The sequence below is a fragment of the Streptomyces sp. NPDC018693 genome (assembly GCF_044391385.1).
GTDB lineage: Bacteria > Actinomycetota > Actinomycetes > Streptomycetales > Streptomycetaceae > Streptomyces.
The window spans coordinates 57,263-112,305 of sequence record NZ_JBIRZZ010000002.1; the positions used below are offsets into that span (position 1 = coordinate 57,263).

General features: G+C 72.0%; 56 protein-coding genes, 5 tRNA genes, 1 other RNA gene and 2 pseudogenes (1 of these 64 cut by a window edge). 37 read left to right on the plus strand and 27 right to left on the minus strand.

The window, feature by feature from the left end:
* Positions 1-338, minus strand: the start of a protein-coding gene (locus ACH5AC_RS04445; RefSeq protein ID WP_398860130.1) for a hypothetical protein. The gene continues 505 nt to the left of window position 1, outside the view; the window shows 338 of its 843 coding nt (coding positions 1-338); the start codon lies at positions 336-338; its stop codon lies off the left edge, out of view.
* Between the two features lie 244 nt (positions 339-582).
* Here ACH5AC_RS04445 and ACH5AC_RS04450 point away from each other — a divergent pair, with 244 nt between their 5' ends.
* Positions 583-1,677 carry a Leu/Phe/Val dehydrogenase gene (locus ACH5AC_RS04450; protein ID WP_398860131.1) on the plus strand — a complete coding sequence of 365 codons (1,095 nt, stop codon included), beginning with the start codon at positions 583-585 and terminating at the stop codon, positions 1,675-1,677.
* A gap of 314 nt (positions 1,678-1,991) precedes the next feature.
* Complete coding sequence (locus tag ACH5AC_RS04455) at positions 1,992-2,249, plus strand: DUF3073 domain-containing protein (protein WP_398860132.1); 258 nt, start codon at positions 1,992-1,994, stop codon at positions 2,247-2,249.
* Positions 2,250-2,318: 69 nt separating this feature from the next.
* On the opposite strand, the gene purM is transcribed toward ACH5AC_RS04455, so the two are convergent.
* The 3 genes from purM to ACH5AC_RS04470 form a co-directional block, all read right to left on the minus strand.
* Positions 2,319-3,398 (minus strand): phosphoribosylformylglycinamidine cyclo-ligase, encoded by a 1,080-nt coding sequence (gene purM / locus ACH5AC_RS04460; protein WP_398860133.1) that lies wholly within the window; start codon positions 3,396-3,398, stop codon positions 2,319-2,321.
* 33 nt (positions 3,399-3,431) lie between these two features.
* Positions 3,432-4,964 (minus strand): amidophosphoribosyltransferase, encoded by a 1,533-nt coding sequence (purF, locus tag ACH5AC_RS04465; RefSeq protein ID WP_398860134.1) that lies wholly within the window; start codon positions 4,962-4,964, stop codon positions 3,432-3,434.
* Positions 4,965-5,129: 165 nt separating this feature from the next.
* Positions 5,130-5,927, minus strand: coding sequence for a sterol carrier family protein (locus tag ACH5AC_RS04470; RefSeq protein ID WP_398860135.1), 798 nt, complete (start codon positions 5,925-5,927; stop codon positions 5,130-5,132).
* Between the two features lie 106 nt (positions 5,928-6,033).
* Between ACH5AC_RS04470 and ACH5AC_RS04475 the strand changes: the two genes are divergently transcribed.
* Positions 6,034-6,711, plus strand: a complete 678-nt coding sequence (locus ACH5AC_RS04475) for a hypothetical protein (RefSeq protein ID WP_398860136.1) — start codon at positions 6,034-6,036, stop codon at positions 6,709-6,711.
* Positions 6,712-6,784: 73 nt separating this feature from the next.
* Here the strand turns inward: ACH5AC_RS04475 and purL are convergent, their stop codons facing one another.
* From purL to purS, 3 genes are read right to left on the minus strand one after another with little or no spacing between them, the layout of a single operon-like run.
* Positions 6,785-9,043 (minus strand): phosphoribosylformylglycinamidine synthase subunit PurL, encoded by a 2,259-nt coding sequence (gene purL / locus ACH5AC_RS04480; protein ID WP_398860137.1) that lies wholly within the window; start codon positions 9,041-9,043, stop codon positions 6,785-6,787.
* Positions 9,040-9,720: a phosphoribosylformylglycinamidine synthase subunit PurQ gene (gene purQ / locus ACH5AC_RS04485; RefSeq protein WP_398860138.1), complete on the minus strand. Its 681-nt coding sequence runs from the start codon at positions 9,718-9,720 to the stop codon at positions 9,040-9,042. Before purQ ends, purL begins: the two co-directional genes overlap by 4 nt.
* Complete coding sequence (gene purS / locus ACH5AC_RS04490; RefSeq protein ID WP_007383088.1) at positions 9,717-9,980, minus strand: phosphoribosylformylglycinamidine synthase subunit PurS; 264 nt, start codon at positions 9,978-9,980, stop codon at positions 9,717-9,719. Before purS ends, purQ begins: the two co-directional genes overlap by 4 nt.
* Positions 9,981-10,248: 268 nt before the next feature.
* On the opposite strand from purS, the gene ACH5AC_RS04495 reads away from it, so the two are divergent.
* The 8 genes from ACH5AC_RS04495 to ACH5AC_RS04530 all read left to right on the plus strand — a co-directional run bounded on the left by ACH5AC_RS04495 (position 10,249) and on the right by ACH5AC_RS04530 (position 14,849).
* Entirely contained in the window at positions 10,249-10,566 is a 318-nt protein-coding gene (locus tag ACH5AC_RS04495) for an Lsr2 family protein (RefSeq protein ID WP_398860139.1), read from the plus strand.
* Between the two features lie 167 nt (positions 10,567-10,733).
* A tRNA-Gly gene (locus tag ACH5AC_RS04500) sits at positions 10,734-10,805 on the plus strand.
* An 80-nt stretch (positions 10,806-10,885) separates the two neighbouring features.
* A tRNA-Gly gene (locus tag ACH5AC_RS04505) sits at positions 10,886-10,958 on the plus strand.
* Positions 10,959-11,095: 137 nt separating this feature from the next.
* Entirely contained in the window at positions 11,096-12,043 is a 948-nt protein-coding gene (locus ACH5AC_RS04510) for an ABC transporter ATP-binding protein (RefSeq protein WP_398860140.1), read from the plus strand.
* A gap of 50 nt (positions 12,044-12,093) precedes the next feature.
* A complete protein-coding gene (locus ACH5AC_RS04515; RefSeq protein ID WP_398860141.1) occupies positions 12,094-12,873 on the plus strand; it encodes an ABC transporter permease in 780 nt (259 codons plus the stop codon).
* Positions 12,874-12,915: 42 nt separating this feature from the next.
* Positions 12,916-14,148 carry a sensor histidine kinase gene (locus ACH5AC_RS04520; protein WP_398860143.1) on the plus strand — a complete coding sequence of 411 codons (1,233 nt, stop codon included), beginning with the start codon at positions 12,916-12,918 and terminating at the stop codon, positions 14,146-14,148.
* Positions 14,145-14,753, plus strand: coding sequence for a response regulator (locus ACH5AC_RS04525; RefSeq protein ID WP_398860144.1), 609 nt, complete (start codon positions 14,145-14,147; stop codon positions 14,751-14,753). The genes ACH5AC_RS04520 and ACH5AC_RS04525 overlap by 4 nt, the downstream gene beginning before the upstream one ends.
* 23 nt (positions 14,754-14,776) lie before the next feature.
* A tRNA-Gly gene (locus tag ACH5AC_RS04530) sits at positions 14,777-14,849 on the plus strand.
* A 44-nt stretch (positions 14,850-14,893) separates the two neighbouring features.
* Here ACH5AC_RS04530 and ACH5AC_RS04535 read toward each other — a convergent pair.
* From ACH5AC_RS04535 to ffs, 6 genes are all read right to left on the minus strand, one after another.
* A complete protein-coding gene (locus tag ACH5AC_RS04535) occupies positions 14,894-15,793 on the minus strand; it encodes a phosphoribosylaminoimidazolesuccinocarboxamide synthase (RefSeq protein WP_398860145.1) in 900 nt (299 codons plus the stop codon).
* Between the two features lie 69 nt (positions 15,794-15,862).
* Positions 15,863-17,356, minus strand: coding sequence for a N,N-dimethylformamidase beta subunit family domain-containing protein (locus ACH5AC_RS04540; RefSeq protein WP_398860146.1), 1,494 nt, complete (start codon positions 17,354-17,356; stop codon positions 15,863-15,865).
* Between the two features lie 171 nt (positions 17,357-17,527).
* The gene (locus tag ACH5AC_RS04545; RefSeq protein WP_398860147.1) at positions 17,528-19,477 is read right to left on the minus strand and encodes a hypothetical protein; all 1,950 of its coding nucleotides are present in this window, start codon (positions 19,475-19,477) and stop codon (positions 17,528-17,530) included.
* Positions 19,478-19,891: 414 nt separating this feature from the next.
* Complete coding sequence (purD, locus tag ACH5AC_RS04550; protein WP_398860148.1) at positions 19,892-21,142, minus strand: phosphoribosylamine--glycine ligase; 1,251 nt, start codon at positions 21,140-21,142, stop codon at positions 19,892-19,894.
* Between the two features lie 135 nt (positions 21,143-21,277).
* Positions 21,278-23,620, minus strand: coding sequence for a DNA polymerase III subunit gamma and tau (locus ACH5AC_RS04555; protein WP_398860149.1), 2,343 nt, complete (start codon positions 23,618-23,620; stop codon positions 21,278-21,280).
* Positions 23,621-23,679: 59 nt separating this feature from the next.
* An RNA gene (ffs, locus tag ACH5AC_RS04560) (signal recognition particle sRNA small type) lies at positions 23,680-23,778 on the minus strand.
* Between the two features lie 72 nt (positions 23,779-23,850).
* Between ffs and ACH5AC_RS04565 the strand changes: the two genes are divergently transcribed.
* Positions 23,851-23,935: transfer RNA gene (locus ACH5AC_RS04565), tRNA-Ser, on the plus strand.
* Between the two features lie 492 nt (positions 23,936-24,427).
* Here ACH5AC_RS04565 and ACH5AC_RS04570 read toward each other — a convergent pair.
* From ACH5AC_RS04570 to ACH5AC_RS04590, 5 genes are all read right to left on the minus strand, one after another.
* Positions 24,428-25,105 (minus strand): hypothetical protein, encoded by a 678-nt coding sequence (locus tag ACH5AC_RS04570; protein WP_398860151.1) that lies wholly within the window; start codon positions 25,103-25,105, stop codon positions 24,428-24,430.
* A 209-nt stretch (positions 25,106-25,314) separates the two neighbouring features.
* Positions 25,315-26,178 (minus strand): hypothetical protein, encoded by an 864-nt coding sequence (locus ACH5AC_RS04575; protein ID WP_398860152.1) that lies wholly within the window; start codon positions 26,176-26,178, stop codon positions 25,315-25,317.
* Between the two features lie 178 nt (positions 26,179-26,356).
* The gene (locus tag ACH5AC_RS04580) at positions 26,357-26,809 is read right to left on the minus strand and encodes a hypothetical protein (protein ID WP_398860153.1); all 453 of its coding nucleotides are present in this window, start codon (positions 26,807-26,809) and stop codon (positions 26,357-26,359) included.
* Positions 26,810-27,056: 247 nt separating this feature from the next.
* A complete protein-coding gene (locus ACH5AC_RS04585) occupies positions 27,057-27,239 on the minus strand; it encodes a hypothetical protein (protein ID WP_398860154.1) in 183 nt (60 codons plus the stop codon).
* A gap of 121 nt (positions 27,240-27,360) precedes the next feature.
* The gene (locus ACH5AC_RS04590; protein WP_398860155.1) at positions 27,361-27,630 is read right to left on the minus strand and encodes an SHOCT domain-containing protein; all 270 of its coding nucleotides are present in this window, start codon (positions 27,628-27,630) and stop codon (positions 27,361-27,363) included.
* A gap of 202 nt (positions 27,631-27,832) precedes the next feature.
* On the opposite strand from ACH5AC_RS04590, the gene ACH5AC_RS04595 reads away from it, so the two are divergent.
* From ACH5AC_RS04595 to ACH5AC_RS04630, 8 genes and pseudogenes are all read left to right on the plus strand, one after another.
* Positions 27,833-30,637: a heavy metal translocating P-type ATPase gene (locus ACH5AC_RS04595; protein WP_398860156.1), complete on the plus strand. Its 2,805-nt coding sequence runs from the start codon at positions 27,833-27,835 to the stop codon at positions 30,635-30,637.
* Positions 30,634-30,966 carry a metal-sensitive transcriptional regulator gene (locus ACH5AC_RS04600; RefSeq protein ID WP_398860157.1) on the plus strand — a complete coding sequence of 111 codons (333 nt, stop codon included), beginning with the start codon at positions 30,634-30,636 and terminating at the stop codon, positions 30,964-30,966. The genes ACH5AC_RS04595 and ACH5AC_RS04600 overlap by 4 nt, the downstream gene beginning before the upstream one ends.
* A 107-nt stretch (positions 30,967-31,073) precedes the next feature.
* Positions 31,074-31,538: a hypothetical protein gene (locus tag ACH5AC_RS04605; RefSeq protein ID WP_398860158.1), complete on the plus strand. Its 465-nt coding sequence runs from the start codon at positions 31,074-31,076 to the stop codon at positions 31,536-31,538.
* 90 nt (positions 31,539-31,628) lie between these two features.
* Positions 31,629-33,182 (plus strand): multicopper oxidase family protein, encoded by a 1,554-nt coding sequence (locus tag ACH5AC_RS04610; RefSeq protein WP_398860159.1) that lies wholly within the window; start codon positions 31,629-31,631, stop codon positions 33,180-33,182.
* Between the two features lie 801 nt (positions 33,183-33,983).
* A pseudogene (locus ACH5AC_RS04615) lies at positions 33,984-34,946 on the plus strand (FG-GAP repeat domain-containing protein); the annotation flags it as partial.
* A gap of 144 nt (positions 34,947-35,090) precedes the next feature.
* On the plus strand, positions 35,091-35,468 hold the full coding sequence (locus ACH5AC_RS04620) for a hypothetical protein (RefSeq protein ID WP_398860160.1): 378 nt from the start codon (positions 35,091-35,093) through the stop codon (positions 35,466-35,468).
* A gap of 67 nt (positions 35,469-35,535) precedes the next feature.
* Positions 35,536-36,216, plus strand: coding sequence for a DUF3105 domain-containing protein (locus ACH5AC_RS04625; RefSeq protein ID WP_398860161.1), 681 nt, complete (start codon positions 35,536-35,538; stop codon positions 36,214-36,216).
* Positions 36,213-36,848: a DUF305 domain-containing protein gene (locus ACH5AC_RS04630; RefSeq protein WP_398860162.1), complete on the plus strand. Its 636-nt coding sequence runs from the start codon at positions 36,213-36,215 to the stop codon at positions 36,846-36,848. The genes ACH5AC_RS04625 and ACH5AC_RS04630 overlap by 4 nt, the downstream gene beginning before the upstream one ends.
* A 39-nt stretch (positions 36,849-36,887) precedes the next feature.
* On the opposite strand, the gene ACH5AC_RS04635 is transcribed toward ACH5AC_RS04630, so the two are convergent.
* The 7 genes from ACH5AC_RS04635 to ACH5AC_RS04665 form a co-directional block, all read right to left on the minus strand.
* Positions 36,888-37,532 (minus strand): cation transporter, encoded by a 645-nt coding sequence (locus ACH5AC_RS04635; RefSeq protein ID WP_398860164.1) that lies wholly within the window; start codon positions 37,530-37,532, stop codon positions 36,888-36,890.
* Positions 37,532-37,867 (minus strand): ArsR/SmtB family transcription factor, encoded by a 336-nt coding sequence (locus ACH5AC_RS04640; protein WP_398860895.1) that lies wholly within the window; start codon positions 37,865-37,867, stop codon positions 37,532-37,534. The genes ACH5AC_RS04635 and ACH5AC_RS04640 overlap by 1 nt, the downstream gene beginning before the upstream one ends.
* A 69-nt stretch (positions 37,868-37,936) precedes the next feature.
* Entirely contained in the window at positions 37,937-39,682 is a 1,746-nt protein-coding gene (locus ACH5AC_RS04645; RefSeq protein WP_398860896.1) for a copper resistance CopC/CopD family protein, read from the minus strand.
* A gap of 107 nt (positions 39,683-39,789) precedes the next feature.
* A complete protein-coding gene (locus ACH5AC_RS04650; RefSeq protein WP_398860165.1) occupies positions 39,790-40,545 on the minus strand; it encodes an SDR family NAD(P)-dependent oxidoreductase in 756 nt (251 codons plus the stop codon).
* The gene (locus ACH5AC_RS04655) at positions 40,542-41,009 is read right to left on the minus strand and encodes a cupin domain-containing protein (RefSeq protein WP_398860166.1); all 468 of its coding nucleotides are present in this window, start codon (positions 41,007-41,009) and stop codon (positions 40,542-40,544) included. The genes ACH5AC_RS04650 and ACH5AC_RS04655 overlap by 4 nt, the downstream gene beginning before the upstream one ends.
* Positions 41,006-41,590 (minus strand): GNAT family N-acetyltransferase, encoded by a 585-nt coding sequence (locus ACH5AC_RS04660; protein WP_398860167.1) that lies wholly within the window; start codon positions 41,588-41,590, stop codon positions 41,006-41,008. The genes ACH5AC_RS04655 and ACH5AC_RS04660 overlap by 4 nt, the downstream gene beginning before the upstream one ends.
* A complete protein-coding gene (locus ACH5AC_RS04665; RefSeq protein ID WP_398860897.1) occupies positions 41,577-43,760 on the minus strand; it encodes a penicillin acylase family protein in 2,184 nt (727 codons plus the stop codon). Before ACH5AC_RS04665 ends, ACH5AC_RS04660 begins: the two co-directional genes overlap by 14 nt.
* Before the next feature lie 96 nt (positions 43,761-43,856).
* Here ACH5AC_RS04665 and ACH5AC_RS04670 point away from each other — a divergent pair, with 96 nt between their 5' ends.
* The 7 genes from ACH5AC_RS04670 to ACH5AC_RS04700 all read left to right on the plus strand — a co-directional run bounded on the left by ACH5AC_RS04670 (position 43,857) and on the right by ACH5AC_RS04700 (position 47,787).
* Positions 43,857-44,558 carry a siderophore-interacting protein gene (locus ACH5AC_RS04670; RefSeq protein ID WP_398860169.1) on the plus strand — a complete coding sequence of 234 codons (702 nt, stop codon included), beginning with the start codon at positions 43,857-43,859 and terminating at the stop codon, positions 44,556-44,558.
* A 24-nt stretch (positions 44,559-44,582) separates the two neighbouring features.
* Positions 44,583-45,161, plus strand: coding sequence for an HhH-GPD-type base excision DNA repair protein (locus ACH5AC_RS04675; protein WP_398860170.1), 579 nt, complete (start codon positions 44,583-44,585; stop codon positions 45,159-45,161).
* Positions 45,162-45,265: 104 nt separating this feature from the next.
* Entirely contained in the window at positions 45,266-45,937 is a 672-nt protein-coding gene (locus ACH5AC_RS04680) for an HdeD family acid-resistance protein (RefSeq protein ID WP_398860171.1), read from the plus strand.
* Positions 45,938-46,119: 182 nt separating this feature from the next.
* The gene (locus tag ACH5AC_RS04685; protein WP_398860173.1) at positions 46,120-46,422 is read left to right on the plus strand and encodes a hypothetical protein; all 303 of its coding nucleotides are present in this window, start codon (positions 46,120-46,122) and stop codon (positions 46,420-46,422) included.
* Positions 46,423-46,470: 48 nt separating this feature from the next.
* Positions 46,471-46,599 (plus strand): hypothetical protein, encoded by a 129-nt coding sequence (locus ACH5AC_RS04690; RefSeq protein ID WP_398860174.1) that lies wholly within the window; start codon positions 46,471-46,473, stop codon positions 46,597-46,599.
* Between the two features lie 126 nt (positions 46,600-46,725).
* On the plus strand, positions 46,726-47,022 hold the full coding sequence (locus ACH5AC_RS04695; RefSeq protein ID WP_003999914.1) for a type II toxin-antitoxin system VapB family antitoxin: 297 nt from the start codon (positions 46,726-46,728) through the stop codon (positions 47,020-47,022).
* A 123-nt stretch (positions 47,023-47,145) separates the two neighbouring features.
* The gene (locus tag ACH5AC_RS04700; RefSeq protein WP_398860898.1) at positions 47,146-47,787 is read left to right on the plus strand and encodes a LytR C-terminal domain-containing protein; all 642 of its coding nucleotides are present in this window, start codon (positions 47,146-47,148) and stop codon (positions 47,785-47,787) included.
* A gap of 90 nt (positions 47,788-47,877) precedes the next feature.
* Here the strand turns inward: ACH5AC_RS04700 and upp are convergent, their stop codons facing one another.
* A complete protein-coding gene (gene upp / locus ACH5AC_RS04705) occupies positions 47,878-48,513 on the minus strand; it encodes a uracil phosphoribosyltransferase (protein WP_398860175.1) in 636 nt (211 codons plus the stop codon).
* A gap of 161 nt (positions 48,514-48,674) precedes the next feature.
* Here upp and ACH5AC_RS04710 point away from each other — a divergent pair, with 161 nt between their 5' ends.
* The 9 genes from ACH5AC_RS04710 to ACH5AC_RS04750 all read left to right on the plus strand — a co-directional run bounded on the left by ACH5AC_RS04710 (position 48,675) and on the right by ACH5AC_RS04750 (position 54,214).
* Positions 48,675-48,878 carry a hypothetical protein gene (locus tag ACH5AC_RS04710; protein WP_398860176.1) on the plus strand — a complete coding sequence of 68 codons (204 nt, stop codon included), beginning with the start codon at positions 48,675-48,677 and terminating at the stop codon, positions 48,876-48,878.
* A 335-nt stretch (positions 48,879-49,213) separates the two neighbouring features.
* Positions 49,214-49,732, plus strand: coding sequence for a hypothetical protein (locus ACH5AC_RS04715; RefSeq protein ID WP_398860899.1), 519 nt, complete (start codon positions 49,214-49,216; stop codon positions 49,730-49,732).
* Positions 49,733-49,791: 59 nt separating this feature from the next.
* Positions 49,792-50,223 (plus strand): tRNA adenosine(34) deaminase TadA, encoded by a 432-nt coding sequence (gene tadA / locus ACH5AC_RS04720; protein WP_398860177.1) that lies wholly within the window; start codon positions 49,792-49,794, stop codon positions 50,221-50,223.
* 45 nt (positions 50,224-50,268) lie between these two features.
* Positions 50,269-50,353, plus strand: a tRNA-Ser gene (locus ACH5AC_RS04725).
* A gap of 310 nt (positions 50,354-50,663) precedes the next feature.
* Positions 50,664-50,840 carry a hypothetical protein gene (locus tag ACH5AC_RS04730; RefSeq protein WP_398860178.1) on the plus strand — a complete coding sequence of 59 codons (177 nt, stop codon included), beginning with the start codon at positions 50,664-50,666 and terminating at the stop codon, positions 50,838-50,840.
* 32 nt (positions 50,841-50,872) lie between these two features.
* A complete protein-coding gene (locus ACH5AC_RS04735) occupies positions 50,873-51,166 on the plus strand; it encodes a Dabb family protein (protein ID WP_398860179.1) in 294 nt (97 codons plus the stop codon).
* A 183-nt stretch (positions 51,167-51,349) separates the two neighbouring features.
* A complete protein-coding gene (locus tag ACH5AC_RS04740; protein ID WP_398860180.1) occupies positions 51,350-52,183 on the plus strand; it encodes an RNA polymerase sigma factor SigF in 834 nt (277 codons plus the stop codon).
* A gap of 331 nt (positions 52,184-52,514) precedes the next feature.
* A complete protein-coding gene (locus ACH5AC_RS04745) occupies positions 52,515-53,417 on the plus strand; it encodes an RNA polymerase sigma factor SigF (protein WP_398860181.1) in 903 nt (300 codons plus the stop codon).
* 554 nt (positions 53,418-53,971) lie between these two features.
* Positions 53,972-54,214 (plus strand): hypothetical protein, encoded by a 243-nt coding sequence (locus ACH5AC_RS04750; RefSeq protein ID WP_398860182.1) that lies wholly within the window; start codon positions 53,972-53,974, stop codon positions 54,212-54,214.
* 105 nt (positions 54,215-54,319) lie between these two features.
* On the opposite strand, the gene ACH5AC_RS04755 is transcribed toward ACH5AC_RS04750, so the two are convergent.
* A complete protein-coding gene (locus tag ACH5AC_RS04755; protein ID WP_398860183.1) occupies positions 54,320-54,517 on the minus strand; it encodes a hypothetical protein in 198 nt (65 codons plus the stop codon).
* Positions 54,518-54,633: 116 nt separating this feature from the next.
* On the opposite strand from ACH5AC_RS04755, the pseudogene ACH5AC_RS04760 reads away from it, so the two are divergent.
* Positions 54,634-54,937: pseudogene (locus ACH5AC_RS04760) on the plus strand (MFS transporter); the annotation flags it as partial.
* Positions 54,938-55,043: the final 106 nt, after the last annotated feature.

The window sequence follows — 55,043 nt, forward strand, 5'->3', positions numbered from 1 at the left end:
GGCGGCAGGACGGCGTCCAGGACCGGCTCGGGCAGTTCCTCGCCCAGCTCGCCCAGCGCCTGCCAGCCGCGCAGCCTGGTCCGCCACGGGCAGACACACAGCACCCCGTCCGCCTCCAGCACGAAGGCGTCGCCGCTCTCGTGCACCGGCACCGCGACCGGCGGGGTGGGCAGCAGATCGGCGAGCGAGCGGCGCAGCTCGTCCTGGTAGGAGGGGCGGTCGGGGCGGCGGGCGTAGCGCTCCCAGCGGGCGCGCTCGGGCTCCGGGAAGGCGGCCAGTGGTTCGTACACGCGCAGGTACGACGCGTAGGGCACGATCACCGAGGACACCTTGGGCACGCCTGCTCCCTCCCCCTTCGGCCGACCGGGAAACCTGCGGGAGCCGCCGCCGGGCGGCCCCGGGGCGCGACGCGAAACGCCACCCAAACCATGCGAATCGTCGCACGGCCGTCCCCCGCGAGAGGGTGATCCCCACCACTGCGCGTCCGGCGGGGCGATCAGGCTCTACGCTCATCCCACGGGCCCCGCCACCCGCACGGAGGCCCCCGTCCCACCCGCCGCTAGTTACCCAGGAGTCACTACCGTGACCGACGTATCCGACGGCGTCCTGCACACCCTGTTCCACTCGGAGCAGGGGGGTCACGAGCAGGTCGTGCTCTGTCAGGACCGCGCCAGCGGCCTCAAGGCCGTCATCGCCATCCACTCCACCGCGCTGGGCCCCGCCCTCGGCGGTACCCGCTTCTACCCGTACGCGACCGAGGAGGAGGCCGTCGCCGACGCCCTCAACCTCGCGCGCGGGATGTCGTACAAGAACGCCATGGCCGGCCTGGACCACGGCGGCGGCAAGGCTGTGATCATCGGCAACCCGGACACCATCAAGTCCGAGGAGCTGCTGCTCGCCTACGGGCGGTTCGTGGCCTCCCTCGGCGGCCGGTACGTCACCGCCTGCGACGTCGGTACGTATGTCGCCGACATGGACGTCGTGGCGCGCGAGTGCCGCTGGACCACCGGGCGCTCCCCGGAGAACGGCGGCGCGGGCGACTCCTCCGTGCTCACCGCCTTCGGCGTCTACCAGGGCATGCGCGCCTCCGCCCAGCACCTGTGGGGCGACCCCTCGCTGCGCGGTCGGCGCGTCGGCATCGCCGGCGTCGGCAAGGTCGGCCACCACCTGGTCGAGCACCTGCGCGCGGAGGGCGCCGAGGTCGTCATCACCGACGTACGCGCCGACGCCGTGCAGCGGATCCTCGACCGGCACCCCGAGGGCGTCACCGCCGTCGCCGACACCGAGGCGCTGATCCGCGTCGAGGGCCTGGACATCTACGCCCCCTGCGCGCTCGGCGGCGCGCTCAACGACGACTCGGTGCCGGTCCTGACCGCCCAGGTCGTCTGCGGCGCCGCCAACAACCAGCTCGCCCACCCGGGTGTCGAGAAGGACCTCGCCGACCGCGGGATCCTCTACGCGCCGGACTACGTGGTGAACGCGGGCGGCGTCATCCAGGTCGCCGACGAGCTGCACGGCTTCGACTTCGAGCGGTGCAAGGCGAAGGCCGCGAAGATCTACGACACCACGCTGGCCATATTCGCACGTGCGAAGTCGGACGGGATCCCGCCGGCCGCGGCGGCCGACCGGATCGCCGAACAGCGCATGCACGAGGCCGCTCAGCGACGCGGATGGTGACGTTCCGGTAACTCTGCGGGGTGCCTCGGGCGGTCGTTCGGCCGGTACCGCCGGGTGGGAGGTTGGAGAGAACTCTCACTCTTCCCGGCGGGTCGTCCGCCGATAAGTGGTTAAAATCGCCACTGACCAGCGAGGACGGGGCACCTCGAGGGTTCTGCGCACACGCCCTTCCTGCGGGCGACGTACCGTATGGGTGCGGGCTCAGGTACCGTGGAAGCCCTACAGACGGTCTCTTCGTGGAGAGACCGTTCTAGATCATGAACGCGTGTCAAGACTCTGGGGCCGTCGAGCCCCGTCGTTGAGGGGGTCGAGCCATGGGGCGCGGCCGGGCCAAGGCCAAGCAAGCGAAGGTCGCCCGCCAGCTGAAGTACAACAGCGGCGGCGGGACGGACCTCTCACGCCTGGCTGAAGAGCTGGGCGCATCGTCGACATCGAACCAGTCGCCGAACGGCGACCGCTTCGAGGACGATGACCAGGACGACGACGACCTGTACTCCCGTTACGCCGACCTCTATGAGGACGACGACGAGGAGGACGAGGGCCAGTCGTCACAACACCGTCGCGGCGCTTGACTTCGCACTGACCACCGACCCGGTCGATGACTTCGGTCACCGACCGGGTTCAGTGCTGCCTACAGGTGGTCAGCCCGCGTAGTCACCCACCAGCTCCGCTCCCGTGGTCTGGTCGGCGCGGTCGGTGATCTCGCCCGCGACCCATGCTTCGACCCCGCGGTCGGCCAGTGTGGCCAGGGCCACCTCGGTCGACTCCTGCGGGACGATCGCCATCATGCCGACGCCCATGTTGAGGGTCTTCTCCAGCTCCAGGCGCTCGACGTTCCCGGTGCGGCCGACCAGGTCGAAGATCGGGGTGGGGGTCCAGGTGGAGCGGTCGACGACCGCGTGCAGGGTGTCGGGGATCACACGGGCGAGGTTGGCCGCGAGGCCGCCGCCGGTGATGTGCGAGAAGGCGTGGACGTCCGTGGTGCGGGTGAGCGCCAGGCAGTCCAGGGAGTAGATCTTGGTGGGCTCCAGCAGCTCCTCGCCGAGGGTGCGGCCCAGCTCGTCGATCCGCGCGTCCAGGGACAGGCCGGCCTGGTTCAGCAGGACGTGCCGGACGAGCGAGTACCCGTTCGAGTGAAGCCCGGAGGACGCCATGGCGATCACCGTGTCACCCGTACGGATGCGATCCGGGCCGAGCAGCCGGTCGGCCTCCACGACACCCGTACCGGCGCCGGCGACGTCGAAGTCGTCCTCACCCAGCAGACCCGGGTGTTCGGCCGTCTCGCCGCCCACCAGGGCGCAGCCGGCCAGTACACAGCCCTCCGCGATGCCCTTGACGATGGCGGCGACCCGCTCGGGGTGGACCTTGCCGACGCAGATGTAGTCGGTCATGAACAGCGGCTCGGCGCCACACACCACGATGTCGTCCATGACCATGGCGACCAGGTCGTGCCCGATGGTGTCGTACACACCGAGCTGACGCGCGATGTCGACCTTCGTGCCGACGCCGTCGGTGGCGGAGGCGAGCAGCGGGCGCTCGTAGTTCTTCAGGGCGGAGGCGTCGAAGAGGCCGGCGAAGCCGCCGAGGCCGCCGAGGACCTCGGGGCGCTGGGTCTTCTTCACCCACTCCTTCATCAGTTCGACGGCGCGGTCGCCCGCCTCGATGTCGACGCCTGCGGCTGCGTAGCTGGCGCCGCCCTCGGCAGTAGGGGTCTCAGACATGGCTGTGAGAGCTTTCGTGTCGTACGGCAGGACTTACGGGCGCCGGATGGCGTCGACCGCGGCAGGCGCTGCCGTGCCGGCCGCCAGCTCGGTCTCCAGGAGCTGCTTGCCGAGCAGCTCGGGGTCCGGCAGCTCCATCGGGTACTCGCCGTCGAAGCAGGCGCGGCACAGGTTCGGCTTGGCGATGGTGGTCGCCTCGATCATGCCGTCGAGGGAGATGTACGCCAGGGAGTCGGCGCCCAGCGAGGTGCCGATCTCGTCGATCGTCATGCCGTTGGCGATCAGCTCGGCGCGGGTGGCGAAGTCGATGCCGAAGAAGCACGGCCACTTCACGGGCGGGGAGGAGATCCGGATGTGGACCTCCGCCGCGCCCGCCTCGCGGAGCATCCGCACCAGCGCCCGCTGGGTGTTGCCGCGCACGATCGAGTCGTCGACGACGACCAGCCGCTTGCCCTTGATGACTTCCTTCAGCGGGTTCAGCTTCAGGCGGATACCCAGCTGGCGGATGGTCTGGGAGGGCTGGATGAACGTACGGCCGACATACGCGTTCTTCACCAGGCCGGCGCCGAACGGGATGCCGCTCGCCTCCGCGTAGCCGATCGCGGCCGGGGTGCCGGACTCCGGGGTCGCTATGACGAGGTCGGCCTCGACCGGGGCCTCCTTCGCCAGGCGGCGGCCCATCTCCACGCGGGAGAGATAGACGTTGCGGCCGGCTATGTCGGTGTCGGGGCGGGCCAGGTACACATACTCGAAGACACAGCCCTTGGGCTTCGCTTCCGCGAACCGGGAGGTGCGCAGGCCGTTCTCGTCGATGGCGACGAACTCGCCCGGCTCTATCTCACGGACGAAGCTGGCGCCCGTGATGTCGAGGGCCGCGGTCTCCGAGGCGACGACCCAGCCGCGCTCCAGGCGGCCGAGGACCAGCGGGCGGATGCCCTGCGGGTCACGGGCGGCGTAGAGGGTGTGCTCGTCCATGAAGACGAGCGAGAAGGCGCCCTTGACCTGCGGGAGGACCGTGTGGGCGGCCTCCTCGATGGTCAGCGGCTTGCCGTCGGCGTCGACCTGGGCCGCGAGGAGCGCGGTGAGCAGGTCGGTGTCGTTGGTGGCCGCGACGCGGGTGGAGCGGCTGCTGTGACTGTCGCCGGGCAGGTCGGCGACCATCTCGGCGAGCTGCGCCGTGTTGACCAGGTTGCCGTTGTGGCCGAGCGCGATCGAGCCGTGCGCGGTGGCGCGGAACGTCGGCTGGGCGTTTTCCCACACGGAAGCACCGGTGGTCGAGTAGCGGGCGTGACCGACCGCGATATGACCCTGGAGCGAGCCGAGCGAGGTTTCGTCGAAGACCTGGGACACGAGGCCCATGTCCTTGAAGACGAGGATCTGGGAGCCGTTGCTGACCGCGATTCCCGCGGATTCCTGGCCCCGATGCTGGAGGGCGTAGAGCCCGAAGTACGTGAGCTTGGCGACCTCTTCGCCGGGAGCCCAGACACCGAAGACGCCGCATGCGTCCTGGGGGCCCTTCTCGCCGGGGAGCAGATCGTGATTGAGGAGACCGTCACCACGTGGCACGCCATCGAGTGTAGGCGAGGTCGTCCACTGGTCCGAATTGGGGATACCCGACCCTAATGGATCTTCGTTTCGTTTTCCCTGGTCAGCCGCCTGATGGGGGTCCTGGGGCGCCCTCGTCCCGGAGAACGTGAGTGAGGTGTCGCACACCATTGGGCATCCGCGGACTCACGACAGCAGCGGCAGCAGCCCCCCGAGGTCGGCCCGCTCGCCGCTCGCACTCACTTTGGCGTCGGCGAGCGCGTCCGCCCAGGTCAGGCGGCCGGTGGCGAGCCGCGTCCAGGTCAGCGGGTCGGTCTCCACGACGTTCGGCGGGGTGCCGCGGGTGTGCCTCGGCCCCTCCAGACACTGCACGACGGCGTACGGCGGGATCCGTACCTCGGTCGCGCCGCCGGGCGCGCGTGCGGCGAGCGCGTCGGCGAGCAGCCGGGTACAGGCGGCCAGCGCCTGACGGTCGTAGGGGATGTCGAGCCCGGGGACGGCCGCGTTCAGGTCGTCGGTGTGGGTGACGAGTTCGACGGTGCGGGTGACCAGGTAGTCGTCGAGGACCATCGCGCCGGTGCGGGTGGCGAGGAGCCGGCTGCCCGGGGTGTCCGCGAGCTTCCGCGCGATGCGTTCCCCGGTGCGGGCGTAGAGGGCGTCGAGGTCGGGATGCTCGTCGGCGAGGCGCCGGGTGTCCTCGGCGATGACGGCGGCGCGGACGGCGGTGGCGAACGGCCACTCCAGCAGGGTCAGCTCCGGCTCGGCCGGCTCCTCCCGCTCGATGTTGCGGCTGACGCTCTCCACCGCCGTCGTCACGTGCGCCGCGAGATCCCGAACGGTCCAGTCACCGAGCCGGGTCGGCAGGGCGAGCTGCTCGGCCGTGAGGCCGCGCACGGCGTCCCGGACGTGCCCGAACTGGGCGAGGACGGCGGTGCGGGTCTTCGCGGGGTCGTAGCTGCGCGCACGCTTCTTGGCCGGGGGCATGGCGATGAGCCTACTCATCGTGCCGCGCAAGGATGGGGTACCGGTCCTGACCTGTACCGGCCGGCAGCCTTACCGGTCAACAACCCCCTCCACGGACGGAGTTCCCATGGCGCAGAGCGAGAGCGCGCACTTCCCCGCGCCCCTGGTGCTGAAGGTGTTCGGGAGGCTGGAGATGCATCCCTGGATCGCCGCCGACCATCGCGCCGGGCGGCTGGAGGAGGATCTGTTCTCGCTGGTCGTGGGCCGGACCATGGCCTACGGCTGGGCCGACTTCGGCAGCGGGCTGGGCGGGACCCGCTGGGGGCACAACGACGCCGGCGGGGATTGGACGCAGGACGGCGCCGTCCGCGAGATCGCCTGGCTGCAGGTCGACTGCGCCGGGGCGCCGGCCGGGCAGCGGCTGCCGCTGACGCCGCTCGGGCTGGTACTCGGGGAGTGCCTGGACCGGCTGGGGAGTCACCAGGTCGAGGCGCTGGAGGCTTCGCTCCCGGTCTCCGAGAGCGTGGCAGCTCTTGGCGACCTGGCCTACGCGGCGACCTGGGCGGGGCTCGCCGACCCGGCGGGGCGGGTGGAGTGCCGGGTGACGGTCGACGGGGGCGTACCCCTGGACGCCTGCCGGGCCCGGGCGTGGGGCGCGGTCGAGTTCCACCAGGACGGCCCTGACCTGCGCTGCGTCCTACGGGAGTGGTCCCTGAGCTCTGCGATCTGGCTACTGGAGATCATCACGGACGCCCTGCGGGAGGCGTCGGCCATCGGCACCCGGGTCCGCATCGCCCGGGAATGAGTGGAGCGGATGTCTCGCAAAAGGCCCCGATTCGGGCCGTGCAGCGAGACATCCGCTCCACTCGCACCGCTGACTACGCGAGGAGCGCCGGGATCGTCTCCTCGTGGGTCTTGCGGAGGGTCTCCAGGGGCAGGGTGAACTCGCCCTGGAGTTCCACGGAGTCGCCGTCCACCACGCCGATGCGGGTGGCCGGGAGGCCCCGGGCGCCGCACATGTCGTTGAAGCGGACCTCCTCCGAGCGGGGCACGGCGACGATCGCGCGGCCCGCGGACTCGGAGAAGAGGAAGGTGAACGCGTCCAGCCCGTCCGGTACGACGAGACGCGCGCCCTTGCCGCCCAGCAGGGCCGACTCGACGACCGCCTGGACGAGGCCGCCGTCGGACAGGTCGTGCGCGGAGTCGATCATGCCGTCGCGGGAGGCGGAGATCAGGATCTCGGCGAGCAGGCGCTCACGCTCCAGGTCGACCTGCGGGGGCAGACCGCCGAGGTGGTCGTGGACCACCTGGGACCAGGCCGAGCCGCCGAACTCCTCACGCGTGTCGCCGAGGAGGTACAGCAGCTGGCCCTCCTCCTGGAAGGCGACCGGCGTGCGGCGGGCGACGTCGTCGATGACGCCGAGGACCGCGACGACCGGAGTCGGGTGGATCGCCGCCTCGCCCGTCTGGTTGTAGAGGGAGACGTTGCCGCCCGTCACCGGGGTGCCGAGCTGCTGGCAGGCGTCCGCGAGGCCCCGTACCGCCTCCGCGAACTGCCACATCACCGCCGGGTCCTCGGGCGAGCCGAAGTTCAGGCAGTCGGAGACGGCGAGGGGCTTGGCGCCCGTCGTCGCCACGTTCCGGTACGCCTCCGCGAGGGCCAGCTGGGCGCCCGCGTAGGGGTCGAGCTTGGCGTAACGGCCGTTGCCGTCCGTCGCGATGGCGACGCCGAGGCCGCTCTCCTCGTCGATGCGGATCATGCCCGAGTCCTCGGGCTGGGCCAGCACCGTGTTGCCCTGCACGAAGTGGTCGTACTGGGAGGTGATCCACTTCTTCGACGCCTGGTTGGGGGACCCGACCAGCTTCAGGACCTGGTCCTTCAGCTCCTCCCCGGAGGACGGCCTCGGCAGCTTGTTCGCGTCGTCGGCCTGGAGGGCGTCCTGCCAGTCCGGGCGGGCGTAGGGGCGCTCGTAGGTCGGGCCCTCGTGGGCGACCGTGCGCGGGTCGACGTCGACGATCTTGCCGCCGTGCCAGAAGATCTCCAGGCGGTCGCCGTCGGTCACCTCGCCGATGACGGTGGCGATGACGTCCCACTTCTCGCAGATCTCCAGGAAGCGGTCGACCTTCTCCGGCTCGACGACCGCGCACATGCGTTCCTGCGACTCGCTCATGAGGATTTCCTCGGGCGAGAGGGTCGAGTCACGCAGGGGCACGTCGTCGAGGGTGACGCGCATGCCACCGGAGCCGTTCGACGCCAGCTCGCTCGTGGCGCAGGACAGGCCCGCCGCGCCGAGGTCCTGGATGCCGACGACCAGCTTCTCCTTGAACGCCTCCAGGGTGCACTCGATGAGGAGCTTCTCCTGGAAGGGGTCGCCGACCTGGACGGCGGGGCGCTTGGACGGCTTGGCGTCGTCGAAGGTCTCCGAGGCCAGGATCGACGCGCCGCCGATGCCGTCGCCGCCGGTGCGGGCGCCGTACAGGATGACCTTGTTGCCGGCGCCGGACGCCTTGGCGAGGTGGATGTCCTCGTGCTTCATGACGCCGATGGCGCCCGCGTTGACCAGCGGGTTGCCCTGGTAGCAGGCGTCGAAGACGACCTCGCCGCCGATGTTCGGCAGGCCCAGGCAGTTGCCGTAGCCGCCGATGCCGGCGACGACGCCCGGGAGCACCCGCTTGGTGTCCGGGTGGTCGGCGGCACCGAACCGCAGGGGGTCGACGACGGCCACCGGCCTGGCACCCATGGCGATGATGTCGCGCACGATGCCGCCGACGCCGGTGGCCGCGCCCTGGTAGGGCTCGACGTACGACGGGTGGTTGTGGGACTCCACCTTGAAGGTGACCGCGTAGCCCTGGCCGACGTCGACGACACCGGCGTTCTCGCCGATGCCGACGAGCATCGCGTCGGACTGAGGGGCCTTCTCGCCGAACTGGCGGAGGTGGACCTTGGAGGACTTGTACGAGCAGTGCTCGGACCACATGACCGAGTACATGGCGAGCTCGGCGCCGGTGGGCCGGCGGCCGAGGATCTCGACCACGCGCTCGTACTCGTCCTTCTTCAGGCCGAGTTCGGCCCAGGGCAGCTCGACGTCGGGGGTCGCGGCCGCGTGCTCGACCGTGTCCAGAGGCGTCCGGCTCATGCGTTGACCAGCTTCTTGAGGATCGAGGTGAAGAAGGGGAGGCCGTCGGTGCGGCCGCTGCCGATGAGCGGCTCCACGGCGTGCTCCGGGTGCGGCATCAGCCCTACGACGTTGCCGGCCTCGTTGGTGATGCCGGCGATGTCGTTGAGCGAGCCGTTCGGGTTGAAGTCCAGGTACCGGAAGGCGACCCGGCCCTCGGCCTCCAGCTTGTCCAGCGTGTACTGGTCGGCCACGTAGCGGCCGTCCATGTTCTTCAGCGGGATGTGGATCTCCTGGCCGGCCGTGTAGTCGGTCGTCCAGGCGGTGTCCGCGTTCTCCACCCGCAGCTTCTGGTCGCGGCAGATGAAGTGCAGGTGGTCGTTGCCGAGCATGCCGCCGGGCAGCAGGTGGGCCTCGGTGAGGATCTGGAAGCCGTTGCAGATGCCGAGGACCGGCAGGCCGGCCTTCGCCTGCTCGATGACGGTCTCCATCACCGGCGAGAAGCGGGAGATGGCGCCGGCTCGCAGATAGTCGCCGTAGGAGAAGCCGCCGGGGAGGACGACCGCGTCGACCTGCTTGAGGTCCTTGTCCTTGTGCCAGAGGGCGACCGGCTCGGCGCCCGCGAGGCGGATCGCGCGCTGGGTGTCCCGGTCGTCCAGGCTGCCCGGGAAAGTGACGACGCCAATACGAGCGGTCACTTCGCGGCCTCCGCGACTTCCTCCACCTTGACGGTGAAGTCCTCGATCACGGTGTTGGCGAGGAAGGATTCCGCAAGATCATGGATACGGGCGAGCGCGGCCTCGTCGACCGGCCCGTCCACTTCCAGTTCGAAACGCTTTCCCTGACGTACGTCGGAGATGCCGTCGAAACCCAGTCGCGGCAGTGCGCGCTGCACCGCCTGGCCCTGGGGGTCGAGGATCTCCGGCTTGAGCATGACGTCGACTACGACGCGTGCCACTGGCACTCCCGGTGGTGTGGTGCTGAGCAGGTTCCTTCAGACTACCCGCACAAAATTTCTACGCGCGTCGACTTGTAGGAATCTACGTGAGAGATGTCACGATCCGGCATCTGGGGGCGCGCGGGCGAGAATTTACGGGAAAGATCTCCGATCGACACCCGATACCTATTGCGCTGGGACACGCGGAAGGATTTAGTCGGGCTTCACATTTGATTGCCGGGCACTGTACAAATGAATTGTCTAGTGCCGTACGAAGGGACCGATATTCGTGGCGCAGAAGGTCGTGGTCACTCTCTTTGACGACATCGACGGCTCGGAAGCGGCGGAAACGATCGCCTTCGGACTCGACGGCAAGTCGTACGAGATCGACCTCAATGAAGCCAATGCCGAGAAACTGCGCAAGGCGCTCGCGCCTTACGTGGAGGCCGGCCGCAAGCGTTCGAGGTCCGGCCGGGCCTACAAGCAGACGGAGGTCGCCCCGGATCCGGCGGCCGTACGGGCCTGGGCACAGGCCAACAAGATGGACGTACCGGCGCGCGGCCGGATCCCCAAGAAGGTCTACGAGGCGTTCGCCGCGGCCCAGTGAGCCGGGCCCGGCGGGTGCCCCGGACGGGGTGCGGCGAGGGGTGCCGGGCGCCCCAGGGTCCGTCAGCGCGCCCTGGGGACAACCGACTTGCGCTACCCCCCTGTCGATCAGCTAATGTCTGGAGCACGCCGCCGGGCGGGGCCGAAAAGCCCAGCTCACCAGGCCGCGCGGGTGTAGTTCAGTAGTAGAACATCCCCCTTCCAGGGGGAAGGCGCAGTGTGCGATTCCTGTCACCCGCTCTGCATCGCCGTCATGACCACTCCTGTGGATCAGGTAGGCTGGTGCACGCACCGATCGGTGAGAGCCGTTCGGGGGCAATGCGGACGTAGCTCAGTTGGTAGAGCGCAACCTTGCCAAGGTTGAGGTCGCGAGTTCGAGCCTCGTCGTCCGCTCGGGAAAGAGACCCCGGTCCACTGGACCGGGGTCTTTTCGTATGCCGCCCCGCATCGCGGGCCCATCTGACATTTGTCACACGCGGTGATGACAGCGCGCACTGCCGAAGGCTTTCGAAGACCGCGACGATCGATCCATGGACACGAAAGAACACGTGATCGAGGTCACCGACCTCCGGCGTGTGTACGGGGGCGGGTTCGAGGCGGTCCGGGGCATCGGCTTCCATGTCGACCGGGGTGAGATCTTCGCGCTGCTCGGCACCAACGGCGCCGGGAAGACATCGACGGTCGAGGTACTGGAAGGGCTCGCCCGGCCGACCGCGGGCCGGGTGCGGGTGCTGGGCCACGACCCCTACGCCGAGCGGGCCGTCGTACGGCCGCGCACGGGGGTCATGCTGCAGGAGGGCGGGTTTCCGTCCGAGCTGACCGTCGGCGAGACCGCGCGGATGTGGGCGGGATGCGTCAGCGGTGCGCGGCCCGAGGCGGAGGCGCTGGGGCTGGTCGGGCTCGGGGCGAAGGCGGGGGTGCGGGTCAAGCAGCTGTCCGGGGGTGAGCGGCGGCGGCTCGATCTGGCGCTGGCGCTGCTCGGCGACCCCGAGGTGCTCTTCCTCGACGAGCCGACGACCGGCCTGGACGCCGAGGGCCGCCGCGACACCTGGGACCTGGTGCGGGCGCTGCGCGCGGCCGGTACGACCGTGCTGCTGACCACGCACTACCTGGAGGAGGCGGAGGGCCTGGCCGACCGGCTGGCCATCCTGCACGAAGGGCGCATCGCGGCCGCGGGGACACCGGCCGAGGTGACCGCCGCCCAGCCGTCGCGGATCTCCTTCGAGCTGCCCGAGGGCTACTTCGTCGGGGACCTGCCGCCGCTGGACCAGCTGGGCGTGTGCGGGCACGAGGTCGACGGGCGGGCCGTATGGCTGCGCACGCACGAGCTGCAGCGGACCGCGACCGGGGTGCTGGTGTGGGCCGAGCGGGCCGGCGTGGAGCTGCGCGGGCTCGATGTGCGGTCCGCCTCGCTGGAGGAGGCGTTTCTGGGGATCGCGCGGGAGGCCGCGGACCGGTCCGAGGAGGTCGGGGCATGAGTCTGGTCCGAGGTGGTCGGAGTGTGAGTCCGGCCCGAGGAGGTCGTGGCATGGCTGTCGGTACGACGACGACCCCGGCGAGCCGGATGGCCGCCCTCGCCCGGGCCGAGCTCACCCTGCTCGGGCGCAGCAAGGCCACGATCGTCGGCGCGGTGCTGGTGCCCATGGCGCTGCCCCTCGCCCTGCGGTCGGCGGTTGCGGAGATGGACGTCCAGGAGGCCGGGCTCACGGTCGGGCTGGTGCTGCTGCCGGCCGCGATCGGCTTCTCGCTGCTGTTCGGGGTGTACAGCGCCCTGACCGGCATCTACACCGCCCGGCGCGAAGAGCTGGTGCTCAAGCGGCTGCGCACCGGGGAGTTGCGGGACGCGGAGATCCTCGCCGGGTCGGCGCTGCCCGTGGTGACGACCGGGCTGGTGCAGTCGCTGGTGCTGATCGCCGGGTGCACGGTCGCCCTCGACATACCGGCGCCGCGCGCGCCCCATCTCGCCGTGCTGGGGCTGCTGCTCGGCCTGGTGCTGTGCGCGGCGCTGGCGGCGGTCACCGCGTCGGTGAGCCGGACCGTGGAGAGCGCGCAGGTCACCACCCTGCCGTTCGTGCTGGTCTCGATGGTGCTGTCCGGGGTGAGCGTCCCGCTGGAGCTGCTGCCCGACACCTTCGCCTCGGTCTGCGAGCTGCTGCCGCTGTCCCCGGTGATCACACTGGTGCGGGGCGGCTGGACCGGCAGCCTGTCGGTGTACGAGGCGGTCGGTACGACGGCGACCGCACTGGCCTGGGCCGTGCCGGCGGTGTTTGCTGTACGGCGGTGGTTCCGGTGGGAGCCGCGGCGCTGACCACGCCGCAGGCGACGAGAAGGACGGGGGGACGCGAGACGTATGCGCAGGCCGGGGGGCTGGTGGCGGGGCAAGAGCACGCCGCAGAAGGTGGAGACGTACACCAGGATGTCGTTCCAGCTCTTCGGGCTGATCGAGGTCGCGGCGGTGGGGTTGCCGCTCTTCCGTGAGCTGGGGACGCCGCTCGGTGCCTTGCTGCTGGCGCTGGTCGTCGGGCACGCCGTGTGCTGTGTGGTGACCGTGTCGCGGGCGCTGGACTGGGCGCGGGGGCACCGCCCGCAGCCGGTGCGGACGCTGTGGACGCTCGCCGCCGTGACCGCGGCCGTCGCCGTCATCGCCCTCGGCATCGCGGAGCACGGTCCGGACCGGGAGGACACCGAGAACGCCGCCGGGGGCGTCTTCGGGGTCGTGCTGATCTTCGGGGCCGGGATCGTCGCGCTGGGGGTGCGTGAGCGGCGGCGGGTGTTCGCGAGCGTGGGCGGCTTCGCGGCGGTTGCGGGCATCGTGTCGTTGGCCCTGGGCGTGCGGGCGCCGGCCGCCTTGGTCACCTCGCTGTTCGTGCTGGCCGGCGGCGGATTCATGGCCTTCACCTCCGTCTTCTCGGTGTGGCTGCTCAACGCCGTGTACGAGCTCGACGAGGCCCGCGAGGCCCGGGCGCGGCTCGCGGTCGCCGAGGAGCGGTTGCGGTTCGGGCGGGATCTGCATGACGTGATGGGGCGCAATCTGGCGGTGATCGCGCTGAAGAGCGAGCTGGCCGTGCAGCTGGCCCGGCGGGGGCGGCCGGAGGCCGTGGAGCAGATGGTCGAGGTGCAGCGGATCGCGCGGGAGTCGCAGCGGGAGGTGCGGGACGTCGTCCGGGGCTATCGGGAGGTCGATCTGGAGGTGGAACTCACCGGTGCACAGGGCGTGTTGACGGCCGCCGGGATCGAGTGCGAGGTGGACGGGGAGGCCGAGGGGCTGCCGGCGGAGGTGCGGTCGGCGCTCGGGTGGGTGGTGCGGGAGACGGCGACGAATGTGCTGCGCCACGGGGACGCCGCGCGGTGCGCCGTGCGGCTGCGTGTGACGGAGGGGCGCGTGGTGCTGACAGTGGAGAACGACGGCGCAGGGGCGTCCGAGGACGGCGCCGGGGGTGGCGGGTCCGGGCTCGCGGGGCTGCGGGAGCGGCTGCGGCAGGTCGACGGGACCCTGGAGGCTGGGCCCGCGGGGGACGGGGTCTTCCGCGTGGTGGCCCAGGTGCCGTTGAGGGCTGCTGTTCTGAGTGAGGTCGTTTCATGAGCCTGCGGGTGTTGCTGGCCGACGACGAGCATCTGATCCGGGGGGCGTTGGCGGCGCTGCTGTCCCTGGAGGAGGACCTGGTGATCGTCGCGGAGGCGGCGACCGGGCCGGAGGCGCTGGCGATGGCGCGGGCGCACGAGCCGGACGTGGCGGTGCTGGATCTTCAGATGCCGGGGGCCGACGGTGTGAAGGTCGCCACATCGCTGCGGGCCGAACTGCCCGGCTGCAAGGTGCTGATCGTGACCAGCCATGGCCGGCCGGGGCATCTGAAGCGGGCGCTTGCGGCGGGTGTGCGCGGGTTCGTCCCCAAGACGGTGAGCGCGCAGCGGCTCGCCGAGATCATCCGGACCGTGCATGCCGGAAACCGTTATGTCGACCCCGAGTTGGCCGCCGACGCGATCGCCGCCGGGGACTCCCCGCTGACCTCGCGGGAGGCGGAGGTGCTGGAGCTCGCCGCGGACGGGGCGCCCGTCGCGGAGATCGCCGAGCGGGCCGCGCTGTCGCCGGGCACCGTGCGGAACTACCTCTCGTCGGCCGTCTCGAAGCTGGGGGCGGAGAACCGTCATGCGGCGGTGCGTCTCGCACGCGAGCGAGGTTGGGTATAGTTGCTCTCGCGTCACGGCGCATTGCGGACGTAGCTCAGTTGGTAGAGCGCAACCTTGCCAAGGTTGAGGTCGCGAGTTCGAGCCTCGTCGTCCGCTCCGGCAGAACCCCCCAGCCCTTCGGCTGGGGGGTTCTTTGTTTTCTACGACCAGCTGGTGCCCGTCAGGCGCTCGTACGCCTCGATGTACTTGGCGCGGGTCGCCTCGACGATGTGCTGCGGCAGCGGGGGCGGCGGCTGCTCGCTCTTGCGGTCCCAGCCGGACTCCGCCGAGGTCAGCCAGTCCCGCACGAACTGCTTGTCGTACGACGGCTGTGCGCGGCCCGGCTGCCACCGGTCGGCCGGCCAGAAGCGGGAGGAGTCCGGGGTGAGGACCTCGTCGGCGATGACGAGCGTCTCGCCCTCCAGGCCGAACTCGAACTTGGTGTCGGCCAGGATGATCCCCCGGTCGCGGGCGATGTCCCGGGCCCGCGAGTAGACGGCGAGGGTGGCCTGGCGCAGATGGGCGGCGGTGTCGGCGCCGACCTGTCGGGCGACCTCCTCGTAGGAGACGTTCTCGTCGTGGTCTCCCACGGCGGCCTTGGTGGCCGGGGTGAAGATCGGGGCGGGCAGCTCGCTGCCGTCGACCAGGCCCTCGGGGAGGGCGAGACCGCAGACCGTGCGGGTCTCCTGGTACTCCAGCAGACCCGAGCCGGTGAGGTAGCCACGGGCCACGCACTCCACGGGGAGCATCCGCAGCGACTTGCAGACCAGGGTGCGGCCGGCCCAGTCGGCGGGGGCACCCGGGGGCAGCTCGGTGCTCAGGACGTGGTTGGGGATCAGGTCGGCGAGCTGGTCGAACCACCACAGGGACAGCTGGGTGAGGATCCGGCCCTTGTCGGGGATCTCGGTCGGCAGCACCCAGTCGTACGCGGACGTACGGTCGCTGGCGACCATCACGAGGTCGCCCGCCTCGTTCTGGTACAGCTCGCGCACCTTGCCGGTGTGCAGATGCACCAGGCCCGGGACCTCGATCGGCTCGGGCTTTTCTACGAATCCGGACACGGTTCCTCCCCGTGAGTCTCTCCAAGTGGCTCAATTCTCGCGTATGCGGGACGGGCCGGGCGCAGCGGGTCAGTCGCGTTTGCAGATGCGGTCCAGGAGGTTGGCGGTGGCGCGCTGGACACGGGCGTCCACGTGGCCGGGACGGTCCAGGGCCGGGGACCAGGCGAAGGTCCCGGATGCGAAGACCAGGGCGCCGGAGGGGGCACGGTAGAGGGAGGTCTCCTGGTGGCGGACCACGCCCTCGGCGTCGGTGTACGGGGAGTGGGCGAGCAGGATGCGCTCCTCGTGCGGCGGGAGCGGGGTACGGGGGTAGTAGCGGTCTGCCTCCCCCGCGACCAGGCCGTCGATCTCGTCGCCCTCGTGCGCGCCGGTCGCCTCCCACAGCCAGTGGCCTGCGTTGCGGACGATCAGCGGGTGCGGTTCGGGCACCCGGCCCGCGTACTGGATGCCCATCAACTGCTGCTCCGCACGGTCGATTTCACGCCACAGCACGGGGCGGCCCGGGCCCTGGCGTTTGCGACAGGTGAGCAGTCGACTCGGGGCGCCGGACGGGGACGGGCCCAACTCCACCTGCCAGTACAGGGCGTTGGCGGCGAGGAAGACGAGGGAGGTGCCGCTGTCGCGGGCCAGCTCGGCCGTGCGGCGCATGGACGCCGACCAGTACTCGTCGTGGCCGGGGAAGATCAGGCCCCGGTAGCGGGTGGGGTCGATCTCGCCGCCGTGCAGATCGCGGGCGTCGGCGTAGGCGAGGTCGTAACCGTAGCGCTCGGCCCAGCGGATGACGTCGTAGGCGTGGCCGACGTGGAGGGGGAGGCCGGCGCCGGCGTACGGGCGGTCGAAGGAGACGGTCGTCGCGGCGTCGGCCTCGCCGAGGAGGCGGCCGCTCTCGTCCCAGGCGTGGTAGAGGCTTGCGCCGGTGCGGCCGTCCTCCGGGTAGAGGTTGTACGCCTGCCAGGTGACGTCGGGGAGGACCAGGAGGAGGTCGGCGAGGCGGTTGTCGCGGACGGTGAAGGGAATGTGGGAGCGGTAGCCGTCGGCGGTGGTGAGGACGGCGACGTACGCCCCGACGCTCCAGTACGACGGGATCTGGAGCCGCCAGGACAGCCACCAGTGGTGGCAGGAGACCGTGCGGTCGGCGGTCAGCGGCGGGGGCTGGACGATGCCGGAGAGGCGGGGGCTCGTGGTGATCTTGGCGGCGCCGTCGCCGCCGTAGTGGCCGATGCGGTAGACGTCGACGCCGAACTCCTGGGGCGGGTCGACGGTGATGTGGAAGTCGACGGCCTCGCCCGGGGCGACCGCGCCGGTGGAGGTGAAGCCCTTGATCTGGCGGTGCACGTCGTCCGCCGAGCGGGGGCCGCCCGCGGTGCGCGGGGCCGGGATGCGGGGGATGCCCGGGGCGGGCCGGTGGGCGTGACCGTCGACGTACCAGGGGACGACCTGGCCGGTGTCGTCGAAGTACGTCACATTGCCGCGCAGCCACGGGACGGGGCCCTGGCCGAAGGGGTCCGTCACGGCGTGCGCCAGTGCTCCCGACTCCCAGCGGCGGATCTGCTCCGACTCCATGCGGTACCCCTCCCCCTGCCGTCTTTCGCGTTTCGCGGCTGTCGTATGTCGCGTGCTCTTGCCATGGGCGCGATCCGGTCCCAGCACATCACATAACGCACGCGTGCTGTCACTATTCGTTGCGAATTGACCAAAAGTGGAGTGCGCAATTCCGTCGTGCCCGTCGCCGGGTCAGACCAGCCGGACCGGCTTCTCCGGGCGTATCCCCAGCTCCGCGAGCCAACTGCGCAGCGGCGCCGGGTCGCCGTCCTCGACGAGGCTGAGCACCCGGGGGGCGAGGTCGGCCGGACGCTCACCGTTGACGAGCAGCGCCGGACCGTCGAGCCAGTCCAGGCCCGGGGCGGCGCCCGCGGTGTCCATCGCGGCGCAGCAGACCATCGCGGTGACGTGGTCGGTGAGCAGCTCGCGGTCGGTGCGCGGGGGCTGGAGGGGGAAGAGGGGGAGTGCGGCTTCGTCCCAGAGGAGGGTGTCGGGGGCGGGTGCGGATCCGGTGGGCGCGGTTCCGGTGAGTGCGGTGGCTCCGGCCGGGGCGGTGGCGGCGGTCGGGCTTTCCTCGCGGGCCAGCTCCGCTGCCAGGCGGGCGGCCAGGGCTGCGGTGCGGGGGGTGAGGGCCGGGTCGTCGGAGGGGTCGGGGTGGCCGGGGTGGCCGGGATCGTCGGCGGGGGGTTCGCCGCTGGGGTGGCCCGTCGATTCGCTCGGGTGCGTGCCGGTGCGTGTGCCGACGGGGGCGCCGGCGTGTGCGGCGGCGTGTTCGCCGGGTTCTTCGGCCAGGGGGCGTTGGAGGGCCGTGAGGTGGTCGAGGACTCGGGCGAGGGTGGGGGGCCGGTGGGTCGGCGGTGACTGCTGCGCCGTGGGAGCCGGGGCCGGTGAAGGGCTCGGGGTGGCCTGGGGGTGCTGAAGGTCGTGGGGGTCCAGGGTGTCCAGGACGCGGTGGAGGCGGGAGGCGTCCGTGCGCCATTTGCGGTCGACGACCTCCTCCGGGTACTCCGACCAGTCGACCGGGGACCAGTCGGGGCCGGGCTCGGCCGGGCCGCCGTGGAAGAGGCGGGCGGCGAGCAGGGAGGCGGCCTCGTCGACCGCGCCCGGTTCCTCCAGGAGGTCGCAGGCCGGGCGCTCGCCGAGGCGGGAGGTGAAGCCCTCGGCCAGCCGGTCGCGCCGGGACAGCTCGGTGAGGGCCGCGACGACGCCCGCGTCCAGCCGGGAGGGCCAGCGGCCCATCCGCCAGGCAGGCAGGGCCACCCGGGTGAGGAGCCGGTCCCAGCCCGCATAGGCCAGGCCCACCTGCTCCTGGGCGACGATTCGCAGTCCGTAGTCCACGGTCTGGGCGCGCTCGGCGGCCGCCGCGGCCACGCCCCGCTCCATCTCGGCGGCATGCCCCCGGCAGCCGCGCAGCATCAGCCGGGCCACCCAGCCGACGCCCGCGCAGGCCAGCCGGAAGGCGGGACACCGGCCACGGTCGGCGGAGGCGGCCACCGCGGCGTCCAGACCTCGCACGAAGCGCCGGGCCGCCGCTATGTCCGGGTGCGCGGAGGGTCCCGTACCGGCGACGACCGGGGCGAGGACCGCGCGCAGCTCGCCGACGCGCATCCACCACAGGAACGGGGAGCCGATGACCAGGACGGGCGCCGCCGGCGTACGGCGGCGGAAGTGCCGGCCGCCGAACCCGGCGCCCGCTATCTCGTCGCGCTCCTCGGGCGGGGGCGGGCCGTGGGCCGGATGGGTGCGGTCCTCCAGCCAGCTGTCGCAGTCCGGGGTGAGCGCTATGGCGGACGGGGCCGGCACGTCGAGGCGGTCGGCGAGGTCGCGCACCAGCCGGTACAGGTCGGGGGCCGCTTCCTCGGCGATCGGGACGGTGGGGCTGACGGCCGGGCGGGCCCGGGCCACGACCACGGCGATCACCGCCGCGGCGATCAGGACGACGAGCGAGAAGGCGCCGACCGCCCAGCGGGCGCGGTCCCAGCCCTGCCCCACGAGATGGCCGGTGGAGCCGCCGGCGAGCAGGATCACGGCCGCCGCGGCGGGCAGCAGGGCGACGCCCAGCGCGCGCCCGCGGATGCGCAGCACGGCGAGCGCACGGGCGCGCACGGCCCGCGCTCCCGCCTCGGTTCCCATACCGGTCATCACCGGCCCCACCCCCTCCCCGCAGTTCTTGCGGCACCCTCGGCGCCGACGGCTCTCCTGGTCTTGCTCACTCCCCCACTGTGGCACCCGCCACTGACATCGCAATGCCGGTGGGCCAAGTGCCGGAACGCTTGCGCCGCACCCTAGTTGGCGGCTCGGTCTTCGTCAGCCGGATGGGGCAGCGCTCACTCGATGGAATGGCTTTGGTCAGAGGTGGGTGACGGTGGGCGAGGATCAGGCCGTGGTTCTGTTATGGGTCACGGGTCCTGTTACTGGTGAGGGTCCTGAGGTGAGGGACCTGTTACAGGTTGAGGCCCCGGATCCTTAGACGGGTCCGGGGCCTGCGGGGTTCATCCGAGCTGTTGTCGGGGGGTGTTCGGGGGTGTCGGGGGTGTTCGCGGGTGTTCGGGGGTGTTACGCGCCCGCCGCCTTCGCCGCGATGTCCGTACGGTGCTGGGAACCGTCGAGCGCGATGCGGCCGACCGCCTCGTACGCCCGCTCGCGGGCCTGGGCGAGGTCCTTGCCGGTCGCGGTGACGGACAGGACGCGCCCGCCGGCGCTGACGACGGCGTCGTCGGCGCGCTTGGTGCCGGCGTGCAGCACGTACGCGTGCGGGGCGTCCTTCGCGGCGACCTCGTCGAGGCCGGTGATGGGGTCGCCGGTGCGCGGGGTGCCGGGGTAGTTGTGCGAGGCGATGACGACGGTGACGGCCGCGTCGTCGCTCCAGCGCAGGGGTTCCAGGTCGGCGAGGGTGCCGTTGGCGGCCGCCAGCAGGACGCCGGCCAGCGGGGTCTTCAGGCGGGCGAGGACCACCTGGGTCTCGGGGTCGCCGAAGCGCGCGTTGAACTCGATGACCCGGACCCCGCGGGAGGTGATCGCGAGACCGGCGTAGAGGAGCCCGGAGAACGGGGTGCCGCGGCGGCGCATCTCGTCGACGGTCGGCTGCAGGACCGTCTCCAGGACCTCGTCGACCAGCTTGGGGTCGGCCCACGGCAGCGGGGAGTACGCGCCCATGCCGCCGGTGTTGGGGCCCTCGTCGCCGTCCAGGGCGCGCTTGAAGTCCTGGGCGGGCTGGAGCGGGACGACCGTCTCACCGTCGGTGATCGCGAAGAGGGAGACCTCGGGGCCGTCGAGGTACTCCTCGATGACGACACGCTCGCAGGCAGCCGCGTGCGCCTTGGCGGCCTCCGGGTCGGCGGTCACGACGACGCCCTTGCCGGCGGCCAGGCCGTCGTCCTTGACGACGTACGGCGCGCCGAAGGCGTCCAGGGCCTCGGCGGCCTCCTCGGCCGTCGTGCAGACGTAGGAGCGGGCGGTGGGCACACCGGCCCTCGCCATCACGTCCTTCGCGAACGCCTTCGAGCCCTCCAGCTGCGCGGCCTCCTTGGAGGGGCCGAACACCGGGATCCCCGCCTCGCGCACGGCGTCGGCGACACCCGCGACCAGCGGCGCCTCCGGCCCTACGACCACCAGCTGGGCGTCCAGCTCCTGGGCGAGGGCGGCCACGGCGGCGCCGTCGAGGGCGTCGACCTGGTGCAGCTCGGCGACCTCGGCGATGCCGGCGTTGCCGGGCGCGCAGTGCAGCGCGGTGACGGCGGGGTCGAGGGACAGGGAGCGGCACAGGGCGTGTTCGCGGGCGCCGCTGCCGATGACGAGGACGTTCACGGCGTTAGCGTAACCGCTGAGGGGCGGGGCCTTGGAAGGCTGTACGTTCCTCCAAGGGCGCGGGATTCGGGGTGGGTGTCTCGAGCGCTTCGGGGGCCACTGGGGCCTCGGGGGCTTCGGGGGCCTCGGGGCTTCCTATTCGTTCGTGTACTCCTCGACCACCGTCGCGCCCAGTTCCCGCACGATCAGGTCGTGGCCGGAGAGGGCCGACTCGTTGAGGTCGGGGTCGTCGTCCTCGGGGATGTCGTCCTCGGGGGCGACCGGCTCAGGGGCGGGGGGCCGGGGTGGGGTGGCGGGGGCCTGTGTGTGGGGTACGGCGGCCGGGGCGGAGGTGGGAGTGTGTGCGGGGGGCGCCGGGGCGGTGGGCGTGGTGGGGGGTGCTGGCTGGGCGGGGGCGGGGGTGCTGCCGTAGCTGCCGGTGTTGCCGTAGCCGCCGCCCGAGGGGGTGCCGTAGCCGCCGGGGCCGGAGGAGGCGGGGGAAGCGGGGGATGTGAAGGACGCGGGGGCGCCGCCGCCGGACGGGTCGACGATCGCGTCGATCTTCCAGTGCACGTTGAACTGCTCGGCGAGGGCCTGACGCAGAACGTCCTCACTGCCGCTGCCGGCGAAGTTGTCACGGGCGCCGGCGTTGACGAAGCCGAGCTGGAGGGTGGTGCCGTCGAAGCCGGTGACCTGGGCGTTCTGGCTGAGCAGGATCCAGGTGAAGCGGCGGCGGTTCTTGACGGCCTCCAGGATGTTCGGCCAGAGGGCGCGGGGGTCCAGCCCGCCGGTGGGTGCGGCGTAGGCGGTCGGCGCGGGTGCCGCGGCAGGGGTGGGGGCAGCCGGGGACGGCGGCGTGGCGGGGGCCGACGCGGGCCGGGCGCCACCACCGGCCGGGGCGGCCGTGGGCCAGCCGCCGGGTCGCCGCCCGCTGCCGGCGGACGCGGCGGTGGGCCAGGCGCCGGGGGCGGGTGGGTTGGAGGTGTCTGCGGGGGCGGTGGCCGGGGCGGCGGGTGGCTGTTGCCCCGGAGCGCCGATGCCACTGGGTGCCGTACCGGCCGCCGTGGACGTACTGGCCGCACCGGGACCACCAGGCCCGCCCCCAGGCGCGCTGCCCGGCACGCCACCCGGCGCCGCACCGGGCGTGGACGTGGGTGTGGACGTGGGTGCGGACGTGGGCGTCGCCACCCCCGCGCCCCGGACCGCAGCCCGGGCGGCGGCCGCGCCACCCCCGGCGGGAAGGGGAGCCGCAGCAGCAGGAGCGGCGCCCGGATGCGCGTCGGGCCCGGGTACGTACCCCATGGCGGGCATGTTGGCGGCTGCGGCGCCCGCCGAGAAGTTCACGCCGCGCTCGATGCGGTCGAGGCGGGCCATGACGGACCGCTCGTCGCCGTAGGCGGCGGGGAGCAGGACGCGCGCGCAGATGAGTTCGAGCTGGAGGCGGGGCGAGGTGGCGCCGCGCATCTCGGTGAGCCCCTCGTTGACGAGGTCGGCGGCGCGGCTGAGTTCGGCGGCGCCGAAGACGCCGGCCTGCGCCTGCATACGCTCGATGACATCGGCGGGGGCGTCGATGAGCCCCTTCTCGGCGGCGTCGGGGACGGCGGCGAGGATGACGAGATCCCGCAGCCGCTCCAGCAGGTCGGCGACGAACCGCCGGGGGTCGTTGCCCCCCTCGATGACGCGGTCGACGACCTCGAAGGCGGCGGCGCCGTCACCGGTGGCGAACGCCTCGACGACGGAGTCGAGGAGCGAACCGTCCGTGTAACCGAGGAGGGAGGTGGCCATGGCGTACGTCACACCGTCGGCTCCGGCGCCGGCGAGCAGCTGGTCCATGACGGACATGGAGTCACGCACGGATCCGGCGCCCGCGCGCACGACCAGCGGCAGCACACCGTCCTCGACAGGGATGTCCTCCTTCGCGCACACCTCACCGAGGTACTCCCTCAGCGTGCCCGGCGGCACCAGCCGGAACGGGTAGTGGTGCGTACGCGACCGGATGGTCCCGATGACCTTCTCGGGCTCGGTGGTGGCGAAGATGAACTTGAGATGCTCCGGCGGCTCCTCGACGACCTTGAGCAGCGCGTTGAAGCCGGCCGACGTGACCATGTGGGCCTCGTCGATGATGTAGATCTTGTAGCGCGACCGGGCCGGCCCGAAGAATGCCTTCTCCCGCAGGTCACGGGCGTCGTCGACACCGCCGTGCGAAGCGGCGTCGATCTCGATGACGTCGATGGACCCGGGGCCGTTGCGAGCGAGGTCCCGGCAGGACTCGCACTCACCGCACGGTGTCGGCGTAGGCCCCTGCTCGCAGTTCAGGCACCGGGCGAGGATGCGCGCGCTGGTCGTCTTGCCGCATCCGCGCGGACCGCTGAACAGGTACGCGTGATTGACCCGGTTGTTCCGCAGCGCCTGCTGCAGCGGGTCAGTGACATGCTCCTGCCCGATGACCTCGGCGAACGACTCCGGGCGATAGCGGCGGTACAGCGCGAGAGACGACACGCATACGAGGTTATAGGCGCCCACTGACAAACCGGACCGTGAGCAAACGCACCCCCGCCAACGCAAGCGCCCCCCACGCACCCGCCAGAGCCGACCTACCCTTGCTGCCTTCCGGCCCTGGGGGAGTTCAGTCAGATAGCGCCGCGTGAGGGGCTTCGCACAGCCTACCCGATCAGCGCCTGCGGGAACGAGTTCGCGAGCACCCTCCTCGGTCATGTAATGTTTCCGGCGGAGGATTCGCCTAGAGGCCTAGGGCGCACGCTTGGAAAGCGTGTTGGGGGCAACCCCTCACGAGTTCGAATCTCGTATCCTCCGCAGCCGCCTGAACAGGCGAAAAGAAGGGCCCCGCTGGTGACCAGCGGGGCCCTTCGTCGTTGTCCTCAGCCGTCGTTGTCATGGATTTTGTCCACAGGGGCGTTTCCGGGGTTCCCCTCCGCCATCGCGGCTGGCTCCGGTGGACGTCGTCAAAAGGGAGGCTCGTCGTGGGGCGCGAGGTGAGGTGGTTTACCCCGCAGGACGGCCCTGCCATCCAGTAGCTCGCTAGCCGTGCGACGCTCTGCGCGACCTGGAGCTGTCCGGGCTCCGTCGGTCAGCCGCTCATGAACGCAGGTGAACGCCGCGAACGGGGCCCACCACCTCGCCAATCCAGGCGATACGAAGAAGCCCGCTGATCTTCAGCGGGCCGCTTCGTCGTTGTCCTCTGCCGCAGCATGAGTTCCCGCCGACGGTCCGGTGGCCGGTGGCCGAGCTGGCGCAGTCACGCAGGTTGGGCCGGTCGAAGCCGGGTTTGTTCGCACGTGCGGCGGGTCAGCGTACGGGGGAGAACTGCACTCCGCGCTCGCTGACCTTGACGGACCGGTCGCTCCAGCGGTTGCCGCTGCTGTCCTTGATGAGGTACTGGCACTTGTAGGCCGTTGCCTGGTCCAACTCGACCAGCTCCGCCTTCGGGACCTCACTGCAGCGCAGGTCCTCGCTGTAGGAGTTCTGCTGCTTCCAGAAGGCGCCGTAGACGCCCTGGGCGGTGACTACGCCCTTCAGAGGCTTGGCCTCGTAGCTGAAGATGATCGAGCCCGGCTTGTACGAGTCGGAGATGGTGACCTCCCACGGCACCTTCACGCTCTCGTAGGTGATGGTGCACGCGGTGGTGGCACCCGCCTTCATCACGAGTTCGCCGCCGTCGCACTCGCCGCTGGTCTCACCGGTGATGCCGGCCATGCGAAGGGTCCGCCTCTGCAGTTCGTACAGCACCTTCTCGGTGGTGGTGGCCGAGCGGTCAGGGGAGGGGCTGACCGTCGGCATGGTCGTTATCAGGTCCGCCACAGGGCCTTCCAGCTTGACCGGGAGCTGCTCGCCCTCGACCTGGGACGCGGAGTCGTCGTTCTGCTTCGCGTCCTGCGTGGCGGTGCTGTCGGCGCTGGGCTTGGCGTCGTTCTCGCTGGTGTCCGAGCCGCCGCAGCCGACGGTCAGCATGCCGAGGGCTGCCATTCCGATGAGTATTCGTGTGTGGCGCATGGCGAGTGATCTTAGAGCGCTTTCCAGCCACGTTCGTTGGGGGCTTGTTCCTGTTGCGTCTCAGCCGTGTCGCAGCCGCGACCGCTCGAGCGCAACGAACCGGGCAAGCTTCACTCCGGTGGTCGCCGGCGCCGCGGCGCAGGCCGCCGCGGCCTCCGCGGGAGGCCGCTGAGCCCCTCGCGTCAGTGGCCGTGCCCTGGTTCGCCGTGATTCTCTGCGGTCGCTTCCGGAGTCGGCTGTGGGCTGGGCGTCGTTGCGGTTCCGTGCGACGTTCCTTCGGTGGGGCCGGATCCGTGCTGGTGTCCGTCCGCGTCGGCCGTTTCCGGCTCCGCCTCCGGTGCGGGCTCTTGGCCGTGGCTGTGGCCGTGTCCGTCGCCGCCCGACTCGGTGGCCATCTCCTGCGCGATGCCCTTCAGGCCCAGGAAGGCGACGACCGCGGTGACCGCCACGAGGATTCCGGCCGGGCCGAGGAGGCCGCGCCACCGGGTTGGCTGATGGCGCAGCACGTAGGAGACGAAGGAGAGGGCCAGGCCGAACGGGATGAGCATCGCGGCGCGTTCGGGGAAGTCCTCGAAGTGCTGCAGTCCGCCGCTGAGCATGCCGATGCCGAACGACAGCGCGAGTGAGGCCGCCACCACGCCGCAGACCTTCGCGGCGCCGGGGCGGCTGCGGGTCAGGACGAACTCGTTCAGCACGGTGGCACAGAGGAAGACCACCGCGCCTACGACGGCGATGACGGTGTAACGGGCGGGATCGAGCGGGTGGTGCACGATGGCGCCGCTGATCAGCCCCGCTCCGACGAAGGTCGCGGCGTACCCCAGGTAGTCGCCGAGCAGCGGCGGACGCTTGGGGGCCCGGCGGCGCCCGCGCCGCCCGCCGTTCCTGCTCGCGGGCCCCCTCTCGGTACGGCGCGGTGTGGGCTCGGGACCGCCCCTCGCGGACGTCGGTGAGCCGTCCGGCGTCGCCGGGCGGGAGCGGGGCGGTGTGGGGGACGCGTACGGCGGCGCCGGCACGAGGCGGGAGTCGGCGACATGGTGGTGGGACACGGGAACGAGGACACCTTTCGGCACGGGTCGGCCAGGGCGCGCTCGGCGCGCGGCGCCGGCCCGGAAGGACACGGGGCGGGGAGGCAGCCGTGGTCCGCCCCCGTCAGGGGTTGCGGACCGGCTGCCGGGCCGCACTGGGAGAGAAGTCGGCAGTGCGGCTGTGACGCGGATCCGGTGTCTAGATCCGCATGATTCCCAGTGTGTGCAGTGAGGTGTACGCGCGGTGGCCGAGTGACCTGTCGGCGGGCGGTCTCCCGTGCGTGGTGTCAGGGGTAGCGGCCGGGGACTGAGCCGGTGGGATCAGCCCCGGCCCGGCAGGCACCGAGGCCCAGCAGTCGGCGTCGGGCAGGGACTCCGGGTCTGCGGTGGCGAGGACTGGTCCGCTGTCGGCCGCGGGCCCTGTGCGGGTGTGGGTTTCCTCGGTCGCCGACGCCTCGTGTCCGTGGGAGCCGTGGGCAGAGCCCTGGTCCGCCGCGGTGGGGTCGAGGTGGCGGGCGGCCGTGGACGCGGTGACGCCGTCATGGGCGTCGGCGTGCGCGAGCGTGTGGACAACCCCGAGGCCGATGAGGAGCAGGGCGAGCAGCAGCAGACGTGCCGGTGCGCTCCCGGCCGTTCCTGCTCTGCTCGTCACGTGGGCGCCCCTCGTCCGCGCCCGCGCGGGCGCGTGCTCGTGCCGGTACTGGCCGCCCCAGCGTACCCATCGACGCGTCGGCCCTCCGAGCAGACCGGGGATCCACCTGGCGCTGTCTGTTCCCTCGCGGCGTTCGGCTCTCTCGCCATACGAGTTTGATGAGCGGGTTCTTCGAGTCCTCGGCGACAACCGCAGCCCGAACCAGGCGCCGGATCACGCTCCGGTCGGCGCGGTCCGGCCTCGCGCCTTACCCGTAGCCCGGCGGGTCACACCGACCGGGCCCAGGTGAAAGCCCGACCGGCCAGGCAAGCGCGATCAGCAGGGCGGCGGGCTGGTGGAAGCCGGGGTGATGGGCGGCGTCGGTCAGGACGCGGCTCGCGCCGTAGCCGGGCAGGGCGTGGGCCCAGGCGGGAGGCGTGGGGTGGAACATGGGGCTCTGCTCGATGCCCAGGTCGCGGCGGCGAGCGCGTACATGCCGTGGTTGCGCCTGTCGTTCATCACGGGCCTCCTTCGCGGAGGGGTGGGGCCGCAACACCGGGGCGGCCCCGGGTTCAGGCTTTGGGGAGCGGGCCGGTGTGCAGCGCGTTCAGGCGGCGCCCGTACTCCTCTTCGTCGATCTCCCCGCGGGCGAACCGCTCGCTGAGGATCTGCCGCGGTGTGGGTGTGGGGGTTGCGGGGGTGTGGGTGTGTTCGTGCGGCCGGTCGGTGGCACGGAAGACCAGCACGAGGGCTGTGACGATGAGCGCCCAGAACACGACCATGCCGACCGACATCCCGAACCAGCCCCACCCGCTCATACCGTGGGCGTACCAGAACGTCATCGCTACTCACCTGCTTCGGCTCTGTCCGCGACCGGGCGCTGACGGGCTCCCGGCAACTTCTCGCCTCTTCCTGCATCGTCCCTCCGCCCGATGAGGCGGTCCGGGGCCGAAGGGTCCAGGACCAGTGGGCCGGTCAGCCCCTACCCGGCAGGGGTACCCGGGCGCAGGCTGGAGAGTGACCCGCCAAGGGAGGCGAGAAGCCATGGGTGCCGTCGATGTCGTGGTGGTCCTGGCCTCGGCCGTGCTGGTCGCCGTGCTGGGCTGGTACTTCTTCGGGCCGCGCCGGGCCGGTGCCGCTCGGCTGGAAGGCGGCGTGCAGCGGGTGGAGGTGACGGTCCGGGGCGGCTACCGCCCCGACGTGATCAAGGTTCGCCAGGGCACGCCGGTGGAGCTGGTCTTCGACCGGCAGGAGGCCGGCGAGTGCACCTCCCGTGTGGTCTTCCCCGATCTCAAGGTCGGCGCCGGCCTGCCCGCCCACACGCGTACGACCGTACGGCTGAACCCGGACCGGCCGGGCTCCTACGGCTTCGCCTGCGGCATGAACATGATCCACGGCAGGCTGCTCGTCGAACCCGCCGACGGCTCCGCAGGCCCGCCGCCGGCCACCGACGGCCACGACACCGCCACCAGGGCTGAGGCTCCGACCGCCGAAGGGCCCCCCGCGGGAGCGGACCGGACGGCGGCCGAGGCGGAGGCCGCGGACGCCGCCGAGCGGCAGGCGGAGATCAAGGACCTCACGCGGCGAGTGCTGACCGGCGCGGTACTCACCGCCCCGGTGCTGTTCGCCGTGATGGCGCACGAACTGTTCGGCGCGGACTGGGTGCCCGGCTGGATGCTGAACCACTGGCTGCAGCTGGCGCTGATCACGCCGGTGATGTTCTACACCGGCCGGCCGATCCATGTGACGGGCTGGCTGACCCTGCGCCACCGGGCCGCCGACATGAACTCCCTGATCACGCTGGGGACTTCGGCCGCCTACGGCTACAGCCTGCTGGTCACCCTCGCCCCCGGCCTGCTGCCCGAGGACGTGCGGGAGGTCTACTTCGAGGCCGTCGGCGTCATCCTGACCCTGATCCTGCTCGGGCGTCTGCTGGAGGCGCGCGCGAAGGCCGGCACCGGCGAGGCCATCCGCGCCCTGCTGGGCCTTCAGGCCCGCACCGCGCGGGTGGTACGCGACGGCGCCGAGGCAGAGATCCCGGTCGAGGACGTCGCGGTCGGGGACGAGATCGTCATCCGGCCGGGCGAGAAGATCCCCGTCGACGCCGAGGTGCTCTCCGGCTCCTCCGCGGTCGACGAGTCGATGGTCACCGGTGAGCCGATGCCGGTGACGAAGCATGCCGGGGACACGGTCATCGGGGCCACCGTCAACGGCACCGGGTCCCTGCGGGTGAGGGCGGCCAAGGTCGGCGCGGACACGATGCTGGCCCAGATCATCCGTCTGGTGCAGCAGGCTCAGGCGTCGAAGGCCCCCATCCAGCGGCTCGCCGACGCGGTGTCGGCGTACTTCGTGCCCGCCGTGATCGCCATCGCGATCGGCACGTTCGCCGTCTGGTTCACCCTCGGGCCGTCGCCCGCGCTGACCCTGGCGCTGGTCTCGGCGGTCGCGGTGCTGATCATCGCCTGCCCGTGCGCGCTGGGCCTTGCCACCCCGCTGTCGGTGATGGTCGGCACCGGCAAGGGCGCACGGGCCGGCATCCTCATCCGCTCCGCCGAAGCCCTGGAGACCGCCCACAAGCTGGACACCGTGGTCCTGGACAAGACCGGCACCGTCACCGAGGGCAAGCCCGTCCTGACCGACGTCCACACCGCCGAGGGGTTCGACGAGCCCGAACTGCTGCGCCTGGTGGCCGCAGCCGAGGCCGACAGCGAACACCCCCTCGCCCGGGCCATCGTCACCGGCGTCCGTGACCGCGGCCTTCGCCCGCCCGGCGCGACCGGCTTCGACTCGGTCACGGGCAAGGGCGTCCAGGCCACCGTCGAGGGACGCGCCGTGCTGGTCGGCACTTCACGGCTGCTGGGCGACGTCGGCATCGACACCACGGCGCTGGCCCCCGTCGCGGCCGGCCTGTCGGCCGAGGGCAAGACGCCCGTGCTCGCGGCCGTCGACGCACGCCCCGCGGGGGTGCTGGCCGTCGCCGACACCGTCAAGGACGACTCCGTCTCCGCCGTCGCCGCCCTCAAGCGCCTCGGCATCGAGGTCGTCGTCATCACCGGTGACAACGCCCGCACGGCGGCCGCCATCGCCGCCCAGGTGGGCGTGGACCGGGTACTGGCCGAGGTGCTGCCCGAGCACAAGGCCGACGAGATCCGCCGTCTGCAGGGCGAAGGCCGGACCGTCGGCATGGTCGGCGACGGCATCAACGACGCCCCCGCCCTGGCCGCCGCCGACGTCGGCCTGGCCGTCGGCACCGGCACCGACGTGGCCATCGAGGCCGCCGACGTCACCCTGATCTCCGGTTCCCTCAGCGGAGTCGTCACCGCGATCCGCCTGTCGCGCGCGACCATGCGCAACATCCGGCAGAACCTGTTCTTCGCCCTCGTCTACAACGCGGTCGGCGTCCCCCTCGCCGCGGGCGCCCTCTACCCCCTGTGGGGCCTGCGGCTGAGCCCGATCATCGCCGCCGCGGCCATGGCACTCAGCTCGCTCTCGGTCGTCACCAACGCCTCCCGGCTGCGCCGCTGGCACCCCCAGCCACTGCCCGAGGCCCAGCCTGCCCACAGCCGGCCCCGCGTCGAGACCTTCGCCGACCGGTCCCAGGCCGACGGCACGGCCGCCGCCGCGGGTCATGAGCACCACCACCCCGCCTCCCGGGGCGGCGGCCACGCGGTCACGGACCCGGTGTGCGGCATGCAGGTGGACAGGACCACCGCCACCGAACACCGGCAGACCGAGCACGGCACCTACCACTTCTGCTCCGCCCACTGCGCCGCCGCGTTCGACGCAGACCCGGACCGCTACACGGCCCCCACGCACGGCGGCACACCCGAGGGAGACGAACCCCGATGACCACCGCTCCGGCCACCCCTCGCCACACCCACGGGCAGCACGGGCAGGCACCCGGCTACGCCGACAACAAGGCCGACCACCTGGCCCGCCTGAACAAGATCGAGGGTCAGATACGCGGCATCTCGCGCATGGTCACCGACGACCGCTACTGCATCGACGTCCTCACCCAGATCAGCGCCGCCGGCCGGGCCCTGCAGGAAGTCGCCCTCGGGCTCCTCGACGAGCACGTGCGCGGCTGCGTCACCGACGCCGCCCGCACCGATCCCGGCCAAGCCGAGGAGAAGTTCGTAGAACTCAGCGGCACCTTGCGCCGGGCCCTGCGTCTGTAGCCAAGGGTGCGACGGGTCGTCGCGCCCTCGCCGTTCCGGTCGCCGACTTACCCCAGAGGGGTATATTGGGCGGGACGGGCCGTTTCAGCTCAGCACGGATGGAAGCCATGGCGACAGCCGCCCACCGGGAAGGCACCGCACACGGTGCGCTGCTCCGGTGGACACGCGCTGCCGTCATCGCCCTGGTGGCGGCACTCGCCGTCCTGGTCCACCACGAGACGGCCGTGGCGATCACCCAGGTGTCGCACCCCCGGGCTTCCGGGACGAGCAGCCCGGCGGGCCTGCCCCACACCGCCACACCGGCGACGCCCGTCCATCCGATCGGGCACACCATGGCGCCCGGCGTCACGGACACGACCACGGCCCACCACGACAACGGCGCGTGCTCAGACCCCGTGACGCAGCACTGCTCCGCCGCCGGCGTCGACAGCACTCAGCTCACGCCTCCCCACCAGCCCTCCACCGGCCGCGCTCCCGCCCTCCCTTCCGGTGCGGCATCCGGCCGGGATGTCCCGGGAACGGCGGTCCGGGGTCCACCCGACCTTTCGGTCCTCTCTCGATTCCTGCTGTAGGTCGCGCCCACGGCTGCACGCGTTCACGCGTGCGCTCAGCCCTCCCCCAGGCGACCGACCAACAAGGACCATCGAGACAAGGACACCTCTGTGAACAGCATGAACCGTCGCTCCCTCCTGATCGCCGGGCTCGGCGTCGCGGGCGCCGGCGCACTCGCCTCCTGCAGCGGCTCCGGCAGTACGCCCGCTCTGATCAGCCCCTCAGGGCCTGCCGTCGCCGCCGCCGACAGGAAGCGCACCAGCACCGGCAGGACACACGAGCTGACCCTGACCGCGGCACAGGCCGAGGTCGACCTGGGCGCCGGGATCACGGCCAGGACCTGGGCCTTCAGCGGCCGGACCCCCGGCGAGGAACTCCGCGTGTCGGCCGGTGACACGCTCGCCGCCACGCTCTCCAACCAGCTGCCCGACCAGACCGCCACCTCCGTCCACTGGCACGGGATCGCCCTGCGCAACGACATGGACGGCGCGCCGCCGGCCACCCAGACCGCCGTCCGGGCCGGACGCAACTTCACCTACCGGTTCACCGCGGACGTGCCCGGCACCTACTTCTTCCACCCGCACGTCGGTGTCCAGCTCGACCGGGGCCTGTACGCACCTTTGATCGTGGAGGACCCCAAGGAGCCCCTGCCGTACGACGAGGAGTGGGTGATCGTCCTCGACGACTGGCTCGACGGCGTCACCGGCACGCCGGACGATGCCTTCGCCGAGCTGCGGCAGGGCATGGGCGGGATGCACATGGGCGAAGACTCCGGCAGCCCCTCCGACTCCTCCGGCCACACGGGTCACGGCACGGGAGACACGTCGAGGTTCATGCTGATGGGTGCCGGCAGCCCGCTGCTCGGGGGCGACGCCGGCGACGTGAAGTACCCCCACCACCTGGTCAACGGCCGCGTTCCGGCCGACCCGGAGGTCTTCCGCTCCAAGCCCGGCAAGCGGGTCCGGCTGCGCCTGATCAACGCCGGCGGCGACACCGCGTACCGCGTCTCCCTCGGCGGCCACCGGCTCACCCTCACCCACACCGACGGCTTCCCCGTCGGGCACCAGCAGGTCGACGCCGTACTGATCGGCATGGGGGAGCGCTACGACGCCCTCGTCACCCTGGGCGACGGTGTCTTCCCCCTCGTCGCGCTGGCGGAGGGCAAGAACGCCACCGGTATGGCCCTGGTCCGCACGGGATCGGGCAGTGCGCCGAAGCCGACGGTGCGCCCGAGGGAACTGGACGGAACGGTGCTGACCGCGTCGCAGCTGCGCGCGGCGGACGACGTGCGGCTGACGTCGAAGAAGGCCGATCAGGTCCACCGCATCGAGCTGACCGGCGGCATGATGACGTACAACTGGGCCATCAACGGCAAGCGGTTCGACATGAACGACCCGACCGCGAACCCGATCACGGTCGAGCAGGGCCGGCGGGTACGGCTGGACTTCGTCAACACCACCACGATGTGGCACCCGATGCACCTGCACGGCCACACCTACCAGCTCGGCGCCGCGGGCCCGCGCAAGGACACCGCGATCGTCCTGCCGAAGAAGACGCTGTCGGTGTTCTTCGACGCGGACAACCCGGGGCAGTGGATGCTGCACTGTCACAACGCCTACCACGGCGAAGCCGGGATGATGGCGCTGGTGGGCTACCAGGGCTGATCCCCCCCGCAGGCGCCCGGGGTGTGTACCCGGGCGCCTGTCGAGATTGCGGCGCGCCGCGCGCCGCGAAGTTTGTCCGAATCGGCTCGGGCAGCGATCACCGACGAGCCGGTGCCGCTCGTGGCGGTCTCCCGCAGCGGGGTCGGCTGCGGCCTTCAGGCGGTGTACGGCCCCGAGGAGCTGCTCAGCGCCGGGCGTGAGCGGTGGGCTGTGCCGGTGGGCTCGCTTGTCCCGTACAACCAAACGACCCGATCACGGGTCCGATCGGGCGCGACACTTCCGTGCCCGATCTTCTCGTGGGGGTTTCACCTTGCAGTTCCGCTCTACCGGCACCCGTGTGGCCACGGCCGTCACAACCGTCCTCGCGGTCACGGCCCTCGGCGCCGGCACGCTGGCCACCGCCCCGGCCGCCTTCGCAGCCGTCCCGGCCGCCGCCTCGGCCTCCGTCTCGGTCGATCAGCCCGCGGCCCTTCCCGTCTTCCCCGAAGGCGCCTCTCTCGCGGGCACGGGCAGCACCGGCTTCCTCACCTACTCATTCGCCCAGGACGGGACCAGGAACCTGCTCTGGACGCCGTATGACGGTGGGACCCCGACCCAGCTCCAGGAGCCCGAGGACGGCGGTTTCACCATGGCAGGCAGCGATGTGGTCGTCCTCGGCGACAACAACTGGAACTCCCAGATGCGTTCGCTCACCCTGCGGAACATGGCCGACCCCTCCGCCCCGGGCGTGGACATCGACCTCGGCGCGCTCAACGGGAACTACGTGGCCGTGCTGAGCCCGACGAGCGTGCTCGCGCAGGTGACGAAGGATACGCGCCGGGCGGCGGCTACTTCCCCGAGAAGCCCTCCAGCAACGGCTCGTGGACCTCGTGGACCCGGCCGACGATCAGCTCGGTCAAGCTCGTCCGCACCGAGCGCGAGTGCAGCCAGCCCGCCTACCCGTACTGGGTCTCCGAGACCTCGCCCACCGCCCTGGGCTTCGGTGACATGAACGGCGACCGCAAGGCCGACGTGATCACCCGCGACCTTGCCGGGCGGCTGTGGTTCACGCCGGGCGACGGTACCGGGCGGCTCATCGGCTCCGGCGGCTGGAACGCCATGAACGCCCTGACCCGGCACGGCGACTTCAGCCGTGACGGCCGCGAGGACCTCATCGCCCGCGAGAAGTCCACCGGCAAGCTGTGGCTGTACCCCGGCACGGGCACCGGCTCCCTGGGCGCGCGCAAGCTGATCGGCACCGGTGGCTGGAACGCCATGCGCAACATCACCGCCCTCGGCGACCTCACCGGCGACGGCCGCTCCGACCTGGTCGCGGTCGAGAAGTCCACCGGCAAGCTGTGGCTCTACCCGGGCACCTCCACCGGCACCCTCGGCGCGCGCAAGCTGATCGGCACCGGCGGCTGGAACGCCATGAACGCGCTCGTCGGCGTAGGCGACATGAACGGCGACGGCCGCCCCGACCTCTACGCGCGTGAGGCGTCCACCGGCAAGCTGTGGCTCTACCCGGGCCGGACCGGAGCCCTCGGCGGGCGTGTCCTCGTCGGCAGCGGCGGCTGGAACGCCATGGCGAACTTCATCGCCGTCGGTGACTTCTCCGGCGACGGGCGTCCCGACCTCGCCACCGTCACCAACACCAAGTACACGATCGACGGCAGCCCGGGGCACCTCGGCTGGCTGCTCACCTACCGGGGCCTGGGCAACGGCTACCTGGCGGGCGGTGAGCGGACGCACGGTGAGTGGTGGGGGCTGAACGGCTTCTGCTAGCCAGGACGGGCCCACAGGCCCTGGGCCTGTCCGATCACCGAGCAGGGGTGGACGGCGGAGCGGGGCCATCGGGCACACTGAGCCGTAGCGAAACACCGAACACTCCGAACATCGGTAGAACACCCCAGGGACAGGCGGCTGGCCATGAGCGCACGGCGGCGGGCGACGTCCGTGGTCGTGGGCCTCTGGCTGGTCCTGGCCGCGGTCTTCGGCGTGGCCTGCCTGTGCACCCAGGGGCCGTCGGCCTACGGCCAGGTCCTGGCCAAGGGGTCCCCCACCGCCGTATCGCCGGAGGGGGACACCGACACCGCGGAGCGTGCCAGCGCCTCGCCCGGTCGTGACCGGTGCGGGGCCGGGGCCGCCGAGGACACCCCGGCGACCGGGCCCGTGCCGCCGCCGATCCCGCAGGCGCCGCCCGGCCGGGCGGACGTACGGGCGGCCGCCGTGTCCACGGCGGTCATGGCCGAACCGGCGGCGCCCCGCCCGCCGAACCTCCATGAGCTGCAGGTGCTGCGGACCTAGATCACGGATGCCCTTCCCCTCATCACACCGCATCCGTCGATCTCTCCTGCCCGAAAGGCACTTCCCCATGGCTTCCGCCGGTCCCAAGAAGAGCAGCAACAAGAGCAACAACAGCAAGAACATGTCCAAGAAGGACAGAGACGCCGCCCGCCGCGCGCGGATAGAGGAGCAGCGGCGCGTCGAGCGCGCCCGTGAGCGTCGTATGCGGATCATCACCGTCGTCGCGTCCACCGCGATCCTGGCGGGGCTGGCCGGCGGCGGCTGGTATCTGATCGACCAGGCCAACGAGAAGGAGAAGCAGCAGGCCGCCCCCGTCTCCGGTGAGAAGACCTGGTCCGAGCTGAGCCAGACCCACGTCGACACCGAGGTCGACTACCCGATGACCCCGCCCGTGGGCGGCGACCACTCCCCCGTCTGGCAGAACTGCAACGGCGACGTCTACACGGCCGCGATACAGAACGAGAACGCCGTGCACTCCCTCGAGCACGGCGCCGTCTGGATCACGTACAACGAGAAGGCCGACCAGGCCGACGTGAAGGCGCTGTCGGACAAGGTGGCCAAGACGCCGTACACCCTGATGAGCCCGTACCCGGAGCAGTCGTCGCCGATCACGCTCTCGGCCTGGGGACACCAGCTGAACGTCACGGACGCGTCGGACGCGCGGGTGAACGAGTTCCTCGACAAGTACGTGCAGGGCGCGCAGACCCCTGAGCCGGGTGCCGCCTGCACCGGCGGGAAGTCCGCGTGAGCGCTCGGCGGCTGTCCCGGCTGCTGATCGTCGGCTCCCTCGCGGCGGTGCTGGCCGCCGTGACGGTGGTGGTGGTGCTGCTCTCGCCGTCGGACGACGGCGGGGGCACGCCCTCCCGCGACTCGGTGGACGCGGGCTTCGCCCGGGACATGGCGGTCCACCACCAGCAGGCGGTGGAGCTGTCGTTCATCGTGCGGGACCGCACCGACGACGAGGAGGTGCGGCGGCTCGCGTACGACATCATCAACACCCAGGCCAACCAGCGCGGCATGCTGCTCGGCATGCTCGACGCGTGGGATCTGCCGAAGTCCTCGCAGCAGGCGCCGATGGCCTGGATGGGTGGGCACGCCTCGCACGAGGCGTACGAGCCGCATGACGGTTCGCTCATGCCGGGCATGGCCACCAACGCCGAGATGGACCGGCTGCGGCAGGCTTCGGGCAGGGACGCCGAGGTTCTCTATCTGCGGCTGATGACCGAGCACCACAAGGGTGGTGTGCCGATGTCCGAGGTGGCCGCCGAGTCGGCCGGGACCGAGGATCTGCGGCGGCTCGCCCAGGGGATGGTGAACGGTCAGCAGGCGGAGATCGCGTTGATGGCCGACATGCTGGAGAAGCGGGGCCGGTCCTCCTGACGTGCCGTGCTGAAGGGCTCCGCGGTAGGGCCGAGCCCTTCAGCAGGCGGCACAGCAGCCGTCCCCGCGCCACGCGTCCCGGCCCTCCTTCGCCGCCACCGCGGCGATGACCAGCGCGGCCAGCGGGTCGGCCCACGACCAGCCGAGGGCGGCGTTGGCGAGCAGGCCGGCCAGCAGGACCGCCGAGAGGTACGTGCACAGCAGGGTCTGCTTGGAGTCGGCCACGGCCGACGCGGAGCCCAGTTCCCGGCCGGCCCGGCGCTGCGCGGCCGACAGCAGCGGCATGACCGCGAGGGAGAGGGCGGCCAGCACGATGCCGGGCACCGACTCGTCGGCCTCGGCGCCGCCGGTCAGGGCGCGCACGGAGTCGACGGTGAGGTAGGCCGCGAGGGCGAGGAAGGAGACCGCGACGATCCGCAGCGCGGTCCGCTCCCGGGCCTCGCGTACGGCGTGCTCACGGGCGGAGAACTGCCAGGCCACGGCCGCCGCCGAGGAGACCTCGATCAACGAGTCGAGCCCGAAGCCGATGAGGGCGGTGGAGGAGGCGAGCGTCCCGGCGGTGAGCGCGACGGCCGCCTCGATGAGGTTGTAGGTGATCGTCGCGGCCACCAGCAGCCGTATGCGCCGGGTCAGTGTGTCCCGGCGGGCGGCGTTCAGCGTCGGCCCGGGCGATGGCGCGGCCATCAGCAGCAGCCCTCGTCCTCGGCGTCCGGGCAGTGCCGGTCCGCCTCCACCGCCAGGACCGCCGTACGCAGGTCGTCGAGGGCATGGCCGAGCCGGGCGTCGGCCAGCTCGTAGCGGGTGCGGCGGCCCACCGGTACGGCGACGACGAGGCCGCAGTCGCGCAGGCAGGCCAGGTGGTTGGAGAGGCGGGTGCGGGAGATGCCCAGCCGGTCCGCCAGGTCGGCGGGGTGCGCGGGTGCCTCGCGCAGGGCGAGCAGCAGCCGGCAGCGGAGGGGATCGGCGAGCGCACGGCCGAAGCGGGCCAGCACCTCTATGTCGGGGGCCAGTGTGGGCAGCATACGAGCGACAGTACAGGGAATCCTGAATTCAGCAAACCATGTACTGACCGTTCCACCGGCGGCGGCTCAGCTCTCGATCCGTACCGCCCGCTCGACGCTCACCTGGTCGATCTCCGACACCCGCACCGTCACCTTCATCGTCCAGGTGCCGGCGACCGGCAGGGTCACGGTGTTCGTGGCCCAGTAGCCGCCCCGGTCGGTCACCCCGGCGTCGATCGGGCCGATGTCCTGGGCCGGGTGGGTGAAGGAGATCCGCAGTTCGGGGACCGAGGCCAGGCCGCCGTCGGGGCCGTAGACGACGGCCTCCACGGCGTTGTCGCCGGTGCGTGCCGGATCCAGCGTGATCTGCACCGTGCCGCTCGCGTCGCCCACCCGGAACGGCACCATGCTCACCGAGGTCGCGGGCGGCGCCGCGGCCCGCCCCACCGCCGCCGCCTCGGCCTCCGCCCTGCCGGGCAGGGTGCCGGTCAGCACGGTCGTCAGCGCCAGTACGACGGCGGCGACGACCACTTCCACCAGCACCGAGCGGCGCAGCGCACGCCGGTGCGCCTCCTCGGCCGGGGTGGCGGTCGCGTCCTCGGCGGCCGGGGCCGGGGGCGGCTCCGAATTCGCCGGTCCCGCCATTTCGAGCACCCGTACCTCTCCCTTCTCCTCCGACACCTTCGTCCGCGCCCTCACCCATCCGCGCGACCATGCCCCCGCCGCCAGCAGCAGCGCCACCGCCCCCAGCTTGGCGAGCAGGAGCCGGCCGTACGACGTCCCGGTGAGCGCGGTCAGCGAGCCGAGGCCGCGCCAGGACTGGTAGAGGCCCGTCACCGCGAGGACGGTGACCGAGATCCCGGCCAGCCGGGAGAAACGGGTGACGGTCTCGATCGGCGGCGTGGCGCGGCGGAGCAGCAGGAGCAGGGCGGCCAGTCCGCCCAGCCAGCTCGCCATCGCCAGCAGGTGCAGTACCGAGGAGGTCATCGCCACCGGCACCTGGATCCCGGCCGAGGCGTGCTCGGCGGCGGCCCAGGTGAGGGCCAGGCCGACGGCGATCGCCACGCCCGCCACCGACATCGGACGGCCCGGGACCTGCCGCCGCCCGGCCCGTACGAGGAGCGGCGCGGCCACCGCGAGCAGGGCCAGCCGTGCCAGCAGCGCCAGCCCCGGCCGCCCGGTGAGGGTACGGCTCAGGGCGTCCGGCGCGAACGCGGCGAGCGGCCCCTCGCCGGTCTCGTAGGGGGCCCGCAGCAGCAACAGCAGCAGCGTCGAGCCGGTCAGCGCCCACCAGCCGATGCGCAGCGGTGCCCCCAGCGGGCGTACCGGCGCGGGCCGGCACACCGCCGCGAAGACGGCGGTGCCGATGAGCAGGGCGGCGGCGAGGTAGGCGACGTACCGGGCGGTGTCGTGGAGGGCGGCGGTGAGCGGGTGTTCGGTGGGGCCGGGGTCGATCGTGGCCGTCGTCGCGGACGGCGCGCCCACGGAGAAGGTGAACGCCCCGGAGACGGGGTGGCTGTCCGCCGACACCACCCGCCAGGCCACGGTGTACGTGCCGTCGCCGAGCCCGGCGGGCAGGGTGATCCGCGCGGTGTCGGAGCGGCCGTCGGCGTGCTGGACCTCGCCGGTCCTGACCCGGTGGCTGCCGGGGTCCAGAACCCGGAAGGAGTCGTCGAGGAGTCCTACGGACTCGGTGAAGGTGAGGGTGATGGCGCTGGGCGCGGACTGGACGACGCTTCCGTCGGCGGGGTCGGTGTCGCGCAGGGCGGAGTGGGCCGACGCCGGGCCCGCTCCGGGGAGGAGGAGCAGGACCAGCAGGGCGCCCAGCAGCACCAGCCCTTGAAGTCGCCGTCGTCCGTCATCGCGCCCCTCGCCCACGCCCAGTCTCCGTATCCCGGCTCGTCGCTCCCGGATACGTACGGATGGGACCACCGGCGCGCTCACCATGTGGGCCGGGCCGTCGCCCCGCCGTCCACCACCAGGTCGTGGCCGGTGATCCAGGACGCCAGGGGCGAGGCGAGGAAGACGCAGGCGTCGCCGATGTCCTCGGGGCGGCCCAGCCGGCCGACGGCGGTGGCCGCCCGCCAGCGCCGCACGCCCTCCGGCCAGTCCGATTCCAGGCCCGGCCGCTCGACCAGTCCGGGCGAGACCGTGTTGACGCGGATGCCGTACCGGCCGTACTCCTGCGCGGCGGCGCGGGCGTGCGTGACGACGGCCGCCTTGGCGGCGCCGTAGTGGGCGTGGCCGGGGGCGGGCGACCTCGCCTCGACCGAGGCGATATGGGTGATCGTGCCGCCGTCCGGCTGTTCCCGCATGACCTCCACGGCGGCCTGGGTGCAGGCGAAGACACTGGTGAGGCCGGTGTCGACGACCGCCCGCCAGTCGGCCGCCCGCATGCCCTCCAGCGGCTGGACCGGCTGTAGGGCCGCGTTGTTGACCAGCGCGGTCAGCCTGCCGCCGCCCCACTGCGCCGCCTCCCGGACCAGGCGTCGGCACTCGTCCTCGTCGGTCAGCTCGGCCCGCGCGACCAGGGCGGGACCGTCCAGGCCGGCCGCCAGTTCCCGGGCCGCCGCGAGGCTCGTACGGCAGTGCAGTACGACCGCGGCGCCCTGCTCCGCGAACCGGCGCGCGATGCCCCGTCCGATGCCGCCGCCCGCGCCTGTGATCAGGGCGACCTGGCCCTGGAGCAAGCTCATGGACGGCACAGTTCCGCGATCAGTGACGCCCGGTCCGGGTGACGCGCCGTGAGGGCGGCCGGGTCGCCGTGCTCGTAGTCCGCGTAGGTGAAGCCGGGAGCCATGGTGCAGCCGAACAGGGTCCAGTCGCCCCGGGTACGCGCGCCCATCCAGGTGCGGGCGGGGACGGTGAGCTGGACGTGCTGGCCGTTCAGGACGTCCGGGCCGAGGACGGTGGTGCGGGAGGTGCCGTCCTCGGCGAGGAGGAGCAGTTCCAGGGGGTCGCCGAGGTAGTGGTGCCAGATCTCGTCGGTGGGCAGGCGGTGGAGGGCGGAGTGGTCGGCGGCGGTGAGGAGGGCGACTATCGCGGAGCCGGTGGGGCGGCCGTCCGGGCCTTCCGGGCCCGCCCAGGTGCGGCGGAACAGGCCGCCCTCGCGGGGGATCGGCTCCAGGTGGTAGTGGGCGATCAGCTCTTCCGGGGTCACCTCGGGAAGGCTACCTCCCGGCGGAGGAAGGCCAATTGGGCCCTCTTCTCCGGCAGGTACACGTCCGGGAGGTCGATCTCGGGGAGCGTGACGACCGGTCCGGCCTCGAAGCCCATCCGCTGGAAGCGGGCGATCGCCTTGTCGTTGCGCACGTCCGGGTCGACCACGACCCGGCGCCGGTCCAGGCCGACCAGGACGTACTCGGCGAAGGCACCGAGCAGGGCCGCCGACCAGCCCGGCCGGGCTCCGCCGCCGTCGGCCGGGGCGAGCAGGACGTGTACGCCGATGTCGCCGGGCTCGGCGGTGTAGCACTCGCTGACGCGGTCCTCGGACGGCTCGTACGTCTGGAGGAGGGCGACCGGGGTGCCGTCCAGCTCGGCGAGGAAGGCGTGGTGGGTGTCGAGGGTCGCCATGTGGGCGTAGATCTGGGTGACCTGGTGGATCGTCAGCCCGTTCATGCCCCAGAACACGGCTCGTTCCTGGCTCACCCAGCCGTGCACGGTTCCGGCGTCGGCCTCGGCGTCGAGGGGGCGCAGCCGGAAGGTGCCGAAGCCGTCGAGCTTCCGCTCATGGACGTACATCGCTCTCCTTCTGCAGGGAGTCCCAGTCCGTGACGACCGGGGCGAGTTCGCCCTTCAGCCACAGCGGGAGCTGATCGTGGTGGTGGGGGTGGCCGGGGGTGCCGTGCGCGCCGTGCGGGACCACCCAGCGGCTGTCCTCGCGGCGGGCCAGGTCCCAGACGTAGCGGGCGGCCGGGCCGCGCGCCGCGAGGTCGGTCCAGCCGGGGACGGCCGAGGTGCACAGCACGCAGTCGTGGTCGCCGGAGAGCGCGGGCGCCTCGTACGACGGGTCGGGCAGCGCCCGCCAGGGGGCCAGCCGGTGGGTGTCGCCCCAGCGGGCGGGCGGCTGTACGGCGACCTCCTCGACGGCCTCGTGTATCGCCCGGTCCCGGTCGATGCCGTACAACTCCTCGGCGCGCAGCAGGTGTTCGAGGGCGTAGCCGATCCGGGGGATCAGCGCCAGCCAAGGGAGGAGGACCTCGGGGTAGGCGGGCGGGGTGGTGAGCGCGGCGAACGCCGGGTGGGCGGCGAGGCGCCGGACCACCGCGCTTCGTACGGCCGCGAAGGCGGCGGCGTCCCGGCTGTCGGCGTCCATACGGCGGTCCCAGCGCAGGAGGCGGTCGCGCAGGTCCGCTGCCGCGGGGGTCAGGCCGGGCAGGTCGGCGATGCGGTCCAGCAGGGGGGCGGCGGAGGCGAGGTGGGTGTCCGTGTGGATCTCGGCCATGTCGGCCGCGGACCACTCCCTGCGTCCGTCCAGCAGCGCGCGGATACGGTCGGCGCGGTGCGGCGGGGCGAACTCCACGCCCAGCTCCGCCGCCGGGCCGCGCTGGTTCGCCATCACGGCGACACCGTCGGTCACGCCGGCCCGGGGCATCTCGTACCACCCGGTCCACTCGTGCCCCGCCCGCCAGGCCGGCACCGGCCGCACCCGGTTCTCCCCGTCCCGCACCGGCACCCGCCCCGCGACCCGGTGCAGCACCCCGCCGTCCGTGTCGGCCGCCTGCACGACATTGACCGGCTCGACCCAGGCGTCCAGCGCCCGGTCGACATCGACGACCGTGCGGGCCCGCAGCAGTGGCAGAAGCGCGCTGAATCCGAGGTCGGCGGTTACTCGGGGCGGGTAGCGGAGGCTGAGGGCGAGAGGGATGTCGAGGGGGTGGGGGGTGTCGGCGCCGGGGGCATGCGGGGCGGCGCCGCCGTCGAGGGCACGCACACCATCCCCAAGAGCATCAACAAGCCCTGGGCTGCCGTCGCCCACGTCCTCCAGGCCCTCCGGCCCCCCGGCGATGACCGGCCCCCGCTCGGTTTCGATCAGCTCGATCTCCAGGGGCTCCTCGCCGGCCACCTGGACGAGTTCCGTGTGGCGGACGGCTCGGTGCCAGGCGCCGTCGGGGGCGAGGGACTCGATGCCGGCGCCGGTGCGGCGGAGGCGTTCGTGGTAGAGGTCCTGGTAGTCGGCCATGGCGTTGGTGATGGACCAGGCGACCGTGCCGGTGTGGCCGAAGTGGGCGATGCCGGGGATGCCGGGGACGGCGAGGCCGATGACGTCGAAGGGGTCGTCGGGGTCGTCGCAGGCGAGGCGGATCTGCTGGTAGACGCCGGGGTCCTCGATGAAGCGGTGCGGGTCGCCGGCGATCACGGCGTGCCCGGTGACGGTGCGCTCGCCGGTCACCAGCCAGCCGTTGCTGCCTGCGGTGCCGGGCCCGTCGGTGGCGAACAGGCCGACCGCCTCGGGCCCGAGGTGCCGTACGGCCTGGTCGCGCCAGAGCTTGGCGGGGAAGCCCGCGAAGAGGATGTGGGTGGAGAGCCAGACGGCGAGCGGGGTCCAGGGCTCCCAGCGCCCGGGCGTGAGACCGACCCGGCCGAACTCGGGGGCCGGTTGCAGCCCGGCGTTCACGCCGTCGACGTAGGCCCGTACCCAGTCGGCGGTCTCCGGATCGTCCCGCGTCAGCGCCTCGTGGCATCGCCGGGCCGTGTCGTCGAGGCGGGCCCGGCGGGCGAAGACGTCCCAGGCGACCGCCTCCGGGCCGAGGAAGGACGCGGAGGTGCCCTGCGCGCGGTGGCGTTCGACCTCCAGCTGCCAGGCCCGGTCGCGCGCGGTGACCAGCCCCTGCGCGTGGGCGAGGGAGAGCGCGTCGGCGGCGCGCAGATGCGGGATGCCCCACGCATCCCGGTAGATCTCGGACGTCACCTGCGGCCTCTCTGTATCCACGCTGCACCCCCACCGTGCTTTAGGTTAGCCTCACCTAAGTAATCGGAGGAATCGTACGTGAGGGGTGGAGAAGGCATGGCACAGGGGCGGGGCTGGGAGGGCACGGTCCTCAGGCTGATGCGGGCGAAGGACTTCACCCTCACCGTCACCGGCGCCGAGGACGTCACCCCGGACTACCGCAGGCTGTACCTCACCGACGGCGGGCTGCTCGCCGCGACCGGTGTCCACCCGACCATGTGGGTCCGGCTGTGGATCCCCGACACGGCCAGGCCCCACCAGCGGGCGTACACCCTGGTCGACCCTGACCCCGCGCAGGGCACCTTCGCCCTGGAGTTCGCCCTGCACGAGGGCGCCGCCAGCGACTGGGCGCGGGCCGCGAAGCCCGGCGACACCATCGAGGCCACCGTCCAGGGCACCGGCTTCACCGAGCCCGACCCGGCCCCCACGCGCCTCCTCGCGATGGGCGACCCGGCCTCCCTCCCCGCCCTCAACTCTCTGCTCGGCGCGCTGGACTGCGCCCCGGCGACCGTCTGGTTCGAGGGCGGCACCGACGACCTGCCCCTCCCCGGCCGCCACGACCTGCGCCACGTCAGGCGCGGCGACCTGGTCGAGCAGGTGCGTGCCGAGCTCCCCGCCCTGCTGAGGGCCACCCCGGACCCGTACGTCTGGATCGCCTGCGACACCCGGACGACCCGCACCCTGTCCTCGTACGTCCGCAAGGAACTGGGCCTGCCCAAGGACCGCCTGCACGCACTGGGCTACTGGCGCGCGGACTGAGCCGGCACGGGCGATCATCGGTGCATGGACGTCACCCTGCACCTCGCCCAGGACCCCGAGGCCGACGCGCTCCTCGGCCGCTCGCCGCTCGCCGCGCTGGTCGGGATGCTGCTCGACCAGCAGGTCCCGATGGAGTGGGCGTTCAAGGGGCCGCGGACCATCGCCGACCGGCTCGGCACCGACGACCTCGACGCGCACGAGATCAGCGCCCAGGACCCGGAGGCATTCGCCGCCCTCCTCTCCGAGAAACCAGCCGTGCACCGCTACCCCGGCTCCATGGCCAAGCGCATCCAGCAGCTCTGCGCCTACCTCGTCCAGCACTACGACGGCAATGCCGAGCTCGTCTGGAAGGGCGTCGGCGACGGCCGCGAGCTGCTGCGCCGCCTGGAGGACCTGCCCGGCTTCGGCAAGCAGAAGGCCCAGATCTTCCTCGCCCTGCTCGGCAAACAGCTCGGCGTCACCCCCACGGGCTGGCGGGAGGCGGCCGGCCCCTACGGCGAGCCGAAGTCCTTCCGCTCCGTCGCCGACATCACCGGACCCGAGTCACTGGCCAAGGTGCGCGCGCACAAGCAGGAGATGAAGGCGGCGGCGAAACGTAAGTAACGGAATCAGGAGTAGCGGAATCAGGAGTAACGGACGCGGGAGTACGTCATCCGGGCGGCCGCTCCCCGGTGGCGGTCCCGGCTCGGCCGTCCGAAGCATGGATCATGACCGACGCACCGAGCGGCTCCCCCTGGGGCCCGGAGTACGACGACCGCAAGGTCCACGCCGGCCACCATCCGCCGGGCACGACACCCCGCGAACCGGAACCGGCCTTCGAGGGCCCCCTGCACGCCCTCTCCCGCGCGGCCTGGCAGATCGTCCTGCTCACCGGCGTCGCCTCGCTGATCCTCGGCGTCCTCGTCCTCGCCTGGCCCGGCGCCTCCCTCCTCGCCGCCGGCGTCCTCTTCGGCCTCTACCTGCTCATCAGCGGGGTCCTCCAACTGATCGCCGCGTTCGGCACCCACCGCGCGACCTCCCTGCGCGTCCTCGCCTTCGTCAGCGGCGCCCTGTCGGTCCTGCTGGGCCTGTTCTGCTTCCGCGGCCCCATGCAGTCGATCCTGCTGCTCGCCCTGTGGATCGGCATCGGCTGGCTGATCCGCGGCATCACCCAGACCCTGGCCGCCGTCTCCGACCCGGCCATGCCCTCACTCGGCTGGCAGATCTCCCTCGGTGCCGTCACCTTCGCCGCCGGCGCCGTACTGATCGTCTCCCCCTTCGAGTCGGTAGCGGTCCTGACCCTGGTCACCGGCATCTGGCTGATCGCGGTGGGCGCGGTGGAGATCCTCACGGCGGTCCGCATCAGGAGTGGGGCGGGCAGGATTCCGCGGGCGCTGTGATCGGCGTGCAGGGCAACTCCCCAGGGGCGCGGGGCTGTATCGACACACGGCTCCGCCGCGTGGGCGCGACCAGCCCCCCACCGCCCGCACCCGGCAACGAAACGGGAATCCCCCTGGTCCGCCGGAGTGAATTTCCGGGCCAATGCGATGAACCCCCAGCGCGCCCCGGGGAAACCACCACCGTGAGCACCACACGACGCCGCCCGAACAGCCTCCCCTGGCTACGCGTACTCGTGCTGCTGCTCGCGCTCCTCGCCCCCGGCGGACACACGTACGCCGTCCCGGCGGAGCCGGCGGGCATCGCCATCGAGTACGACGCCGGCGACCAGGCACTACGCCCGACGGCCCACCGCCCCGCCGCACCCCTGCTCCCCGCACCCCCGCCGGCCCCCGCGCCGAGCCCGCCCTGGGCCCCCACCCACCCCACCGACGACAACCCCCCGCAGACCCCCCACATCCTGCGCACGGTCGTCCTGCGCTGCTGACAGAGCCCGCCCACCGTCTCGTCATCAGCACGGAAGGAAGACCGACTCATGCCGAAAGACCCATACGCCCTGCTCCGCGCCCTGGTGCGCGCCGAAGCCGCTCGCAACGCGCCGAAACGGGAAGTGAAGCCCCCCGAGCCCGAACAACCCCCTGCCACCAAGACGGGGGACCGCTGAAGCAGCCGACGGAGGCGGTCGGCTACCGCCTCCGTCCCGGTTCGTGTCAGTTCCCTGCGGTATTTCCGGCGTCGCACTCCGCCGCCATGGCTGCGCCCGGAACGTCTGGACCGGTAGGCTTTCCGTGTGATCTTCAAGCGCATCGGAAACGGCCGGCCGTACCCCGACCACGGCCGGGAAAGCACCCGGCAGTGGGCGGACGTCGCGCCGCGCCCGGTCCGCCTCGATCAGCTCGTGACGACCAAGGGTCAGCTCGATCTGGAAACCCTGCTCGCCGAGGACTCCACGTTCTACGGCGACCTCTTCGCGCATGTCGTGAAGTGGCAGGGCGACCTGTATCTGGAGGACGGGCTGCACCGCGCGGTGCGGGCGGCGCTGCAGCAGCGCCAGGTGCTCCACGCGCGCGTCCTCGAACTGGACTGAGACACCCACCGTCGGCGGGTTGGCCCTTTCGGGTTCACCTGAGCGGTGTCGAATGATCATCTAGTAGGCACGGCCGCCCCGGCGCACTACGCTGCGCCCATGAGCATGCTGACTCCCCCCGGCATGGGCGGCCAGTACCGGATCACGGGGGACAAGTACCCACGGATGCGCCGGCCCCGGCGGCGTGGCCGGATGGTGGTCGTCGCCCTCGCCTGCGGTGCCGTACTGGGCGTGGCCGGCTGGGGAACCCTGCAGCTCATCGACCTCTTCACCGGCGGTGGCGGGACCGCCTCGGCGGCCGGTTCGGGGGCGGACTGCGCAGCCAAGAAGGGCACCCCGACCGCCGGTGGCACCCCGACGGCCAGTGCGAGCCCGGCGGCGGTACTGCCCCGGCCCGGTCAGATCACCGTGAACGTCCTCAACGCCACGACCCGCGCGGGGCTCGCCAAGACCACCGCGGACGAGCTGAAGAAGCGCGGCTTCGTCATCGGGCAGGTCGGCAACGCGAGCGAGGAGTACGACAAGAAGGTCCGCGGCCCCGGGCTGCTGCTCGGCCCGGCCTCCGCGCTGAACACCTCGCTGCCGGTCCTCGCCACCCAACTGGCCGGCGCGGAACGTCGTACCGACGCGGCTCGGAAGGGCACCGCCGTCGATCTGATCATCGGCGACGGGTTCACGGCCTTGGCCGCGCCGGCGGATGCGGACCGGGCGCTGACGGCTCTGACGGCGCCGAAGCCCACGCCGACGGCGAAGAAGGGCTGCTGAGGGGCGCGTATCGCCGTAGGGGCGCGGTTTTGTCGCGGCTGCGGGCCGTATGTGGCTGGTCGCGCAGTTCCCCGCGCCCCTTTCGGGGCGCTACTCGGCAGCCCCGTACAGACGATCCCCGGCATCCCCCAGCCCCGGCACGATGTAGCCGTGCTCGTTGAGGTGGTCGTCCACGGCTGCCGTCACGACGGTCACCGGCGTCCCGGCCAGCTCGCGTTCCATGATCTCCACGCCCTCGGGGGCGGCCAGCAGCACCACGGCGGTGACGTCGTCCGCGCCGCGCTTGATCAGCTCCTGGATCGCCGCGACCAGGGTGCCGCCGGTGGCCAGCATCGGGTCCAGGACGTACACCTGGCGGCCGGACAGGTCCTCCGGCATGCGGGTGGCGTAGGTGCTGGCCTGCAGGGTCTCCTCGTTGCGGATCATGCCCATGAAGCCCACCTCGGCGGTCGGCAGCAGCCGGACCATGCCCTCCAGCATGCCGAGGCCGGCCCGCAGGATCGGCACGATCAGCGGACGCGGGGCGGACAGCTTCACACCGGTGGTGTCGGCGACCGGCGTGGTGATGTCGACCTGCTCGGTGCGCACGTCGCGCGTGGCCTCGTAGGCGAGCAGGGTGACCAGCTCGTCGGCGAGACGGCGGAAGGTCGCGGAGTCCGTGCGCTGGTCGCGCAGCGTGGTGAGCTTGTGGGCGACCAGAGGGTGGTCGACGACGTGGAGACGCATGTCCACAACAGTAACGGGCCGCATGCCCCCGGCGTCCTCACCGAGCGCAAGGCCCGGGCCTCTGATTGGTCCGTTCGCTGGCATCAAACCCACCGACCGGGGGAAAGTGGGAGGAACGGACCCGGGTGCTGAACCCGCGCCGACGGGGTGGTGGTGCGCCTATGCCTGACCTGCCTGATCCGTCCGACAGTAATTCCACGGCCGACGCGCCCGCGCGGGAGACCGACGCCGAGCGCCGGCGCCGCCGCGCCCAGTTCCTGCGCGAACTCGCCGAGGCCCGCGCCCTGCGCGACCGGGTCCAGCCGCGCCGCGCCAAGGCCGCCCGGCTGCGCCACGCCATGCGCATGCGTACGTTCCGCTGGTAGTCCGCACCCGGTCGGCTCACCGGGAAGATCAGCGATGTCATGGACGTTGTGCGGGTGGGCGTGCGTGGACGCGCCGGAAAGCCGCGTACGATCCGCTCTTGGCGGCAACGAGTGTGCTGGTGGGGTCGCTTGTGCACGCGTCACCCGGGTGCCCGGGGGTGCGCGCGGACATGCGATCAAAACCACCGGACACAGGGAGCCGAAGACGTCCCCTGAACGCCTTGTTTCTGCCACGATTCCGAGTGGGTGGGGCTCGGAGCCTGAGCTCTCTCCGCCCGCGACCTCCGCCGGGGGGACCTCCAACCGGCACACCTATGACCAGTGGGAGAGTCACGGTGTACTTCGCCGCACTGCTCGCGCGCACCGAAGACGGGTGGGAAGCGAGCGACACAGAGCTCGACGATGTGGAGACCCTGTCCGATCTGGCCGACCTCGCCCGGGAGGCGTCCCCCGACGAGGACACGGTGCTCGTGCTGATCGAGCAGGAGAACTCGTGGTTCGGCGTGGTCCGCGTCGACGGCGAGGACGACCCGCGTATCTACGTCTCGGACGCCGCTGCCGCCGCCCGCAGCTCGTACGGCGAGATCCTGCTCACCGACGAACTGCTCGGCCGGGATCCGGGTGACGACGACCTGGACGCCCTCGACCTCGACGGCACCGAGGACGGCGACGACGAGGACGACGACGCGGCCGACAGCTCCGGCGAGGCCGTGCCGCACGGCCCGGTCGGCGACGCCGGCATCCTCGACGACCTCGGCGTCAGCGAGAAGGAGCTGAAGTCGCTGTCGGAGGACGCCGTCGGGGAGATCGCCGAGGCCCTGGGCGCCTCGGAGGTGCTGGAGACCGTCCGCTGACCGCGCCCATCGAAGAGGGCCGGGTTCCCGACCCTGTACGCGACCGCTGGCGGGCCGCGATGCGGCTCGCCCTGGACGAGGCACGGCTGGCCGTCCGGGGCGGGGACGTCCCCGTCGGCGCCGTCGTGCTGTCCGCCGACGGTACGACGGTCCTGGCGACCGGGCACAACGAGCGGGAGGCCACCGGCGACCCCACCGCCCACGCGGAGGTGCTCGCCATCCGGCGGGCCGCCGAACGCCTCGGCGCGTGGCGGCTGACCGACTGCACCCTCGTCGTCACCCTGGAACCGTGCACGATGTGCGCGGGCGCGATCGTGCAGTCCCGGGTGGACCGCGTGGTCTACGGCGCCCGCGACGACAAGGCGGGCGCCGCCGGCTCCCTCTGGGACGTCGTACGCGACCGTCGCCTCAACCACCGCCCCGAGGTCGTCGAAGGCGTCCTCGCCGACGACTGCGCCCAGCTCCTGACGGACTTCTTCCGGGACCGGTGAATACCGATTTCCACCCTGGTCGGCCCGTGCTGTAAGGTCTCCCTCGGTAGCGTGTCCGAGCGGCCGAAGGAGCTCGCCTCGAAAGCGAGTGTGGCGCAAGTCACCGAGGGTTCAAATCCCTCCGCTACCGCTCACTGAGAAGGGCCCCGTCGGATCGACGGGGCCCTCTCTGTGGACCGGGCCCTCAAGTGCGCGCCCGTTACGGGGGAAAGCGGCGGCGCGCACCCCGCAGTGGGGCTGGTCCGGTGGCCGGCGGACTCCTGCCAGACCCGCTCGGCCACATCCCCATCCTGCGCCACCGGGACGCGGTGGCGGCGCGCCGAACGGCCCGACCCGTAAGCCGAAGGTCCTTCAATACGATGTGCAGTGGGCCGTGAAAGTTACACTCACGGCCGGCAACAGGGGGCCCGAGAGGCACATCAGTCACAGGGGAGGCCGCGGTGGCGGTGAACGCCAAGAAGATCGCCGTCTACGTGCTCGTGGTCTTCGTGCTGTACGTGATCATCACGGACCCGGAAAAGGCCGCGGACTACGTCCAGATAGGGTTCGAGGGCATATCGGACGCGGCGAAGGCGATCGGCGACTTCTTCACCTGGCTGGCCAACGGGGCCAGTTAGCCCGCACCCTCCGCACCACACTGGGAGTGCCCATGATCCGCCATCTGGTCCTCTTCAAGCTCAACGAGGGCGTCGAGCGCGACGACCCCCGGGTCGTGGAGGGCGAGGCGGCCTTCCGGGCGCTCGGCGACCAGATCGAGGAACTGCGCCACTGGGAGCTGGGCTGGAACATCAGCGAGCGGCCCATCGCCTACGACTTCGCGATCAACTCGGCCGTCGAGGACGCGGACGCCCTGAAGCGGTACCTGGAACACCCCGCCCACCAGGAGGGTGTGGCGCTGTGGCGGCAGTTCGCCACCTGGGTGGTCGCCGACTACGAGTTCTGAGAACCCGGTCCTCCGGGAGCCCCCCGCCACGACGGCGGGGGGCTCCCGTGCGTCGTACGCCTCAACTTGTCCATCAACACGGCGTTATGGGGTGCTTGCACACAGTGCACATGTCTTGTGATGCTATGACCGCTTTTGACGGATGAAGTGCCGAGTCGGACCGATGAAGAGGTGGCGTTGACCATGTCGGCCAGTACTGCGCCGCCACAGGCGGAGGCCCCCGAGGCTGCCGCCACGGAGGTCCCGGCCAAGCGCCGCGGGGCCGACACCCGGGCTCTGACCCAGGTGCTCTTCGCCCAGCTCAAGGAGCTCCAGCCGGGCACGCCGGAGCACCACCGGGTACGTGGGGCGCTCATCGAGGCGAACCTCCCGCTCGTGCGCTACGCGGCCGCCCGCTTCCGCTCCCGCAACGAACCGATGGAGGACGTCATCCAGGTCGGCACGATCGGCCTGATCAACGCCATCGACCGGTTCGACCCGGACCGGGGCGTGCAGTTCCCGACGTTCGCGATGCCGACGGTGGTCGGCGAGATCAAGCGGTACTTCCGCGACAACGTCCGCACGGTCCACGTACCGCGCCGCCTCCACGAGCTGTGGGTCCAGGTCAACAGCGCCACGGAGGATCTCACCACGGCCTACGGACGCACCCCCACGACCGCCGAGATCGCCGAGCGTCTGCGGATCGGCGAGGACGAGGTCCTGTCGTGCATCGAGGCGGGCCGCTCCTACCACGCGACCTCCCTGGAGGCGGCCCAGGAGGGCGACGGCCTGCCCGGCCTGCTGGACCGCCTCGGCTACGAGGATCCGGCACTGGACGGCGTGGAACACCGCGACCTGGTCCGCCACCTCCTGGTCCAACTACCGGAACGCGAACAGCGAATCCTCCTGCTGCGCTACTACAGCAACCTCACCCAGTCCCAGATCAGCGCGGAGCTGGGCGTCTCCCAGATGCACGTCTCACGCCTCCTGGCCCGCAGCTTCCAGCGCCTGCGCTCGGCGAACCGCATCGACGCGTAGCCCCGGCACGGCCACTGCCCGCAAGACAGTTCGAGCGGTCACCGTACGAGGGACAACCAGGCACCGTACAAACGCTCGACCGATCACCGACTCGAACGAATCGCTCACCAGGTCGGTTCCCGACAGAATCGCGCTGAAAAGCCGTCACACCCCCTGTTTCCAGGGCCGTTTCGTGACTCACATGTCGACATGTCACTACAGCGTGTTGCCGACATGTGACATTCTGCCGGAAGCGCGTTTGCCGGGGCTCAGGCTCCGGTATTCAGGTGAAGGCTGGCGTTCCTCCACGGGAGCGTTCGCCGCGACCGTCCCGCGACCCAGAGGGGGTGGCATGTCCGCAGACCAGGGCAGCTCGAAGGTGCTCACGCTCACGAAGAGCGAGACCGAGCCCGTAGCGCCGGTCGAGCCCGACGCGCTCGACGACGTCACGGCCCTTGAGGCCGCGCCGGCCCCGGCCCTCCCGACCACAGGGGCGATCGACACCCGCACCCTGTCCCGCTCCCTGTTCCTGCGGCTCGCCGCCCTCGACGAGGACAGCCCCGAGCGCGCGTACGTCCGCGACACGCTCATCGAGCTGAACCTGCCCCTCGTCCGCTACGCCGCCGCCCGCTTCCGCTCCCGCAACGAGCCGATGGAGGACATCGTCCAGGTCGGCACCATCGGCCTGATCAAGGCGATCGACCGCTTCGACTGCGAACGCGGCGTGGAGTTCCCGACGTTCGCGATGCCGACGGTCGTGGGCGAGATCAAGCGCTTCTTCCGCGACACGTCCTGGTCGGTCCGCGTCCCGCGCCGCCTCCAGGAGCTCCGCCTGGCCCTGACCAAGGCGAGCGACGAACTCTCCCAGAAGCTGGACCGCTCCCCCACGGTGACGGAACTGGCGGCGGTCCTGGGCGTCTCCGAGGAGGACGTGGTCGACGGCCTGGCCGTGGGCAACGCCTACACGGCCTCGTCCCTCGACTCCCCGGCCCCCGAGGACGACGGCGGCGAGGGCTCCCTGGCCGACCGCCTGGGCTACGAGGACAGCGCCCTGGAGGGCGTCGAGTACCGCGAGTCCCTGAAGCCCCTCCTCGCGAAGCTGCCGCCCCGCGAGCGTCGCATCATCATGCTCCGCTTCTTCGCCAACATGACCCAGTCCCAGATCGGCGAGGAGGTCGGCATCTCCCAGATGCACGTCTCCCGCCTCCTGACCCGCACCCTCGCCCAACTCCGCGAGGGCCTGATCAACGACTGAACCTCGGCCGAGAGCTTCCTTCCTGACGCATCGTCAGCGACACTGCCACGATGCGACGGCGGACCCGCACCTGGACACGGGGTCGCCGAGGCACCGCCGCACTGGCCGCCTCGGCGACCCTCTGCACAGCCACCCTGCTCACGGCACACGCCCTCAACGACGGCCCGCCCGGACAGGGTTACACCGCGACGGGCACCGCGGGCGGACCGTCACCGGGCCCGGGCCGCCCGACGGGCGAGGTACGCCTGATACCGCTGGCCCCGCCTTCCAAGTCAGCTGCGGCTGCGCCACCTTCGGCGCCGTCGGCCGACCCGGCGACGGCAACTCCCGCACGCCCGCAGGCCCCTGCCCGGACACCGGGCAGCTCTCCCGACTCCCCGGCCGGACCACCACACCCGCATACGCCGTCCCCCGGCAGCACGCCCCCTCAGAGGCCCGCACCGGTCCCGGCGCCCAGCACCCCCACCGCCACTCCCACGCCCACCCCCGGACCGCCGCTCCTCACCACCGAAGCCGCTGTCCGAACCCCCACCGACCGCCGTCACTGCGAGAACGTGACGCTGGTCTTCCGCAACTCGGGTGGTACGGCGGTGACTTCAGGTGCCGTAGCCCTCGGCACGCACATCATCGACTCGATCGGCATCGACTGGGTGACGATCGAGTCGACCCACGACCTCCCGACCCCGATCGCCCCTGGCGCGAAGAAGCGCCAGACCTGGACGGTATGCGTGGACGCCTGGCGGGTCCCCCTGGGCATGCACATCGAGACCCGGGACGTCTCGGTCACCTGGAGGTAGGCGACTCACCCGTGCGGGAGCGAGCCGAGAAGCGGGCGGCCCGACGGTCACTTGAAGGCGCCGCCCGCGCGCACTCCCTACGACCCGACGTCCAGTCAGGCCCTGCTACTTGAGCGCCAGCCAAGCCACCGCCGCCACGATGGCCACCGCCGCCACGATGCCGACGATCAGCCCGATGCGCGGGCCGGCCGGCGCGGATGACTGGCGGGAAGCCTCGGGGGCGCCCTCGTCGACGAACGCGCGGAACATCTGGGTGCTGCCGGCGGGGTCGTAGTTGCCCTGCGGGCCCTGCGTGTTAGCCATGTGCCGAGACACTAGCGAAGAGGCGGCCGAGTCCCCAAGCGGGGGGCGAACCACGGGGCTCGTGCTGGTCGTCGGCAATACTTGCCTCTGCCAACTTTTTGCTGCCGCCACCCTCCGTCGCCCCGCACGAGCTCGGCGCCGCCGGCTCGGTGGTCACCTTCTTCCGCTCCCTCGGCGGCGCGATGGGCGTCTCCGCGCTCGGGTCGGTGATGTCGACGCGGATCACCCACTACGCGAAGGACACCGTCACCACCCTCGACCCGCAGTCGCAGGCGGCCGCGGACCACCGGCGCCCTCTCCGGCCGCCGACTGGGCCGCTCGGTCGCCCAGGCCGACGGTGCCTACGCGCCGGGCGCGGGCCCGTACGTGCTGATCGCCGCCGCCGACGGGTTCCAGCCGCAGGCGTCCACGGGCACGGTCCGGACGGGCGTACGCCTTCACCGACCTCGAACTCGCCCACGGGTCCGGGTGGGGCCCGGCTGGGCGGCGTCGGCACGGTCACCCACCTCGGCACCGGCGCCTATCC

What these genes read in the sequence shown, in the direction of transcription:
- ACH5AC_RS04515 (WP_398860141.1), top strand. Translation starts at nt 12,094, where the DNA reads ATGGCTGTCGGTACGACGACGACCCCGGCGAGCCGGATGGCCGCCCTC.
- ACH5AC_RS04620 (WP_398860160.1), top strand. Translation starts at nt 35,091, where the DNA reads ATGAGCGCACGGCGGCGGGCGACGTCCGTGGTCGTGGGCCTCTGGCTG.
- ACH5AC_RS04540 (WP_398860146.1), bottom strand. Translation starts at nt 17,356, where the DNA reads ATGGAGTCGGAGCAGATCCGCCGCTGGGAGTCGGGAGCACTGGCGCAC.
- ACH5AC_RS04735 (WP_398860179.1), top strand. Translation starts at nt 50,873, where the DNA reads ATGATCCGCCATCTGGTCCTCTTCAAGCTCAACGAGGGCGTCGAGCGC.
- ACH5AC_RS04625 (WP_398860161.1), top strand. Translation starts at nt 35,536, where the DNA reads ATGGCTTCCGCCGGTCCCAAGAAGAGCAGCAACAAGAGCAACAACAGC.
- ACH5AC_RS04680 (WP_398860171.1), top strand. Translation starts at nt 45,266, where the DNA reads ATGACCGACGCACCGAGCGGCTCCCCCTGGGGCCCGGAGTACGACGAC.
- ACH5AC_RS04635 (WP_398860164.1), bottom strand. Translation starts at nt 37,532, where the DNA reads ATGGCCGCGCCATCGCCCGGGCCGACGCTGAACGCCGCCCGCCGGGAC.
- tadA (WP_398860177.1), top strand. Translation starts at nt 49,792, where the DNA reads ATGCGGCTCGCCCTGGACGAGGCACGGCTGGCCGTCCGGGGCGGGGAC.
- ACH5AC_RS04455 (WP_398860132.1), top strand. Translation starts at nt 1,992, where the DNA reads ATGGGGCGCGGCCGGGCCAAGGCCAAGCAAGCGAAGGTCGCCCGCCAG.
- ACH5AC_RS04745 (WP_398860181.1), top strand. Translation starts at nt 52,515, where the DNA reads ATGTCCGCAGACCAGGGCAGCTCGAAGGTGCTCACGCTCACGAAGAGC.
- ACH5AC_RS04585 (WP_398860154.1), bottom strand. Translation starts at nt 27,239, where the DNA reads ATGTTCCACCCCACGCCTCCCGCCTGGGCCCACGCCCTGCCCGGCTAC.
- ACH5AC_RS04545 (WP_398860147.1), bottom strand. Translation starts at nt 19,477, where the DNA reads ATGACCGGTATGGGAACCGAGGCGGGAGCGCGGGCCGTGCGCGCCCGT.
- ACH5AC_RS04570 (WP_398860151.1), bottom strand. Translation starts at nt 25,105, where the DNA reads ATGGCAGCCCTCGGCATGCTGACCGTCGGCTGCGGCGGCTCGGACACC.
- ACH5AC_RS04475 (WP_398860136.1), top strand. Translation starts at nt 6,034, where the DNA reads ATGGCGCAGAGCGAGAGCGCGCACTTCCCCGCGCCCCTGGTGCTGAAG.
- ACH5AC_RS04700 (WP_398860898.1), top strand. Translation starts at nt 47,146, where the DNA reads ATGGGCGGCCAGTACCGGATCACGGGGGACAAGTACCCACGGATGCGC.
- ACH5AC_RS04675 (WP_398860170.1), top strand. Translation starts at nt 44,583, where the DNA reads ATGGACGTCACCCTGCACCTCGCCCAGGACCCCGAGGCCGACGCGCTC.
- ACH5AC_RS04690 (WP_398860174.1), top strand. Translation starts at nt 46,471, where the DNA reads ATGCCGAAAGACCCATACGCCCTGCTCCGCGCCCTGGTGCGCGCCGAA.
- ACH5AC_RS04525 (WP_398860144.1), top strand. Translation starts at nt 14,145, where the DNA reads ATGAGCCTGCGGGTGTTGCTGGCCGACGACGAGCATCTGATCCGGGGG.
- ACH5AC_RS04590 (WP_398860155.1), bottom strand. Translation starts at nt 27,630, where the DNA reads ATGACGTTCTGGTACGCCCACGGTATGAGCGGGTGGGGCTGGTTCGGG.
- ACH5AC_RS04740 (WP_398860180.1), top strand. Translation starts at nt 51,350, where the DNA reads ATGTCGGCCAGTACTGCGCCGCCACAGGCGGAGGCCCCCGAGGCTGCC.
- ACH5AC_RS04595 (WP_398860156.1), top strand. Translation starts at nt 27,833, where the DNA reads ATGGGTGCCGTCGATGTCGTGGTGGTCCTGGCCTCGGCCGTGCTGGTC.
- ACH5AC_RS04600 (WP_398860157.1), top strand. Translation starts at nt 30,634, where the DNA reads ATGACCACCGCTCCGGCCACCCCTCGCCACACCCACGGGCAGCACGGG.
- ACH5AC_RS04660 (WP_398860167.1), bottom strand. Translation starts at nt 41,590, where the DNA reads ATGTACGTCCATGAGCGGAAGCTCGACGGCTTCGGCACCTTCCGGCTG.
- ACH5AC_RS04710 (WP_398860176.1), top strand. Translation starts at nt 48,675, where the DNA reads ATGCCTGACCTGCCTGATCCGTCCGACAGTAATTCCACGGCCGACGCG.
- ACH5AC_RS04670 (WP_398860169.1), top strand. Translation starts at nt 43,857, where the DNA reads ATGGCACAGGGGCGGGGCTGGGAGGGCACGGTCCTCAGGCTGATGCGG.
- ACH5AC_RS04520 (WP_398860143.1), top strand. Translation starts at nt 12,916, where the DNA reads ATGCGCAGGCCGGGGGGCTGGTGGCGGGGCAAGAGCACGCCGCAGAAG.
- purL (WP_398860137.1), bottom strand. Translation starts at nt 9,043, where the DNA reads ATGAGCCGGACGCCTCTGGACACGGTCGAGCACGCGGCCGCGACCCCC.
- ACH5AC_RS04510 (WP_398860140.1), top strand. Translation starts at nt 11,096, where the DNA reads ATGGACACGAAAGAACACGTGATCGAGGTCACCGACCTCCGGCGTGTG.
- upp (WP_398860175.1), bottom strand. Translation starts at nt 48,513, where the DNA reads ATGCGTCTCCACGTCGTCGACCACCCTCTGGTCGCCCACAAGCTCACC.
- ACH5AC_RS04650 (WP_398860165.1), bottom strand. Translation starts at nt 40,545, where the DNA reads ATGAGCTTGCTCCAGGGCCAGGTCGCCCTGATCACAGGCGCGGGCGGC.
- ACH5AC_RS04470 (WP_398860135.1), bottom strand. Translation starts at nt 5,927, where the DNA reads ATGCCCCCGGCCAAGAAGCGTGCGCGCAGCTACGACCCCGCGAAGACC.
- ACH5AC_RS04605 (WP_398860158.1), top strand. Translation starts at nt 31,074, where the DNA reads ATGGCGACAGCCGCCCACCGGGAAGGCACCGCACACGGTGCGCTGCTC.
- purM (WP_398860133.1), bottom strand. Translation starts at nt 3,398, where the DNA reads ATGTCTGAGACCCCTACTGCCGAGGGCGGCGCCAGCTACGCAGCCGCA.
- ACH5AC_RS04755 (WP_398860183.1), bottom strand. Translation starts at nt 54,517, where the DNA reads ATGGCTAACACGCAGGGCCCGCAGGGCAACTACGACCCCGCCGGCAGC.